47 protein-coding genes and 3 tRNA genes (2 of these 50 running past the window's edge) are annotated in these 57671 nt (G+C 73.9%); 29 read left to right on the plus strand and 21 right to left on the minus strand.

Going from position 1 to position 57671, the window contains the following annotated elements; genetic code table 11:
* Together ACFFHU_RS05200 and ACFFHU_RS05205 are read right to left on the minus strand one after the other, a co-directional pair.
* Positions 1-135, minus strand: the 5' portion of a protein-coding gene (locus ACFFHU_RS05200; RefSeq protein ID WP_377336258.1) for a class II lanthipeptide, LchA2/BrtA2 family. 30 nt of this gene lie to the left of the window's left edge; the window shows 135 of its 165 coding nt (coding positions 1-135); its start codon is at positions 133-135; its stop codon lies off the left edge, out of view.
* A gap of 29 nt (positions 136-164) precedes the next feature.
* Positions 165-329, minus strand: a complete 165-nt coding sequence (locus tag ACFFHU_RS05205) for a plantaricin C family lantibiotic (protein ID WP_377336260.1) — start codon at positions 327-329, stop codon at positions 165-167.
* Between the two features lie 263 nt (positions 330-592).
* On the opposite strand from ACFFHU_RS05205, the gene ACFFHU_RS05210 reads away from it, so the two are divergent.
* Positions 593-2158 carry an ATP-binding protein gene (locus tag ACFFHU_RS05210; RefSeq protein ID WP_377336262.1) on the plus strand — a complete coding sequence of 522 codons (1566 nt, stop codon included), beginning with the start codon at positions 593-595 and terminating at the stop codon, positions 2156-2158.
* A 69-nt stretch (positions 2159-2227) separates the two neighbouring features.
* Here the strand turns inward: ACFFHU_RS05210 and ACFFHU_RS05215 are convergent, their stop codons facing one another.
* Positions 2228-4576 (minus strand): DUF4153 domain-containing protein, encoded by a 2349-nt coding sequence (locus ACFFHU_RS05215; RefSeq protein WP_377336264.1) that lies wholly within the window; start codon positions 4574-4576, stop codon positions 2228-2230.
* Between the two features lie 177 nt (positions 4577-4753).
* Here ACFFHU_RS05215 and ACFFHU_RS05220 point away from each other — a divergent pair, with 177 nt between their 5' ends.
* The 9 genes from ACFFHU_RS05220 (at position 4754) to ACFFHU_RS05260 (ending at position 18314) form a co-directional block, all read left to right on the plus strand.
* A complete protein-coding gene (locus ACFFHU_RS05220) occupies positions 4754-6280 on the plus strand; it encodes a nitroreductase family protein (protein WP_377336266.1) in 1527 nt (508 codons plus the stop codon).
* 342 nt (positions 6281-6622) lie between these two features.
* Complete coding sequence (locus tag ACFFHU_RS05225) at positions 6623-8296, plus strand: AMP-binding protein (RefSeq protein ID WP_377336268.1); 1674 nt, start codon at positions 6623-6625, stop codon at positions 8294-8296.
* On the plus strand, positions 8296-9462 hold the full coding sequence (locus ACFFHU_RS05230) for an NAD(P)/FAD-dependent oxidoreductase (protein ID WP_377336270.1): 1167 nt from the start codon (positions 8296-8298) through the stop codon (positions 9460-9462). Before ACFFHU_RS05225 ends, ACFFHU_RS05230 begins: the two co-directional genes overlap by 1 nt.
* A 14-nt stretch (positions 9463-9476) precedes the next feature.
* Entirely contained in the window at positions 9477-13424 is a 3948-nt protein-coding gene (locus tag ACFFHU_RS05235) for an amino acid adenylation domain-containing protein (protein ID WP_377336272.1), read from the plus strand.
* Between the two features lie 36 nt (positions 13425-13460).
* The gene (locus tag ACFFHU_RS05240; protein WP_377336274.1) at positions 13461-14444 is read left to right on the plus strand and encodes an aldo/keto reductase; all 984 of its coding nucleotides are present in this window, start codon (positions 13461-13463) and stop codon (positions 14442-14444) included.
* A 10-nt stretch (positions 14445-14454) separates the two neighbouring features.
* A complete protein-coding gene (locus ACFFHU_RS05245; protein ID WP_377336276.1) occupies positions 14455-15177 on the plus strand; it encodes a sulfotransferase-like domain-containing protein in 723 nt (240 codons plus the stop codon).
* Between the two features lie 21 nt (positions 15178-15198).
* The gene (locus ACFFHU_RS05250) at positions 15199-16035 is read left to right on the plus strand and encodes a family 3 encapsulin nanocompartment shell protein (RefSeq protein WP_377336278.1); all 837 of its coding nucleotides are present in this window, start codon (positions 15199-15201) and stop codon (positions 16033-16035) included.
* A gap of 18 nt (positions 16036-16053) precedes the next feature.
* Positions 16054-17394, plus strand: coding sequence for an MFS transporter (locus ACFFHU_RS05255; protein ID WP_377336280.1), 1341 nt, complete (start codon positions 16054-16056; stop codon positions 17392-17394).
* Positions 17391-18314: an ATP-grasp domain-containing protein gene (locus tag ACFFHU_RS05260; RefSeq protein WP_377336282.1), complete on the plus strand. Its 924-nt coding sequence runs from the start codon at positions 17391-17393 to the stop codon at positions 18312-18314. The genes ACFFHU_RS05255 and ACFFHU_RS05260 overlap by 4 nt, the downstream gene beginning before the upstream one ends.
* A gap of 179 nt (positions 18315-18493) precedes the next feature.
* Here ACFFHU_RS05260 and ACFFHU_RS05265 read toward each other — a convergent pair whose 3' ends face one another.
* Positions 18494-20026 carry a cellulase family glycosylhydrolase gene (locus ACFFHU_RS05265; RefSeq protein ID WP_377336284.1) on the minus strand — a complete coding sequence of 511 codons (1533 nt, stop codon included), beginning with the start codon at positions 20024-20026 and terminating at the stop codon, positions 18494-18496.
* A 597-nt stretch (positions 20027-20623) separates the two neighbouring features.
* Between ACFFHU_RS05265 and ACFFHU_RS05270 the strand changes: the two genes are divergently transcribed.
* The 7 genes from ACFFHU_RS05270 (at position 20624) to ACFFHU_RS05300 (ending at position 26678) form a co-directional block, all read left to right on the plus strand.
* A complete protein-coding gene (locus ACFFHU_RS05270; protein ID WP_377336286.1) occupies positions 20624-20866 on the plus strand; it encodes a hypothetical protein in 243 nt (80 codons plus the stop codon).
* A gap of 159 nt (positions 20867-21025) precedes the next feature.
* Complete coding sequence (locus ACFFHU_RS05275) at positions 21026-21640, plus strand: ABC transporter ATP-binding protein (protein WP_377336288.1); 615 nt, start codon at positions 21026-21028, stop codon at positions 21638-21640.
* Positions 21637-23244, plus strand: a complete 1608-nt coding sequence (locus ACFFHU_RS05280; protein ID WP_377336290.1) for an FAD-dependent oxidoreductase — start codon at positions 21637-21639, stop codon at positions 23242-23244. Before ACFFHU_RS05275 ends, ACFFHU_RS05280 begins: the two co-directional genes overlap by 4 nt.
* On the plus strand, positions 23241-23678 hold the full coding sequence (locus ACFFHU_RS05285) for a 4Fe-4S binding protein (RefSeq protein WP_377336292.1): 438 nt from the start codon (positions 23241-23243) through the stop codon (positions 23676-23678). The genes ACFFHU_RS05280 and ACFFHU_RS05285 overlap by 4 nt, the downstream gene beginning before the upstream one ends.
* Positions 23675-24667 (plus strand): ABC transporter substrate-binding protein, encoded by a 993-nt coding sequence (locus tag ACFFHU_RS05290; RefSeq protein ID WP_377336294.1) that lies wholly within the window; start codon positions 23675-23677, stop codon positions 24665-24667. The genes ACFFHU_RS05285 and ACFFHU_RS05290 overlap by 4 nt, the downstream gene beginning before the upstream one ends.
* Entirely contained in the window at positions 24664-26331 is a 1668-nt protein-coding gene (locus tag ACFFHU_RS05295; protein ID WP_377336296.1) for an FAD-binding protein, read from the plus strand. The genes ACFFHU_RS05290 and ACFFHU_RS05295 overlap by 4 nt, the downstream gene beginning before the upstream one ends.
* A complete protein-coding gene (locus ACFFHU_RS05300; RefSeq protein WP_377336298.1) occupies positions 26328-26678 on the plus strand; it encodes a 4Fe-4S dicluster domain-containing protein in 351 nt (116 codons plus the stop codon). The genes ACFFHU_RS05295 and ACFFHU_RS05300 overlap by 4 nt, the downstream gene beginning before the upstream one ends.
* A gap of 137 nt (positions 26679-26815) precedes the next feature.
* Here the strand turns inward: ACFFHU_RS05300 and ACFFHU_RS05305 are convergent, their stop codons facing one another.
* Positions 26816-27799 carry a LacI family DNA-binding transcriptional regulator gene (locus tag ACFFHU_RS05305; RefSeq protein ID WP_377336300.1) on the minus strand — a complete coding sequence of 328 codons (984 nt, stop codon included), beginning with the start codon at positions 27797-27799 and terminating at the stop codon, positions 26816-26818.
* A gap of 588 nt (positions 27800-28387) precedes the next feature.
* Here ACFFHU_RS05305 and ACFFHU_RS05310 point away from each other — a divergent pair.
* Both ACFFHU_RS05310 and ACFFHU_RS05315 read left to right on the plus strand, forming a co-directional pair.
* On the plus strand, positions 28388-30046 hold the full coding sequence (locus ACFFHU_RS05310; RefSeq protein ID WP_377336302.1) for an HNH endonuclease signature motif containing protein: 1659 nt from the start codon (positions 28388-28390) through the stop codon (positions 30044-30046).
* 341 nt (positions 30047-30387) lie between these two features.
* The gene (locus ACFFHU_RS05315; protein ID WP_377336304.1) at positions 30388-30885 is read left to right on the plus strand and encodes a GNAT family N-acetyltransferase; all 498 of its coding nucleotides are present in this window, start codon (positions 30388-30390) and stop codon (positions 30883-30885) included.
* A 115-nt stretch (positions 30886-31000) separates the two neighbouring features.
* Here the strand turns inward: ACFFHU_RS05315 and ACFFHU_RS05320 are convergent, their stop codons facing one another.
* On the minus strand, positions 31001-33103 hold the full coding sequence (locus tag ACFFHU_RS05320; RefSeq protein WP_377336306.1) for a cellulose binding domain-containing protein: 2103 nt from the start codon (positions 33101-33103) through the stop codon (positions 31001-31003).
* Between the two features lie 26 nt (positions 33104-33129).
* Positions 33130-35445: a glycoside hydrolase family 3 N-terminal domain-containing protein gene (locus ACFFHU_RS05325; RefSeq protein ID WP_377336309.1), complete on the minus strand. Its 2316-nt coding sequence runs from the start codon at positions 35443-35445 to the stop codon at positions 33130-33132.
* A 251-nt stretch (positions 35446-35696) separates the two neighbouring features.
* Here ACFFHU_RS05325 and ACFFHU_RS05330 point away from each other — a divergent pair, with 251 nt between their 5' ends.
* From ACFFHU_RS05330 to ACFFHU_RS05345, 4 genes are all read left to right on the plus strand, one after another.
* Entirely contained in the window at positions 35697-36053 is a 357-nt protein-coding gene (locus ACFFHU_RS05330; protein ID WP_377336311.1) for a VOC family protein, read from the plus strand.
* Positions 36054-36114: 61 nt separating this feature from the next.
* Positions 36115-38502, plus strand: a complete 2388-nt coding sequence (locus ACFFHU_RS05335) for an ATP-binding cassette domain-containing protein (protein ID WP_377336313.1) — start codon at positions 36115-36117, stop codon at positions 38500-38502.
* 6 nt (positions 38503-38508) lie between these two features.
* Positions 38509-39087 carry a histidine phosphatase family protein gene (locus tag ACFFHU_RS05340; RefSeq protein ID WP_377336315.1) on the plus strand — a complete coding sequence of 193 codons (579 nt, stop codon included), beginning with the start codon at positions 38509-38511 and terminating at the stop codon, positions 39085-39087.
* Between the two features lie 201 nt (positions 39088-39288).
* Positions 39289-39642 (plus strand): hypothetical protein, encoded by a 354-nt coding sequence (locus ACFFHU_RS05345; protein WP_377336317.1) that lies wholly within the window; start codon positions 39289-39291, stop codon positions 39640-39642.
* 131 nt (positions 39643-39773) lie between these two features.
* Here ACFFHU_RS05345 and ACFFHU_RS05350 read toward each other — a convergent pair whose 3' ends face one another.
* Entirely contained in the window at positions 39774-40346 is a 573-nt protein-coding gene (locus ACFFHU_RS05350; protein ID WP_377336319.1) for a DinB family protein, read from the minus strand.
* Positions 40347-40608: 262 nt separating this feature from the next.
* Between ACFFHU_RS05350 and ACFFHU_RS05355 the strand changes: the two genes are divergently transcribed.
* Positions 40609-41172, plus strand: coding sequence for a dihydrofolate reductase family protein (locus ACFFHU_RS05355; RefSeq protein ID WP_377336321.1), 564 nt, complete (start codon positions 40609-40611; stop codon positions 41170-41172).
* Between the two features lie 110 nt (positions 41173-41282).
* Here ACFFHU_RS05355 and ACFFHU_RS05360 read toward each other — a convergent pair whose 3' ends face one another.
* The 9 genes from ACFFHU_RS05360 to ACFFHU_RS05400 form a co-directional block, all read right to left on the minus strand.
* Positions 41283-41663, minus strand: coding sequence for a PPOX class F420-dependent oxidoreductase (locus tag ACFFHU_RS05360; protein ID WP_377336323.1), 381 nt, complete (start codon positions 41661-41663; stop codon positions 41283-41285).
* A gap of 29 nt (positions 41664-41692) precedes the next feature.
* On the minus strand, positions 41693-43033 hold the full coding sequence (locus tag ACFFHU_RS05365; RefSeq protein ID WP_377336325.1) for a cellulose binding domain-containing protein: 1341 nt from the start codon (positions 43031-43033) through the stop codon (positions 41693-41695).
* Between the two features lie 137 nt (positions 43034-43170).
* A complete protein-coding gene (locus ACFFHU_RS05370) occupies positions 43171-44415 on the minus strand; it encodes an RNA polymerase sigma factor (protein WP_377336327.1) in 1245 nt (414 codons plus the stop codon).
* The gene (locus ACFFHU_RS05375) at positions 44412-44795 is read right to left on the minus strand and encodes a YciI family protein (protein WP_377336329.1); all 384 of its coding nucleotides are present in this window, start codon (positions 44793-44795) and stop codon (positions 44412-44414) included. Before ACFFHU_RS05375 ends, ACFFHU_RS05370 begins: the two co-directional genes overlap by 4 nt.
* 144 nt (positions 44796-44939) lie before the next feature.
* Entirely contained in the window at positions 44940-45881 is a 942-nt protein-coding gene (locus tag ACFFHU_RS05380) for a diacylglycerol/lipid kinase family protein (RefSeq protein ID WP_377336331.1), read from the minus strand.
* A gap of 118 nt (positions 45882-45999) precedes the next feature.
* Positions 46000-46770, minus strand: coding sequence for a DUF2785 domain-containing protein (locus tag ACFFHU_RS05385; protein ID WP_377336333.1), 771 nt, complete (start codon positions 46768-46770; stop codon positions 46000-46002).
* A gap of 447 nt (positions 46771-47217) precedes the next feature.
* Positions 47218-47292: transfer RNA gene (locus ACFFHU_RS05390), tRNA-Val, on the minus strand.
* 13 nt (positions 47293-47305) lie between these two features.
* Positions 47306-47376 (minus strand) — tRNA-Cys (locus tag ACFFHU_RS05395).
* 34 nt (positions 47377-47410) lie between these two features.
* Positions 47411-47483, minus strand: a tRNA-Gly gene (locus ACFFHU_RS05400).
* Between the two features lie 290 nt (positions 47484-47773).
* Between ACFFHU_RS05400 and ACFFHU_RS05405 the strand changes: the two genes are divergently transcribed.
* Positions 47774-48376, plus strand: a complete 603-nt coding sequence (locus ACFFHU_RS05405; protein ID WP_377336335.1) for a TetR/AcrR family transcriptional regulator — start codon at positions 47774-47776, stop codon at positions 48374-48376.
* A gap of 73 nt (positions 48377-48449) precedes the next feature.
* Entirely contained in the window at positions 48450-50591 is a 2142-nt protein-coding gene (locus ACFFHU_RS05410; protein WP_377336337.1) for an acyltransferase family protein, read from the plus strand.
* 40 nt (positions 50592-50631) lie between these two features.
* On the opposite strand, the gene ACFFHU_RS05415 is transcribed toward ACFFHU_RS05410, so the two are convergent.
* Both ACFFHU_RS05415 and ACFFHU_RS05420 read right to left on the minus strand, forming a co-directional pair.
* A complete protein-coding gene (locus ACFFHU_RS05415; RefSeq protein ID WP_377336339.1) occupies positions 50632-51813 on the minus strand; it encodes an alkane 1-monooxygenase in 1182 nt (393 codons plus the stop codon).
* Positions 51814-51870: 57 nt separating this feature from the next.
* On the minus strand, positions 51871-52719 hold the full coding sequence (locus ACFFHU_RS05420; protein ID WP_377336341.1) for an AraC family transcriptional regulator: 849 nt from the start codon (positions 52717-52719) through the stop codon (positions 51871-51873).
* A gap of 110 nt (positions 52720-52829) precedes the next feature.
* On the opposite strand from ACFFHU_RS05420, the gene ACFFHU_RS05425 reads away from it, so the two are divergent.
* Positions 52830-53201, plus strand: a complete 372-nt coding sequence (locus ACFFHU_RS05425; protein WP_377336343.1) for a cupin domain-containing protein — start codon at positions 52830-52832, stop codon at positions 53199-53201.
* A 21-nt stretch (positions 53202-53222) separates the two neighbouring features.
* On the opposite strand, the gene ACFFHU_RS05430 is transcribed toward ACFFHU_RS05425, so the two are convergent.
* Positions 53223-54089, minus strand: coding sequence for a hypothetical protein (locus tag ACFFHU_RS05430; protein ID WP_377336345.1), 867 nt, complete (start codon positions 54087-54089; stop codon positions 53223-53225).
* A gap of 166 nt (positions 54090-54255) precedes the next feature.
* On the opposite strand from ACFFHU_RS05430, the gene ACFFHU_RS05435 reads away from it, so the two are divergent.
* Together ACFFHU_RS05435 and ACFFHU_RS05440 are read left to right on the plus strand one after the other, a co-directional pair.
* On the plus strand, positions 54256-54924 hold the full coding sequence (locus tag ACFFHU_RS05435) for a class I SAM-dependent methyltransferase (RefSeq protein ID WP_377336347.1): 669 nt from the start codon (positions 54256-54258) through the stop codon (positions 54922-54924).
* Positions 54925-54933: 9 nt separating this feature from the next.
* The gene (locus tag ACFFHU_RS05440) at positions 54934-56121 is read left to right on the plus strand and encodes a cytochrome P450 (protein WP_377336349.1); all 1188 of its coding nucleotides are present in this window, start codon (positions 54934-54936) and stop codon (positions 56119-56121) included.
* A 181-nt stretch (positions 56122-56302) separates the two neighbouring features.
* Here ACFFHU_RS05440 and ACFFHU_RS05445 read toward each other — a convergent pair whose 3' ends face one another.
* Positions 56303-57671: the 3' portion of an amidase gene (locus tag ACFFHU_RS05445; RefSeq protein WP_377336351.1), read on the minus strand. 77 nt of this gene lie beyond the right edge of the window; only the last 1369 of its 1446 coding nucleotides appear in the window; its start codon lies beyond the right edge, outside the window; its stop codon occupies positions 56303-56305.

Below are 57671 nucleotides of genomic sequence, written 5' to 3' on the forward strand. Positions count from 1 at the left end.
GCAGATCGCCGCGGTGACCAGGGTGACGGTGGCGATGCACCACGGCCCGGTGCCGCCGTAGGTGTCGGCCTCGCTCAGCTCGATCAGCTCGGCCTCGTCGTAGCCACCGAGGACGTCGTCCTTCAGGTCCTGCATGCTGTTCTCCTTCTACTGCGGGCGGGGGTTCAGTTGCAGTTGGGCTGGCATTCCTTGGTGAGGGTGCACCAGCCACCCTTGTTGCCGAGGAAGTCGGAGAGCGAGAAGGTGTTCGTGGAGCACGCGCCGTAGGCGACTCCGTCGAAGTCCTGCTCCTCGATCTCCTCGACGAGAGAGACATCTCCCTGGTACATGACGGCCTCCTGTTGCCGGGTACGGGTTTTGTTCCGGTGGTGTCGGGATCGCGATCTGCGCTTCATCCTGCGACTCGGGAATTCGCGCCGGGCACAAAGCGAAGGCGGCTGGCCGCATACGCCGCGCACATATCCGGCACGTTTCCGGCACCTTTGCGGCACACCGGGCTGGTGGCGTCGCCGGGCGTACGGGTGGCCGGGGTACCGCGGGCCTGTCAGACTTCGAGGGGCAGGCAGCAGACCTCATGGCAGGGACGGGCAGCATGCCAGAACAGCCCCACGGCCTCCGACCGGATGCCGACACCTTCACCCGGTTCGGCGCCACCGGCACGATCCTCGACCCGGCCGGCCTGCTGGCCGCGACCCGCGGCGGACCCGTCGAGCTGTTCGACGGGACGGACTTCCCGGCGCCGGTCCGGCGGGTCCGGCTGTCCATGCGCCGGTACGCCGAGGACGGCAAGCCCGTGCACCGGTTCGCCGCGGAGATCCGTACCGTGGCGACGGCCGACGCCGGCGACAACCCGGCGGCGTGGCTGCTGGCCGGCGTGAGCCCGGTGGGCCTGCTGCTCGCCCGCCGGCTGGTGGCCGCCGAGCCGGCGGCCGGCCGGGTGTTCGAGCAGGCCGGGCGGGTGATGGCCGAGGCGAGCCGCCGGTTGGGGCTGGCCGCGCCGCCGGCGCCCGCGGCGTATCCGGACCCGACCGGCGGACCGCGCGCGGACGACCCGGCCGGGGCGGCCGTGCTGCACGAGGCCGCGGAGCTGGGCCTCACCCCGGTGGTGCGGTCGACCGACGCGACCGACGGCGAGGGACCCATGGTCACCCTCCGGGCCAGCGTGCCGGGCGACGCGGTCACGCCGGCCCACCTGCGGGTGGCCTTCGAGCTGGTGCTCCAGGTGGTCCGGGAGCTGGCCGGCGACGAGCCGGAGCCGGCGGTGCTGCGCGGCCGGCACTACCTGCTGGGCGGCCAGCCGGAGCGGGCGAAGGGTCGCCGACCGGGACCGGCCGCCGGTGCCGCGCCGCCGAGCGCCGACGTGACGCTGGACCAGGTCGGCGGGCTGGCCGAGGTGGTCGCGCAGTTCCGCGAGATCGCCGTGTCGTTCCAGCATCCGGACGTGATGGCCCGCTGGGGCGCCCGCCGGCCGCAGGGCATCCTCATGTACGGCCCGCCGGGCACCGGCAAGACCATGCTGGCCCGGGCGCTGGCCAACGAGATCGGCGCGGACTTCCGGGAGATCCGCACGCCGGAGATCCTGGACAAGTGGCTCGGCGGCTCGGAGCGGAACATCAAGCAGATCTTCCGGGACGCCCGGCGGTGGCGCGAGCCCACGGTCATGCTCTTCGACGAGTTCGACAGCATCATCAGCTACGCCGGCGCGGGCGGCGACGCGGCCAGCCAGGCCGTCAACGCGGTGGCGGGCATCTTCAAGCAGGAGATGAACACGCTGATCGAGGAGAACCCGAACGTCATCGTGGTGGCCACCACCAACTTCCCGAACCGGGTCGACGCCTCGCTCATCCGGTCCGGTCGGTTCGACGTGAAGCTGTCGATCCCCGCGCCGGACGAGACCGGCCGGACGGAGATCATCACCAAGATGATCCGGGAGCTCATCGACCGGCACGAGATCCCGCCGTTCCGGATGTTCGCCGACGACGTGGACCCGGCCGACCTGGCCGCGCGGACGGCCGGGATGACCGGCGCGGACCTGCGCGAGGTGCTGCGTCGGGTGCAGCTGGCCAAGGCCATGCGCGAGGCGGTGGACGGCGCCCCGGCCGGCCCGATCACCCAGCTTGACCTCACCGACACCGCCGCCGCCCTCCGCCGCAGCTGAAGTGCAAGGAAGGGCCCCTTCTTATCGCTTTCTGTATAGGAAGGGCCCCTTCTTAACACCCGGGGCGGCTCAGCGGCCCTTCGGCAGGTCGAACTGGTCGGCGCGCCGGCAGTCCTTCGGGCCGCCGACGGCGTCCGGTCCGATCCGCCGCAGCGCCTCCCGGGCCCGGGCGCGGCCCAGGTTGGCCGCGTACCAGGGATCGGGCTCGGCCAGGTCGTCGGCGATCCAGCTCAGCGTGCACCGGCGCACCGGGTCGGGCAGCCGGGTGAGCGCCGGCGTGGCGTCCGCGGAGAGCGCCCGCAGGTACCACGCGTCGATCTTGCCGGTCTGCTGGTAGCGCGCGATGTTGCGGCGAGCCGCGTAGTCCTCGGGGTTGAGCGCCGCGAGGCCGAGCAGCATCAGCACGGTGAGCGCCACGGTCAGGCGCGGGATCCAGCCGCCCCGCCAGCGGATCCCGGCCAACATGATCATCACCAGCACCGAGCCGAGCAGCAGCTCGAACGCCATCACGAAGATCCGCTCGCCGGTGAAGCTGTAGACCTTCTGGTACGTCCACATCCGGGACAGGGCCGAGGCCACGATCACCACGCTGAGCGCGCCCAGCGCCCCGAGCAGGACGCGCAACAGCAGCCGCTCGGCCGGCCGCTCCCGGCGCGCCCACCGGGTCACCCCGCCGAGCACCACCAGGGTCAGCACGGTAACGGCCACGAGCTGCCAGAACCCGCTGCGGGCGTACTCGGCGTAGTTCAGCCCGGCGGTGCGCAGCACGTGCCGCTGACCGCCGAACAGCACGGTGAACTGCACCGCCACGAAACCGGCGAAGAGCACCACCAGCGATCCGATCGGCAGGGCCCACTCCGGTACGCCGAACCGCGGCGTGCCGGGCCGGTCGACGGTGGACAGGTCCGGTGGCGCGGACAGCGTGTAGACCGCGGCCGTGGCCACCAGCGCCCCGACGATCAGCAGGAAGATGCCGCTCACCGGGTTGCCGGTGTCGACCTGCGGGACGAGGTCACGCAGCAGCACCGCGAACGCGGCGTCGGCGGAGGAGAGCAGGGCGCCGAAGACCAGCAGCACGAGCACGGTCGCCGCCACCGACCAGCCGATCCGCCGGGTGACGCCGGAGCGGCCGGCCGGCTGGACGTGCCGGCGTACCCACCCCAGACCGCGGAACGCCGCGAACGGCGCCGCCACGACGCTGAACAGGATCGACCGGACCAGCCGGCCGCCCACGATGGCCAGCGCCGCGCAGCCCAGCGCGCCGAGCACGCAGAATGTCACCAGCCACCAGGCATTGCGGAAGGCCAGGACCGCCAGCAGGGCGCACGCGGCCGCCGCCCAACCGGCCCGGATCCACCGCTCGGTCCGGGGCAGGGCGGCCACCGGACGCGCGACCGCGACGGCCACGCCGGCGGTGAGCACGAGCCAGCCGAGGACCCAGCCGACGCCGGTGCGGCCGAGCGGCACGAAGAGGGCCAGCCCGAGCGCCCCGGCGAGCACGGCCGCCGGCACGGCCCAGCCGAGCGCCGGCGCCGGGCCGGGCCAGCGGGTGGCCAGGAACGACGGCCGCGGCGCGAAGGGCGGCGGCGGGGCGCCGGGCCGCCCGACCCCGGCCGCCGGGCCGTAGGGCGCCCCGGCCGCCGGGCCGTGGGGCGCCGCCGCCGGCGGGCCGTGGGAGGCCGCCGCCGGCGGGCCGTAGGGGGCCGTGGCCGCCGGGCCGTGGGACGCCGCCGCCGGCGGGCCGTGGGGCGCCGCGGCCGGCGGGCCGTAGGGGGCCGCGGCCGGAGCGTCGTACCAGCGCGCCTGCGCCGGGGACGCCGCCGGGTCACCACCGGACGGCTCGGCCGGCCCCGCGGGTCCGGGCGGCCCGTCCGCCGTCGCGGGCGGGCGCTCCGCCGGCCGCGCCGGCCCGGACGACCCCGGTTCCGGTGGTACGTCGGGCGCGGGCGCGTCCGGCTCAGGCACGTCCGGCGCGGGCGCGTCCGGCCCGGGCACGTCCGGCCCGGGCGCGTCCGGCGCGGGTCCGGCGGTTGCCGGTGCGACCACCGCCGGCACGTCCGGCACGGAACCGGCCGCCGCCGGTATGTCCGCCGCCCGTACGGCGGTCGCCGCCGGTGCGACCGGGAGCGGGCCACCGGCCGGCACGAGGGGCACGAACAGCGCGTACCCCTGGGTGCCGGGCGGGACCTGCACGGGGATCGCCCAGCCCGGCTCGCCGTCCGGCCCGGGCCACGCGATCGGGGTCGGAACGCCGGCAGCGCCGGCCAGCACGAGCAGCTGGGGCGGCGCGCCGGCAGCGGCGCCACCGAGCGGGGTGCCGCCGCCCGGCGGGTTCGTACCACCCGGCGGGTTCGTACCACCCGGCGGGGCCTCGTCGGGCGGGGTCGTCCGGTCGGGGTCCTGCGGCGGCTGAGGCAATGCGCTCTCCCGGATGTCGGCTGGAGTGCCGACACTGTACGGCCCACCACTCGCCCGGCGCGGCCCCGACGGACGCCGGAGCCGGGCGGATCGTCGATAATGCGTTGATCGCCGCGCCGGGCCGGACGAGGATCACCGGGCCGGGACCCCGGCCGGACCCAGCGAAGGGTGGACGTCATGGCGGATCCCGATCAGCGTCGGACGCCGGGGCTGGACCTCGACTCGGGCGCCGGCCTGCTGCACCGGTTGACCTCCTACTCGCCGGAACGGGAATGGGACGTGCCCGACGAGGATCCGCGGCTGCGGCACGACCTCACGCCAAACGACCCGGAGACGCTGCCGCCGCCCATGAAGGCGTACCCGGACGGCCTGCCGGTCCTCGACCTCCCCCGCGACCTGCCCGACCCGGGCGTGCCGGCCACGGCCGTGCTGGCCGGCGCCGTCCCGGCGGCGCAGCCGCTGGACGCCGCCCAGCTGGGCCGGATCCTCTTCCTCGGCGCCGGGGTGGTCCGCACCATCGAGCGGCGGGGTCGGCGGACGCTGTTCCGGGCCGCCGGCTCGGCCGGCGGGCGGTTCCCGCTGGAGGTGTACGCCAGCACCCGGAACGTCGCGGGCGTCCCCGACGGCGTGTACTGGTACGACGGCGCGCGGCACGTCCTGGTCGGGATCGGCCCGGCGGCCACCGGCACCGCCACCACGCTGGTGGTCACCGGGGTGCCCTGGCGGACCGGATGGCGGTACGCCGAGCGCGGCTGGCGGCACCTGTACTGGGACGGCGGCACCCTGCTGTCCCAGCTGTCCACGGCGGCCGCCGCCGCCGGGCTGCGACCGCGGCTGCGCAGCCACTTCCCGGACGCGGCGCTGACCCGGCTGGTCGGCGCCGACGGCACGCACGAGTTCCCGCTCGCCCTGCTGTCGCTCGGCGATGGCGATCCGGCGATCGGCCCCACGGGGCCGGCCGCGGCCGGCGAGCTGCCGGCGGTCGAGCTGCCGCTCTGCACCGTGGCGCAGCGGGCGGGCGACCGGGACGATCTCGGCGCGCCCTGGCCGGAGGGCGAGCCGCTGGCCGACGCGCCGCAGGCCGACGCGCCGCCGGCCGACGCGCCGTCGGCTGATGTGCCATCGACCGGCGCGCCGTCGGCCGAGTCGGTGGACCGGGTGATCCGGCGGCGCGGTTCGCAGCGCCGGATGGACCGGACCCGGACGCTGCCCCGGGCCACCCTGGAGTGGTCGATGTCCGCGGCCCTGCGCGGCATCGGCGTGCCGCACTGGGTGGCCGTGCACGGCGTCGACGGCGTGCCGCCGGGCATCTACCGGTGGCCGGACCTCGAGAGCCCGCTGCAGACCGGTGACCTGCGCCGGGAGCTCGAGCGGATCTGCCTCGACCAGTCGCTGGCCGCCGAGGCCGCGTTCGTGGTCATCGCGGCCGTCCCGCTGGCCGGCCTGGACGACCGCCGCTACCGCGAGGCCCAGCTGGCGGCCGGCGTGGTGGAGGGGCGGCTGCACCTGGCCGCGTACGCGCTCGGTGCGAGCGCCAGCGGCATGACGTTCCTGGATTCCGAGCTGCCCGGGCTGCTGGGCGAGCCCGACCTGGCCGGGTTGCTCGTCACCTGCGTGGGTGTGCCCGAGTACGCCTCCCGGCCGGGCGGCGAGCCGGGCGCCCCGGTGGCGGTCCGGTACGTCCAGGCCCGGCTGGCCAGCTGAGCCGCCGCATCGGCCGGCCCGACGCGGGCTGAGCCGCCCTTCACCACCGGGCGACTGCCCGGCCACCCACCGTGTCGCGCCGGTTCGAGCCGCCCGCATACGCCCGGGAGCCGGTCGGGCGAGCACCGTCTCCACCGGACGGTGGATCGCACACCGGCAACGAACGGACGGATCGGACCGCTCTGCGCCGAGCCATTTTGCTACCCGCCAGTTAGCCGTATGGTGACCCCCGGGAATGGGGGGCAAGATCTTAAATGGTCAAGATCATTGATCAATGCTGCCCAAATTCCGGCAATGACGCCGGATGTGCTGGCGTCACCGTCCGGTTGAGAGGAGACCGGCATGTGGGACACGCTGGTACGGCCGTCCGCCGAAACTGCGGCGTACTTCCGGGAGAACGGCTGGTGGCGGGACGGGTCCTTCCTGGACGATTTGGACCGCGCGGTGCGGGAGAACCCCGACCAGACCGCCATCATCAGCTACGGCACCCACCGTCCGAAGCGGACGATCAGCTACCGGCAGCTCGATGAGACGGTCGACCGGTTCGCCGCCGCGCTCGTCGAGCTCGGCGTCGGGCGCGACGACGTGGTGGCCGTGCACCTGCCCAACTGGTGGATGCTCACGCCGCTCTACCTGGCCTGTGCCCGGGTGGGCGCGGTGAACGCCCCGATCGTGCCGTCCCTTGGCGCCCGCGAGCTGGGCCAGGTGCTCGCCGGCAGCCGGGCCAAGGTGTGCGTGGTGCCGGACACCTACTCGGGCGCCGACTACATCCAGCGGCTCGACGACGTCGCGCCGGAGAGCCTCGCCCGCCGGGTCGTGGTACGCGCCGACCCGGCCAGCGCGGTCCGCGCGCAGAGCCCGGCCGGCCGGGACCTCATCGACTTCGACGAGTTCTTCGTGGACACCGCCTGGGAGCGGACGCACCGGGTACGGGACATCCCGGCGCCGGACGCGGACGACGCGGCGCTGCTGCTGTTCACCTCCGGCACCACCGGCGCGCCGAAGGCGGTGGCGCACAGCTACAACACGCTGTACGCCGGCACCCTCGCGCTGGCCCACCGCTACCACCTCGACGCGCAGTCCGTGGTGGCGGTGCCGCACTACCTGACCCACATGGCCGGGCTCACCTTCGCCGCGTACATGTCGCTGGTCCTCGGCGGCACCTGCGTGATGCAGGACGACAGCGACATGGGGCTGCTGCTGGACTGCGTGGCCGAGCACGGCGTCACGTTCGGGTACGCCGCCCCGATGTTCGTGCTGGGCATGCTGGCCGAGCAGCGGTCCAGGCCGCGCGACCTGTCCTCGCTGCGGCACCTGATCTCCGGCTCGGCGCCCATCCCGCCACAGCTGATCGCCGACACCCGCGAGGTGCTCGGGGTCGAGCTGGGCGCGCTGTGGGGGATGACCGAGAACGGCGGGGTGACGGTGACGTCTCCGGACGATCCGCCGGGCTGGGCCGCCAACAGCGACGGTTCCGTCGTGCCCGGGATGGAGCTGCGGATCGACGCGGAATCCGGCAGCGAGATCGGCAAGCTGCTGGTGCGGGGCGCGGCCCAGTGCCTGGGCTACCTCAACCAGCGGGAGATCTACCAGCGGTCGCTGGACGCCGATGGTTGGTTCGACACCGGCGACATGGCCCGGCCGGACGGCCGCGACGGCATCCGGATCACCGGCCGTCGGGTCGATCTGATCACCCGGCGGTGGGCGAACAAGGTGCCGACCCTCGAGGTCGAGGCGGTGATCCTGCGCCACCCCGGGGTTCGCGAGGTGGTGCTGACCGGTTACCCGGACACCGAGGTGCCGGGCGCCGACTGCCTCTGCGCGGTGATCGTTCCGGAGGGCGCCCCGCCGACCGTGGACGAGCTCAACAAGTACCTGGACGAGGTCGGCATGACCTGGGAGAACTGGCCCGACCGGGTGGAGGTCACCGACGCGCTGCCGCGGAACTCCCTCGGCAAGGTGCTGCGGTCGGTGGTCCGGGAGCGGGTCGAGCATCTGGTCGGCGGCCAGGACTGATGCGCGACGACGTCGACGGCGGGGTCGGCGTCTCGAGCGACGTGCTCGTGATCGGTGCGGGGATGGCCGGCGTGGTCGCCGGCTGTTTCCTCGCCCCGCTGGGACGGGTCCGGGTGCTCGAGATGGAGCCGGCGCCGGCGTACCACTCGACCGGCCGGTCGGCCGCGCACTTCTCGGAGTACTTCGGGAATCCGGCGGTCCGCCGGATGACGGCCGCGAGCTGGCCGTTCCTCCGGACACCGCCGCCGGGATTCGACGGCCCGCTGGTGGCGCCGCGCGGCGTGCTCGCGCTCTGCCCGCCGGGCGCCGAGGACGTGTTCGACCGGGCCTACGAGGCCGGCCGGCGGGTCCGGGGCGGGGTCGAGCGGCTGGACGAGGGGCAGGTCCGCGAGCTGTGCCCGGTGGTCCGCCCGGGCCGGTTCGTGGCGGCGCTGCTGCGCCCCTCCGCCATGGACCTCGACGTGGCGGCCCTGCACGCGGGAATGGTCCGGGGCATCCGGGCCGCCGGCGGCGAGATCCGGTGCGGGGCCAGGGTACGTGCCCTGGCCCGGCGCCGGGGCAGCTGGTACGCGGACACCGACGCGGGCACGTTCGCCGCGCCCATCGTGGTGAACGCCGCCGGCGCCTGGGCCGACGAGCTGGCCCGGCTGGCCGGGGCGGCTCCGCAGGGCCTCGTCTCCCGGCGCCGCACGGTGGCGGTCACGCCCGCGCCCGACGGGTACGACGTGACGCGCTGGCCGATGGTGACCGACGTGACAGACACCTTCTACTTCAAGCCGGAGTCGGGCCGGCTGCTGCTCTCCCCCGCCGACTCGACCCCGGTGCCGGCCGGCGACGTACGGCCGGACGACCTGGACGTGGCGCTGGCCGCGCACCGGTTCGAGGAGGCCACCACCGTGCGGGTGCGGCGGATCACCCACCGGTGGGCCGGGCTGCGCACGTCGACCCCCGACGACATTCCGGTGATCGGCGCCGACCCGGCCGCCAAGGGCTTCCACTGGCTGGCCGGGCTCGGCGGGTACGGCATCCAGCTCGCGCCGGCGTGCGGCCGGCTGCTGGCCGCCGCCGTCACCGGGACCGCGCCCGACGGCCCGCTGGCCGGGCTGGCCGAGGTCGTCGCGCCCCGGCAACCCACCGCCCACCGCTCGCCCGCCCATTCACCGTAGGAAGGGCACCGGAGTTGAACACCACCAAGGATGGATCGAGCCCGGCGGGCCACGGCGAACAGCCGGCCGGCGCCGCCGCCCGATCCGGCGGACCGGACGGCGAACCCGTCCCGCCGCCCCGCGCCACGGCCGCCGTGGCGCTGGCCGCCGTCGCGCTGGCCGCCGTCGAGACGCTGGCCCGGTTCGACCGGGAGGGCGCGGTCCGGATCACCCGGTCCGGCGGCGGGCTCACCCTGCCCGAGCGGCCGGACCGGCTCCGGGACCTGCCGGTGCGGCGGGCCCTGACGCTGATGGCGGAACTGCTCACGCCGGCGACCGCCGAACCCGGCGCGGCGGGCGTCGCGGCATCAGCCAGCCCCGCGGCTTCAGCCAACCCCGCGACATCGGCCAACCCCGCGGCGTCAGCCAACCCCGCGACATCAGCCAACCCCGCGACATCAGCCAACCCCGCGACATCAGCCAACCCCGCGACATCGGCCGAACCGGTGGCTGCCGAACCGGCGGCGGCGGACCGGCCGGCGCTGGAGGTCGCGCTGGCGCCGGCCGCACCGGGCGCCGCGCCGCCCGCCGGCCCGGTGCTGTCGGTACGCCTCGACGGCGAGCCCCGGGCCGAGCTGGTCTGCCCGCCGGACGACCCGTGGGCGCCGCAGCGCGACGCGGTGGTCGAGACGTTCACGGAGCTGCTGCGCGGGCTGCTGGCCGCGGCCGGACCGACCGAGCCGGCAGAGCCGACCGAGCCGACCGAGGCGGCGGAGCCGACCGAGCCGACCGAGGCGGCGGAGCCGACCGAGGCCACCGAGGCCACCCCGGCCACGCTGCCCGGGGTCACGGCGGCCACCCGGGTCCGGCTGCTGTCCGAGCTGGCCGGTCGGGCCGTCGAGCACGGCCCGCCGGTGTCGGTACGGGAGCTGCTCGAACGGCAGGTCGACCGGACGCCGCTGCGCCGGGCCATCACCTTCGACGGCCGCACGCTGCGGTACCGGCAGCTGGACATGCTGGCCAACGGCCTCGCCCGGGCGCTGGCGGCCCGCGGCGTGGTGGCCGGGGACATCCTTCCGGTGGCCATGACCAACTGCCTGGAGATGCCGCTGGCGTACCTGGCGCTGATGAAGCTCGGCGCGGCGTTCGTGCCGCTCGACCCGGTCTGGCCGGCCGAGCGGATCCGGACCGCCATCGACGTGGTGGCGCCCCGGCTGGTGCTGCTGACCCGGGACGTGGCCGTGGAACACCCGGTGGGGACGTACGTGGTGGACATCGCCGACATCGTGCCGTCGGCGGAACGGCCGGCCGGCCGGGTGGATCCGGAGGCGCCGGTCTACGGCATCTACACCTCCGGCAGCACCGGCACCCCGAAGTGCGCCGTCAACCTGCACCGCGGGTTGGTCAACCGGTTCCGGTTCATGACCCGCTACTTCGCCGCGCCCGCCGAGCAGGTGGTGCTGCAGAACAGCCGGCACACCTTCGACTCGTCCGTCTGGCAGCTCTTCTGGCCGTTGACCACCGGCGCCCGCACGGTGATCCCCCGCCAGGGCGACTACCTCAACCTCGAGGACACCGTCGACAACATCGTGCGGCAGGGCGTGACGGTCACCGACTTCGTGCCGGGCGTGTTCAACATGCTGGTCTCGCTGGTCGAATCGGATCCGGCGGCGCTGGACCGGATCCGCAGCCTGCGGCATCTCGTGGTGGGCGGCGAGGAGATCAGCCCGGCCGCCGTGCACCGGTTGCGCCGGCTGCTGCCCGGGCTCGCGGTCACCAACGGGTACGGCCCGTCCGAGGCGTCCATCGGGATGGTGTTCCACCCGATCAGCGAGGAGGACGGCAACCAGGTGCCGCTGGGGCGCCCGATCGACAACTGCTACGCGGTGGTGGTGGACGGCCGGACCAACCTGCTGCCGCCGGGTGGCCGCGGCGAGATCCTCATCGGGGGCGCCTGCCTGGGCGCCGGCTACCTCGGCGACCCGGAGCGCACCGCCCGGGCGTTCGTGGCGAACCCGTTCCCCGAGCTGCCCGGCGACCGGCTGTACCGGACCGGCGACCTGGGCTGGTTCGACCCGGCCGGGCGGCTGTTCTTCGGCGGCCGGCGGGACGCCCAGGTGAAGATCGACGGGATCCGGATCGAGCTGGGCGAGATCGAGGCGGCCGCGCAGGCCATGCCCGGGGTCCGGGACGCGAAGGCCCTGGTGGCCACCCGCAGCACCCACAAGGCGCTGGCGCTCGTGGTGGCCGCGGAGCCGGCCGTGACCGAGGTGGCGCTGCGCCAGCACCTGGCCCGGGCGCTGCCCCGGGCGCACCTGCCCCGCCAGTACGTGATCCTGGCCGAGCTGCCGCTCACCGGTCACGGCAAGGTGGACCGCCGGGCGCTGGCGGCGCTCGTGGCCGGCCGCTCCGCTCCCGGCGCCGCGGTGACCTCGGTGGCCGACGTGGCGCACCGGGTCCTGGCCGTGTTCCGGCAGGTGCTGGACGTGCCGGAGCTGCCGGCCGAGGCCGACTTCCTGCGCTCCGGCGGCGATTCGCTGCGGGCCCTGCAGGCGGTGCTCGCGCTGCGCGGCCAGGGCCACCAGGTGCAGATCAAGGACCTGTACGCCGCGCCCACGGCGGGCGGGCTGGCCGCCCTGCTGGCCGAGCGCGAGCTGGCCCGGCTCGGCGATCCGCTCCGGCGGGCCGGCACGGGGGCGGCGGCCGCGCCGGGGGCGGCGGCCGCGCCGGCGCCGCCGGCACGGTCCCGGCCGGGCTCGCCCGTGCCGGCCAACGGATCGGCGCCATCCGTGCCGGCCAACGGGTCGGCGGGGCCCGGCGGCGTGCCGGACGACGTACCCGACCTGTTCCGCGACGCCACGCTGCCCGCCGAGCTGATCATCCGGCCGGTCCCCGACGAGCGCCCGCCGCGGTCCCTGCTGATCACCGGCGGCACCGGCTTCGTCGGCTCGCGGATCGTGCACGAGGCATTGGCCACCACCGACCTGCGGGTGTACGCGCTGTGCCGCGCCGTCGACGACCGCGCCGCCCGGGACCGGGTGATCGGCGCGCTCACCGAACAGGGCCTGTGGCGCGGGGCGTACGCGGATCGCCTGGTCGGGGTGGCCGGCGACCTCGCGCGGCCGGCGGTCGGCCTGAGCACGACGGCCTGGCGGCGGCTGGCCGACGCGGTCGACGCGGTGGTGCACGCCGGCGCCCTGGTCAACTTCCTCTTCGACTACGACGCCCACCGCAACGCGAACGTGCTCGGGACGCTGGAGATGCTGCGGCTGTGCCAGACCGGCCGGGCGAAGCCGCTGCACCACATCTCGACGCTGGGCGTGCTCGACTCGACGGCCCGCCGGCGGGACCAACCGGTGCGGGAGGACTTCGACCCGGCCGCGGCCGTGGTGCCGACCACCGGCTACAGCCGGTCCAAGTGGACCGCCGAGCGTCTGCTGGCGCAGGCTCGGGACCGGGGCGCGGCCGTGACGGTCTACCGCCCCGGCGAGGTGATGCCGGCCGGCGACACCGGGTTCCCGAACCGCCGCGCGCTCACCCACCTGCTGCTGACGGGCTGCCGTCGGCTGGGCGCCGTGCCGGACGTGCCGCTGCCCACCGACTACACCCCGGCCGACCATGTGGCGGCCACCGTGCTGGGCGGGGTGTTCGATCCGCTGGTCCGCGGCCGGTCCCTGCACCTCTTCCATCCGGTGACGGTGGACTTCGCCGGCGTGATCAACGGCACGGGGACGCTCAAGCCGCTGAGCCCGGTCGACTTCCTCGGCGCCCTCGACGAGGCCGCCGGCGACGACCCGGCGCTGGAGCTGGTGCGGGCGCTGGTCGCCGACGGGTCACGGTGGCGGGTCGAGGACCTGCTCGCCGACAACCCGCGGCTGTTCGACCGCGCCGAGGGCGCGGCCCTGGCGCACCGGGCCGGCGTCGAGCCGGTCTGGTTGCCGGCGGCCATCGGGGCCTACCAGAACCACCTGGCCCGGGTCTGACGCATCCGGGCAGGACACTGCGAAAGGGACGGCACAGTGCACTATCGATCGATGGGTCGGCTCGGCTGGCGGGTCAGCGAGGTCGGCTACGGCATGTGGGGCATCGGCGGCGGTCCGGGCGGCTTCACCGGCTGGGACTACGACACCGCGCCCGGCTGCCTCGAGCGGGCGCTCGAGCTCGGCTGCAACTTCTTCGACACGGCCTGGGTGTACGGGCGCGGGGTGAGCGAACAACTGCTCGGCCGGCTGCTGGCCGACCATCCCGGCGAGCGGATCCACGTGGCCACCAAGATCCCACCGAAGAACCGGGAGTGGCCGCCGCGAGCCGGCGACACCCTCGACGACGTGTTCCCGGCCGACCACATCCGCGAGTACACCTACCGCAGCCTGGAGAACCTGGGCGTGGACCGGATCGACCTCATGCAGTTCCACGTCTGGGAGGACCGCTGGGCCGGCGACGAGCGGTGGCAGACCGCGATCGCCGACCTCAAGGCCGAGAAGGTGATCGACGGGTTCGGCATCAGCGTCAACCGGTGGGAGCCGGCCAACTGCCTGCGGGCCATCGACACCGGGCTGGTCGACGCCATCCAGGTCATCTACAACATCTTCGACCAGGCGCCCGAGGACGAGCTGTTCGACCGGGCGCAGCGGGACGGCATCGCCATCATCGCCCGGGTGCCGTTCGACGAGGGCGGCCTGACCGGGGCGCTCACCGCCGACACGACCTTTCCGGAGGAGGACTGGCGGGCCGTCTACTTCGGACCGGAAAACCTCGGCCCCACGGTGGCCCGCGCCGACGCCCTCAAGGAGCTGCTGCCGGTCGGCATGACGCTGCCGGAGCTGTCGCTGCGGTTCATCCTGCGCCATCCGGCCGTCAGCACGGTGATCCCCGGCATGCGCAAGCGCGCCCACGTGGACGCCAACCTCGGAGTCAGCGACGGCCGGCCGCTGCCGGACGGGCTGCTCGACGCGCTGCGGGCGCACCGGTGGGACCGCCGGCCGACCGCCTGGTCGATGTGAGGGGACGACCGTGACGATCATCGCCATGTGGGCGCACCCGCGGTCGGTCTCGACCGCGTTCACCCGGATGATGATGCAGCGCGGCGACCTCACGGTCGTGCACGAGCCGCTGGTCACGCTCACCGACTTCGGCGAGGTCACGCTGCCCGCGCCGGCGCCGGCCGAAAAGACCGTGGCGCGCCGCCCGGCCGAGGTCTTCGCCGCGCTGCGGGCCGCCGCGGCCGAACGGCCGGTGTTCGTCAAGGACACCCTCGAATACCGGTACGACCACCTCTTCGAGCACCCCGACGACCTGCGCGACCTCACGCACACGTTCATCGTCCGCGAGCCGGAACGCACCATCAACTCGCACCGCGCGCTCAAGCCCGACGTCAGCCTCGGCAACATCGGGTACGAGCACCAGTGGGAGCTGTTCAAGCACGCCTGGCGGGTCACCGGCGCCCGGCCGGTGGTGGTGACCGCCGAGCGGCTGCTCGCCGACCCGGCCGGGACCGTCTCGGCGTACTGCGCCCGGGTCGGGCTGTCGTACCTGCCCGGGGCGCTGTCCTGGCAGCCGGAGGACCGGCCGGAGTTCGCCAAGACCCGGCGCTGGCACCTGGACGCCATCGCCAGCACCGGCTTCGTCCCCGCGCAGAAGCGGTTCGAGGTCACGGTGGCCAACGACCCGCTGCTGCGCTCGTACTACGAGCACCACCTGCCCTTCTACGAACGACTGGTCGAACACGCCCTCTAGCCCCTGCCCGAAGGAGTTCCGATGACCACCCCCGACGACGACCGCTCGCCCGGCGAACTGTTCGCCGACGCGTACGCCAAGGACGGCGAGCACGCCGAGGTCACCTTCGACTTCACCGTCACCGAGGCCTTCAAGCCCACCCAGGAGCGGCCCCGGCTCACCGTACGGAACCTGTTCAGCAAGCGGGACGCGCCGGCCGGCTCGGTGCGGCACTGGGGTGAGTCCCGCCCGAGCAGCGCGGAGGCCGACCGGGTCAGCGAGTCCGGGCTGCGGCGCGAGGCCGCGTTCCGGTTCGGCATGAGCGAGGCCCGGGTGTACCCGATCCAGGGCTGGGTCCAGGTGCCCGAGGAGCTCACCACCGACCGCGACGGGCTGGCCCGGTTCCTCGACTACCGGCTGTTGGTCCGGCTCGCCACAGCGGAGAACCAGGCCCTCACCATCGGCCCGCACGGCCTGCTCAACCACCCGGACATCGCGGCGCTGCCGTACCGCGGGGACTACCGGACCGGCCTGCTGGCCGCGTGCAACGAGATCGAGCAGACCGGGGCCACCGCGCACGCAATGATCGTGAACCCGGCCGACTACTACTTCCAGCTGCTGGGCCACGGCTCGGTGCTGGCGGATCTGGCCCGCAACGGCACCAAGATCGTCCGTACCCGGATGGTGGCCCCCGGCTGCGCCCTGGTCGGCGACTTCGCCGTGGCCGCGCAGCTGCTGGACGGCGGCCGATCGGTGATCAAGGTGGCCACCCCGCCGGACGGGACCTTCGCCGAGCCCGGTCTCGCGGTCTGCGCCGAGGTGTACGAGGGGCTCGCCGTGCACCTGCCGACGCACTTCTTCCACGTCGTACCGGCCTGAGGCGGTCCGATGGCCGGCATGTCGAGCGCGCGGACGGTCCTGAGCCGGTCGGTCCGCCCGTACGCGGAGGTGTTCGGTGCGCGCGGCGCCGGGGGGTTCGTCACGGCCGGGTTCTTCTCCCGGCTGACCACGGCGATGCTCGGGCTGGGCCTGATCCTGGCCATCACCGCGGACGGCGACCGGTACGGGGTGGCCGGCGTGGTGGCCGCGGCGGTCGTGCTGGCCAGCGGCGTCTGCGGCCCCGTCGCCGGCCGGCTGGTCGACCGGTACGGGCAGGCCGTGGTGCTGGTGGTGACGACGGTGGCCTTCGGGCTGGCGCTGTCCGGGATGGTGCTCGCGGTGTCGGCCGGCGCGCCGGACTGGTCGCTGGTCCCGCTGGCGCTGCTCTGCGGCGGCACCATGCCGGTGGCTGGGCCACTGGTCCGGGCCAGGTGGACGCGGATCCTGGCCGGCACCGAGCTGCTGCGCACCGCGTACGCCTTCGAGGCCGCCACCACCGAGCTGGTCTACATCCTCGGTCCGATCCTGGTGGCGCTGGTGGCCACCGGGCTCGGCCCGGTGCCGGGCCTGCTCGTGGTGCTGGCCTGCGCCGTGCTGGGCACCCTGGCGCTGGCCGCCCAGCGCGGCAGCCAGCCCGAACCACACCGGTCCGGCGCGGCGCCCCGGGCCGGGGTGCTGCGCAACGCCGCGCTGCGGCTGCTCTGCGCGGTGGTGTTCGGGCTGGGCGGCATCACCGGGTCGATGGAGATCGTCACCATCGCCCGGGCCAGCGGGCTGGGCCAGCGCGGCCTGGCCGGCCTGCTGATCGGGCTGTTCGGGGTGGGCAGCATGGCCGCCGGCCTGGTGCTGGGCGGGCTGCGGCTGCGGGCCTCGCTGGCCCGGCGGCTGGCCGTGCTCGGTACGACCATGGTGCTGGTGCTGGTGCCGCTGGTGTTCGCCTCCGGCGTGGCCGCGCTGGCCGGACTGCTCGTGCTGGCCGGGGTGGTGCTGGCGCCGTCCCTGGTCACGACCATGGAGCTGATGCAGCGGGTGGTCCCGGCGGCCGCGTTCACCGAGGCCTCGTTCTGGCTCACCAGCGCCATGGCGTTCGGCATGACCGCCGGCAACCTGGCCGGCGGGTTCTTGGTCGACCGGTGGTCCGCGGGCGGCGTGGCGTACCTGGTGACCGTCGCCTTCGGGCTGCTCACCGCCGGGACCGCGCTGGCCGGCGGCCCCCTGCTGCCGGCAGAGCCAGCGTCGCCGGCGGAGCCAGCGTCGCCGGCGAGACCGGCGGGGCTGGCGGAGCCGGCGGGGTCGGCAGGGCCGGCGGGGTCGGCACGGCCAGCGCGGGACCAATCCGATGAGGTGGAGGCGCTGTGAAGATCGGCATTCTGGGTTGGGACCACGGCGAGGTGGACGTGGACATCCCGACCATGGTGGAGCTCGGCCGCGAGCTGGGCCACGAGGTGACGCTGTTCGTGCTCGACGAGATCGAGTGCGTGGCCGCCGAGCGGGGGCTCACGCTCACCCTCGGCGGGGAGCCGGCCGGCTCGTTCGACGTGCTCATCTCCCGCGCCCAGCTGCGCACCGAGAGCTGGCGCGCCGACGTGGAACGGCTCAGCCTGGCCAGCAACATCCCGGGTGTGCCGATTCTCGACCCGGTGGCCGAGTTCATCTCCGCGGAGAGCAAGCTCGGGATGATGCACCAGCTCGGCCACGCCGGGCTGCCGGTGCCGCCCACCTGCGGCTGCCGGACGTACGAGCAGGTGCGCTCGGCGTACGACCGGTGGGGGTCGATCGTGCTCAAGGGCGCCTGGGGCTTCGGCGGGCACGACGTGGAGCGGGTGCTCGAGCTGCCCCGCGAGGACGAGCTGGTGCACGGGATGCTGGCCCGGTACGGCGAGCTGGTGTGCCAGCCGTACGTGCCGAGCCTCGGCGGAGACGTCCGGATCACCATCGTGGGCGACGAGGACGTGTTCAACGTGCACCGGGTGCCGCAGGGCGACGAGTGGCGGGCCAACGTCGGGCTGGGGGCCAAGGCCGAGCCGTACGAGCCGACCCCGGAGCTCGTCGAGCTGGCCCGGCGGGCCGCCCGGGCCATGGGCATCACGATCGCCGGGGTGGACCTGATGCCCACGGCCGACGGCTTCCTCATCATCGAGGTCAACAACGTGCCCGGCGGCCTCTACCTGCTGGGTCCGGAGGCGCAGCGGCGGGCCATGACCGCCATGTACGACCTCGCGGTGCGGACCGCGGACCGGCAGCGCGCGCCCGGTCCGGCGCCGGTCGCGCCCGTCTGATCGCCGGCCAGCCGCGCCGGCCGTGAATCGGCCTGGTCCCGGCCCCGATCACCCGGCGTCACCTCACCGGCCGCGACAGTCTCCGCGAGCGGTATGCCGGAGAGGAATGATTACTCCTCTCCGGCATACCGCTCGTCTGGCTGGTCCCGCCGCGCGGGCGACACGCTCGGGCGGAAGGTTCAGTTCGAGACCGTCGCCAGGTGGTTCTTGAGGCCCTGCCCGAAGGCGGTGGGGGTGCCGTTGTAGTCGGTGATCAGCGACGGGCCGGAGGAACAGTCCCAGTTGTTCCAGGTCCAGCCGAGGTAGCTCACGCCGTGCGCGTCGGCCCAGGCCATCACCTGGTCGATGAAGCCGTGCGCGCAGTCGTTCTCCCCGATCTCGCTGAGCACCAGCGGCACCTGGGCGGCCACCGGCGCCCACTCGCGGTCCCAGCAGGCGGTGTCGACGCAGGCGTTGAAGTTGTAGACGTGCGCGAACGCCATGAGGTTGTTCTTCGGGTCGGTGGGCCGGTACTGCAACCACTGGTCGAGCTTGTTGGACCAGCTCAGGCCGCCCACCATCACCACGTTGGTGGCCCCGGTGGCGCGGACGGCGTTGACCAGGCTCTGGAAGCCGGCCACCTGGTAGCCGATGCCGGTGCAGGCGCCGCCGTCCCGGAAGCACTTCCAGCCGGCCGTGCTGTCCCAGTTCGCCGCGGCGTCCGGGTACGGCTCGTTGAACAGGTCGAACACCACCGCGTCGTTGCCCTTGAACGCGTTGGCCACCCCGGTCCAGAACTGCGGCGCGTACTGCGCGTCCGGCATCGGCTTCTGGCACGTCGCCTTCACGTCCGAGCAGCCGGCGCCCTGGCCGCCGTACTGGCCGTAGTTCCAGTGCATCTCCACGATCGGGGTGATGCCGTTGGCGATCAGCAGGTTGACGTAGTTCTTCACCTCGGTCTGGTACGCCGCGCCGGTGGTGCCGCCGGCCGGCACGTCGGCCGTGCCCAGCCAGCACTCCTCGTTGAGCGGCACCCGTACGGTGCGCACCTTCCAGGACCGCATGGCGGTGATCGACGCCTGGTCCATCGGGCCGTTCCACATGCCGTAGCCCTGGATGCAGCTGAACTCGCCGCCGGACCGGTTCACCCCGAGCAGCCGGTACGTGGCACCGCTCGCGGTCACCAGGCGGTTACCGGAGACGTGCAGCGCCGGCGCGGCGCCGTTGTTCGGCGGCGGGGTGCTCGGCGGCGCGCTCGTGGGCGGCGGGGTGCTGGGCGGCGCGGTCGTCGGCGGCGGGGTGCTGGGCGGCGCGGTGGTGGGCGGCGGGGTGCTGCCGGTGCAGGCCGTCCCGTTCAGCAGGAGGTGGTAGCCCGGCGGGTTGATGCCGGACCAGGAGCCGAGGAAGCCGATCGACACCGACGCGTTGCTGCCCAGGTTGCCGTTCCAGCTGTAGCTGGTGGCCGTGATGTGGCTGCCGGACTGGCTGAAGTTGGCGTTCCAGCCCTGGGTGATCTTCTGCGCCGGATCGACGAAGTCGAACGCCAGCGTCCAGTTGCTGACCGGGTCGCCCAGGTTGGTGAGCTGGATGTTGGCCTGGAAGCCGCCCGCCCACTGGTTGGTGACCGTGTAGTCGGCCCGGCATCCGGCCGCGGCGAACGCGTGGGGCGAGAGGGCCACCCCGACACCGGTCGTCAGGATGCCGGCCGCCGCGATGGCGGTGATGCGTTTCAACGGATCTCCTCGAACGTCGGCGCGCACGCGCGCGCTCGTTGGTGAGGCTGCCCTGGGCCTCGACGTCCGGCTCATGAAACCGCCCAAAGTATCCATGCGCGGTGGTCGATCCGCAACAGACCGCCGGCGCCGCCGGTAACCCACAATTCCCATCGGCTAAGACGGTTATTGACCGGAGCGGTCAGCCGGCCTGTACTGAGGTCATGTTCAGGAACCCGGCGATTCTCCGCCGGCACGTCGACTTCCGGCGCGTCAGCAGCGCGCTGTGTCGGCGCTGACGCCGGCACCGACCATCCCCTGACCGGCCCGGGTCGGCCCGTCTGACCTGTCGCCGGCGGCGCGCCGCCCGCCGATCGTCCGGCGCGCCGCTCCTCGATCGTCCGGCGCGCAGCCCCGCCGATCGTCCGTCGCCGCCGCACCGCCCGCCGATCCTCCGTCGCCCACGCGGCGCCCGCTGGCCGGCCGCACCGGCAACCGCGCGCCGCCGCCGGTCCGCCGCACCACACCTTCGCGCCGGTCCTCCGGCCGCTTCCGCGTCCCCGCCACCGTCCCCTGTGGACCGGGCATCACCGCCGAAACACCGAGGAGTTCCTCACGATGGCTCTGCGTACCCTCGTACCCGCCGAACCGGTCGGCACGGCCGATCCGGCCGGGGTCCGGCCGCCCCCGGCGGAGGCCGCGCCCGCGCCACGCCGGTCCGCGCCGCCGCGCAGCCGGGGCGGACGGTGGCGGCCGCTGCTGCGGTACGCCCTGCTCGGGCTGGCCACCGACCTGCTCGTCCGGGTGTTGGAACACCGCTTCCTGTCCTGGCGGCGCGGCTTCGAGGGGATCGCCGGATGACCGCGACCACCGGAGCCGTCCCCGCCGAAGCCACCGGAACCCGCGCCGAGGCCCTCGCGGCCGGAACCCGCACCGCCGTCCGGGCCCGGGACATCCGGCGGTCCTTCCGGCCGGCCCATCCTGCGCGGCGTCGACCTCGACATCCGGGCGGGCGAATTCGTGGCGCTGCTCGGGGCCAGCGGCAGCGGCAAGACCACCCTGCTGCGGGTCCTCGGCGGCCTCGATCCCGATGCCACCGGCGAGCTGCGGACGCCCGACCGGACCGCCATCGTCTTCCAGGAGCACCGGCTGCTGCCCTGGAGCCGGGTCTGGCGCAACGTCACCCTCGGGGTCGCCGGCGGCCATCCACGGGACCGCGCGCTGCGGGCGCTGGCCGAGGTCGGCCTCGCCGACCGGGCCGACGCGTGGCCGGGCACGCTCTCCGGCGGCGAGTCGCAGCGGGTGGCGCTGGCCCGGGCCCTGGTCCGGACCCCCGAGCTGCTGCTGCTGGACGAGCCGTTCGGCGCGCTCGACGCGCTGACCCGGCTGCGGGCCCAGGCGCTGGTGGCCCAGCTGTGGACCGAACACCGCCAGGCCGTGCTGCTGGTGACCCACGACGTGGAGGAGGCGCTCCTGCTCGCCGATCGGGCCCTGCTGCTGGCCGACGGACACATCGTCGAGTCGGTCGACGTCGACCTGCCTCGACCTCGCGCCATCGGACACCCCCGATTCGTCGCGTTGCGCCGGCGGCTGCTGGCCGCGCTGGGGGTCGCCACACCCGAGGAGGAGCGATGACGGAGATCCTGGACCTGACGGCGGACGTGCTGGTGATCGGCGGCGGCCCGGCCGGCGCATGGGCAGCGCTGAAGGCCGCGCAGGCCGGCAGCGACGTGATCCTGGCGGACAAGGGTTACTGCGGCACCAGCGGCGCGACCGCCTCGGCCGGCACCGGCGTCTGGTACGTCCCGCCCGAGCCCGCCGCCCGGGAGTCGGCCATGGCCAGCCGGGAGAACCTCAACGGCCACCTGTCCGACCGGCGCTGGATGGCCCGGGTGCTGGACCAGACGTACGCGAACATCAACGAGCTGGCCGCCGCGGGCCGGTATCCGTTCCCCACCGCCGCGGACGGCACCGAGGTCCGCCGCGGGCTGCAGGGTCCGGAGTACATGCGCCGGATGCGGGCCTGGCTCAAGCGGTCCGGGGTGCGCATCCTCGACCACAGTCCGGTGCTGGAGCTGCTGACCACGGGCGCCGGCGCGGTTGCCGGGGCCGCCGGGTTGCGTCGCCAGCAGGGTCAGGACTACCGGGTACGGGCCGGAGCGGTGGTCCTGGCCACCGGTGGCTGCGCGTTCCTGTCCCGCGCGCTCGGCTGCGACGTCAACACCGGCGACGGTGCGCTGATGGCCGCCGAGGTGGGCGCGGTGCTGTCCGGGATGGAGTTCTCCAACGCGTACGCCATCGCGCCGGAGTTCTCCTCGGTGACCAAGACGGCGTACTACACGTACGCCACCTTCTACCGCCCGGACGGTTCTGTCCTGGAGGGCGCGGGCAGCCAGCGCGGGCGGTCGGTGATCGCCCGGGCGCTGCTGGCCGAGCGGGTGTTCTGCCGGCTGGACCGGGCCGACGCGCAGGTGCAGGCCGCCATGCGGTTGGGCCAGCCCAACTTCTTCCTGCCCTTCGACCGGATGCGGATCAACCCGTTCACCGACCGGTTCCCGATCACCCTGCTGCTGGAGGGCACCGTGCGGGGCACCGGTGGGATCCGGGTGGCCGGCCCGGACTGCTCCACCGGGGTCCCGGGGCTGTACGTCGCGGGCGACGCGGCGACCCGCGAGCTGATCTGCGGCGGGTTCACCGGCGGCGGCTCGCACAACTCGGCCTGGGCGATGTCGTCGGGAACCTGGGCCGGCAAGGCGGCCGCCATCTTCGCCTGGGCCGTCGGGCCGCGCGCGCACCGGCGCCGGCTGGTGCCGGCCGGCGCGGCGGGGCTGCGCCCGACCGGCGCCCCGGGCGGCGGGGCGGACCACCGCGAGCTGGTCCGCGCGGTCCAGGCGCACACCCACCCGTACGACCGGAACTACCTGCGGCGCGGTCCGGTGCTGGCGGACTCGCTGGCGGTCCTGGACGACGCCTGGCGGCTGGGTCGGGAAGGGCTGCACGGCACCGGCATCGACGCGCTCTGGTCCCGGCAGGCCGCCGCGATGGTGGCGCACGCCCGGTGGATGTACACGGCGGCGCTGGCCCGGCCCGAGACCCGGGGCATGCACAAGCGGCTGGACCACCCGGAACCGGACCCGGAGTCCCGGCACCGCCTGGTGGTGGGCGGCCTCGACGAGCTGTGGTCGGCGCCCGATCCCGTACGCCCGCACACCCCGCTCGACTTGGCGGTGGCGGCGTGATCGAGCTCGTCTCGCCCACCCGGTGCATCAGCTGCGACCGCTGCATCGAGGCCTGCCCCACCAACGTGTTCGACCGGGGCGCCGACGGGGTGCCGGTGGTCGCCCGGCAGGGCGACTGCCAGACCTGCTTCATGTGCGAGGCGTACTGCCCCACCGACGCGCTGTTCGTGGCGCCGCACACCACGCCGCTCGCCGACGACGACCCGCTGCGCGACGAGGCGCACCTGGCGGCCGCCGGCCTGCTCGGCAGCTACCGCGCCGGCATCGGCTGGGGACATGGCCGGATCCCCGGCGCCCGGCTCGCGCTCGGGCCGGGCCTCGGTCCCGCCCCGGCCGGCTCCGCACCGACCACCTCCGCCCCCGCCACGTCCGTACCGACCACCTCCGCACCGGCGACCTCCGCGCCGGCCACCTCCCGGAAGGGCGACACATGAGCCACCTGTCCCGACGATCCGTCCTGGCCCTCGCCCTGCTCGGCGGCGTCGCCGCCGCTGCCGGCGGCTGCGGCGCGGACGCCGCGAGCGGCGCCTCCGACGCGGCCTGGACGCTGCGGATCGGCACGATCGGCAGCCGGAACCGGCTCACCGGGCCGGTGGGCTGGCTGCACGCCCAGAACAAGCTGCTGCCGCTGCTGGCCGCCGCGCACGTCGAGAAGATCGAGGTCTACACCTTTCCGAACGGGCCGGATCTCAACCAGGCGCTGGTCGGCGGCAAGCTGGACCTGGCCAGCTATGGCGACACCCCGGCCCTGGTGGCCCGGGGCGCCGGCCAGCCGACCCGGCTGATCGCCGAGTCGCTCGTCGGCAACGACGCCGGGATCGTCACCGTGCCCGGCGGGGTGTCGTCGCTGCGCGACCTGAACGACAAGGTGATCGCCACCCAGACCGGGTCGTACATCCACCGCTACCTGCTGGGCGCGCTCGCCGATCTGGGTGTCAAACCGCGGCGGATCGTGCACGTCTACAGCACCGACACCGAGGCCGCGCTCGCGAAGCGCAGCGTCGACGCGGCCGCCGTGCCGGCCAACTACGCGTACGCCTTCCAGGCCAAGGGCTACCCGCTGCTGGAGCTGGCCTCCAAGGCCCGGCCGCGGTATCTCGGCACCAGCGCCACGGTGGTCACCGAGACCACCCGGCGCCGGCACGCCCCGCTCATCCGGGCCTGGCAGCAGGCGCAGACCGAGGCCACCCGGCAGGCCAAGGCGGGCTGGCCGGACTATCTGGCGTTCAACGTGGACCTCGGTCCGTTCGGCGCCGACATCGTGCGCCGGAGCGTGCTGCGCGAGCAGCTGCCGGACACCCCGTTCACCGACGCCGGCCTGACCCTGCTCAAGGGCACGAAGGATTTCCTGGTCGGCCAGAAGCTGGTGGCGAAGGACTTCAGCGTCGACGACTGGATCGCCCCGGAGGCACGGCAGCCATGACCGCCGCCACCGATGCGCCGAGCGAACTCCGTACCGACGTGCTGGTGCTGGGGGGCGGCCCGGCCGGCACGTGGGCGGCCGTGACGGCCGCCGCTGCCGGCGCGGCCGTCGTGCTGGCCGACAAGGGCTACTGCGGCACCAGCGGCGCCGCGGCCTCCGGCGGCAACAACCTGTGGCATGTGCCGCCCGGGCCGGAACGCGCCCGGGCCGTCGCCCGGCGGGCGGTCGCGGCCGGTCAGCTCACCGACCCGGGTGTGAGCCTGCGGGTTCTCGACGAGACCTGGCGGCGGGTCGAGCAGTTGGCCGACTGGGGTTATCCGTTCCCGGTCGACGAGCACGGGGTGCAGCGGCGATCGTCGCTACAGGGTCCGGAGTACCTGCGCCGGATGCGCCGCAAGGTGCTCCGGTCGGGGGTGCGGGTGCTCGATCACCATCCCGCGCTGGAGCTGCTGGTCACCCCCGACGGCGCGGTGGCCGGCGCGGCGGGGATCGCGCGGCAGGACGGCGGCGCGCCCTGGCGGGTCCGCGCCGGGGCGGTGGTGCTGGCCACCGGCGGCTGCGCCTTCCTGTCCGGAGCGTTCGGGCTGAACGTCGACACCGGCGACGGGCACCTGATGGCCGCCGAGGTGGGCGCCGTCCTCTCCGGCATGGAGTTCTCCTGCGCGTACGCGCTGTCGCCCGCCTTCGGCAACCACACCAAGGGCCTGATGATGCAGTTCGCCACGTACTACGGCGAGGACGGCCGGGTGATCCCCGCGGACGGGTTGACCGGCCGGGTCGAGCTGGCCCGGCGGGCGGCGGCCGGCGAGACCATCCACGCCATCCTCGACAAGGCGCCCGAACAGCTGCGGCCGCTGGCCAGGCGGGCCCAGCCGAACTACTTCCTTCCGCTGGACAAGGCCGGGATCGACCCGTTCACCCAGCCCTACCCGCTGCGGTTCGTGCTGGAGGGCACCGTACGGGGCACCGGCGGGTTGCGGCTGACCGGCGGTGACTGCGCCACCGGGACCCGCGGTCTGTACGCCGCCGGCGATGTGGCCAGCCGGGAGCCGGTGACCGGGGCCATCAGCGGCGGCGGCAGCTACAACGCCGCCTGGGCGATCTCCTCGGGCGCCTGGGCCGGCGTGGCCGCCGCGTCGTACGGCCGCCGGCATCCGGCGCCGCGGCACGTGCTGCCGGCCGGCACGGCCGGGCTGGCTCCCGCCGGCACGGCCGGCCGCCATGTGGGGGCCCCGACAGGTGCGGTGGGCCGCGCTGGGCTCGGCCCCGCCGGCACGGCGGCTCGTGATGGGCTCGCTGCCGCCGGCACGGCGGTCGGCGAGGTGGTGGCCGCCGTCCGCGCCGAGGTGACGCCGCTGTCCCGCAACTTCTTCCGGACCGGCGCCGGGCTGGTCGACTCGCTGTCCAGATTGGACGACATCTGGTCGACCGCCGTGGCCGGAATCGGCGGTACGGGCCGGGAGGCGCTGCGGGCCCGGCAGGCCGCCGCCATGACGGCGCACGCTCGCTGGATGTACCGGAGCGCGCTGGCGCGGGTGGAGTCGCGCGGCATGCACCGGCGGGACGACGCCCCGGGCAGTGATCCCGCCTTGGCGCACCGGATCCTCTGCGGCGGCCTGGACGAGGTGTGGACGGCCGCCGACCGGACGGCGGTGGCGGCATGATCGAGGTGGTCTCCCGACCCCGCTGCGTGACCTGCGATCTGTGCGTCCGGGTCTGCCCGATGGACGTGTTCGACCGGGGCGCGGACGGGGTGCCGGTGATCGCCCGGCAGGGCGACTGCCAGACCTGCTTCATGTGCGAGGCGTACTGCCCCACCGACGCCCTGTTCGTGGCGCCGCTGTCCGGCCCGGCCCCGGCCGGATCGGCGTACGCCGACGAGGACGCGCTGGTCGCGGCCGGGGCGTTCGGCGCGTACCGAAGGGCGATCGGCTGGGGACGCGGCCGGATCCCCGGCAGCCGCCTGGACACCAACCATCTCTTCACCTCGCGGGTGGCCGGCCAGGTGTAGCCCGGCCGGCGTGGCGCGGCCGGCGCTCCCCCGCCGGCCGCGCCGGGGCGGTCGGGCTCGCGGACCCGGCGGTCGGTCGGGCTCGCGGACCCGGCGGTCGGCCTCGCGGACCCGGCGGTCGGCCTTAGCGGGCCGGCTCAGGCGCTGGCGCGGAGGACCATGGGGGACGGGAAGAGCACCTCGGGCGGCCCCGGCAGGCGACCCAGCACGGCGTGTGCCGCTGCCGTGGCGATTTCGGTGACGGGGTGCCGGGCCGTGGTGAGCGCCGGGGCGGCCAGCGCCGCGAACGGCACGTCGTCGAATCCGGTGACCCCGACGTCGTCGGGCACCCGGACGCCGCAATCGCGCAGCCCGGCGATCACGCCGAGGGCCGTGGCGTCGCTCGCCCCGAGCACGGCGTCGGTGTCCGGCCAGCGGCGTAGCACCTCCCCGGCCGCCACCCGGCCGCGATCGGCGCTGAAGTCCCCCACGACCAGGCGTACCGGCAGTCCGGCGGCGCGCATCAACCGCCCGTACTCCCGGACCGGACGCGCGGCGCACGGCAACCAGCCCGGCCCGGTCACCATGGCCATCCGGCGCCGGCCCGCGGCGTACAGGTGCTGGACCAGCGCCGCCGTTCCGGCCGCGTTGTCCACGTCGAACGACGGCACCGCAGGGTTGCCCACCCCGATCGACGCGACCCGACCGGGCAGCAGCGTCGCGAGCACGTCGACCAGCCAGCCGGTCGGGTTGATCAGGATGACACCGCCCAGGCCGGGGTCCTCGACGAGCCGGGTCAGCTGGCGACCCGGCCGCAGCGGCAGCCACGCGGCGGCCACCCCGACGTCGTGCTCGGCGCAGACCCGGGCGACCGCCGTCACCACCCGGTCCAGGTACGGATCGTCGAGGATCTCCGGGCTCGGCCCGGAGGTGGCCACCACGAGCCGCAGGCCGGTGCGCCGGGCCAGCGCCCGAGCCGCCTGGTTGGGGACGTACCCCAACTGCCGCACCGCCGCGGCCACCCGGTCGTACGCGGCGCGCGAGATGCTGCCCCCGGCGATGGCCCGGGACGCGGTGGACCGGGACACCCCGGCGAGCCGGGCGACGTCCTCCAGGGTGGCCGTAGGCCGTGTCGCCGCCATCGCTGCCTCCCGTCACCGGCGCTGGGCGGCGCGCCGGACATCACCGAATGATGCCCCGGCGAACCGGCGTCCGTCACCCAGCGGCCCGACGTGGCGGCCGGCGCTATGGCTCTCGACCCGACACGGTGGCCGGCGCGGTGGCGCCGGCCTTACATGGCGGCCGGCGCGGTAGCGCTCGCGCTCTCCACCGCGCCCGAATGGGCGATCCGGGAGCGTACCGGCGCCCGGAGCCGATGCGGCCGCTCCGCTGCGCCGGCCGCCACTGCGCGGATCGTCGTCTCGCCCGGCGCACCGTCCCGCCCAGCGCCGTGCTGCCGATCGCCATCTCGCCCGCCGCGCCGTCCCGCCCAGCGCCGTGCTGCCGATCGCCGTCCCGCCCGCCGCGCCGTCCCGCCCAGCGCCGTGCTGCCGATCGCCGTCCCAGCGCCGTCCCGCGGAGCGCGGCCGCGCGGGTGCCGGTGTCGGCCGGCGGGTGCACCGCACCGCTTTCCGGGCCCGGCGCGGTCGAATCCGCACCATCTGGAACCGCCGGTGGAGGGGCGGGCTGGCGGCCCGAGTCTGTCGTACGCCCGTTCTAGCGTGAGGATCGTGATCGATGCGGCGGCAGGGGTGATGCGGGCGGCGCGGGCCTGTGCCGACGCGTCGGTCTGGCCCCTGCCGGACGCTGGTTTGATCGCAACCCTGGACACGATCCATCGGGCCGAGCGGTTGCTGGCGGCGGCGAAGTTGACGGTGGTGCGGGAGGTCGACGGCCGGGGCCTGGCCCGGGTGCAGGGCGCCTCATCGACGGCGGTCTGGATGCGGGATCGGTTACGGATTCCGGCTGCGGAGGCTCGGCGGTTGGTCGCGGACGCGGCGTGGCTCGATGCGGACGACCCGACCGGCGGGCTCGGGCCGGATGGCGCCCGTGACGACCACGCCGGCCCGCAAGACGACGCCGATGGGCGCGCCGGTCCGGCCGCTGGGCTCGCGTCGGGCGGCCCTGGCGGCGAGCACGCCGGCCCGGAGGACGGCCCGGATGGGCGCGCCCGTCCGGCCCTTGGGCTCGCGTCGGGCGGCCCTGGCGGCGAGCACGCCGGCCCGGAGGACGGCCCGGACGGGCGCGCCAGTTCGGCCATCGGCGATGGCCCCGGTCGGTGCGGGGCGGCCGACGGCACCGACGCGGCCAGCGCGGCTTCCGCCGCCGACCCGGCCAGCCGCTGGGTGGACGATCGGCACACGGGCTCGGACGCCGATCCGCCGGTCGATCGGGGCGCGCTCGGATGTGGCCGGGCGGCGGCCGGGTCGGTGCTGCGGGCGGCGGTGATCGCTGGGGCGGTGAGCCTGGAGCAGGCGCGGATAGTGGCGGTCGCGGTGGAGGGAGCGCGGCGGGAGGCCGGGGCGGTGGTGGCCGGCAAGGCGCTGCGGATGCTGCTGGCCCAGGCGGCGGAGTTGGAGCCGCGAGCGCTGCGGATGTGCGCCGACCGGATCCTGTGGCACGTTGCGCCGCAGGCGGCGGAGGAGGCCGACCGGCGGGCCCTGCGCCGGCTCGAGCGGGAGCTGGACCGGCGGCGGGATCTCACGGTGTCGGTCGGCCCGGATGGTGGGGTGCGGCTGCGCGGCACCCTCGATGCCGAGACCGGCGGCATGCTGATCGCCGCCCTCGACCCGCTCACCGGCCCGAACGGACCGGGCGACGACCGCAGTCCCGGTCAACGCCGCCACGACGCCCTCGGTGAGGCGCTGCGACTCTCCCTGCGCTGCGGCAGCCTGCCCGACAACGGGGGTGAGCCACCGCAGGTGGTGATCACCACCCGGATCGACGCGCTGACCGGCCGTCTCGGCGCCGGCATCCTGGACACGGGGGCACGGCTATCGGCCGAGACGGTACGCCGGTGGGCGTGTGACGCGGCGATCCTGCCGGCGGTGCTCGACGGCGCCGGCCAGGTGCTGGACGTGGGCCGGGCCCGGCGGTTGTTCACCGGGTCGCTGCGCCGGGCGCTGGTGCTTCGCGACCGCGGCTGCGCGTTCCCGGGCTGCGACCGCCCCCCACGCTGGTGCGATGGGCATCATCTGCGCAGTTGGGCCGACGGCGGGGCGACTGCGCTGACCAACGCGGTGCTGCTGTGCCGCTACCACCACCGGGTCATCCATCAAGGCCATTGGCAGGCCCGTCTCGCCCCGGACGGACTCCCCGAATTCCTGCCGCCGGCCTGGATCGACCCGCGACAGCTACCTCGCCGCAATCACTCTCACCTGCGCTGCTGACCGGACCGAGCGCCAGACCGCCACGTGACGAACTGGGCAACGCGCGCCACCGTCGGACAGTCACAGTGCGGCGCCGGGTATGCCATCGGGTACGCCAGCGCCAGCAACGTCCCAGGCTGAACGGCGGACCGATGGCCGGGTCACGGTCAGCGCACGCACTGCCCGGCCCAGCGGCGAGCGCATGGCCACGCCGGACAGGCATGCCGAACCCTGCGCGTCCGGCTGCACCCATGGGCGGAAATTCGTTTCTATCGGCCGGGTTGATCCGGACGCCTTGTCGCGTGAATGGAACAACATCCCGCGGCGGTTCCCCGTCCCCCGCGAAGCCGGATGTCCGCATTGTGCACCTGGATGGGCCGGCATTCCTTGCCCTGGCCCGGGGCGACGTCGCGGCGGCGAACGCGGCAAGCCCGGTGCCGGTCTCGACCTATCTGGCGGGTCCGGAGTGTCATGGACTCTGGCGGATGCGCAGCGTGCAATTCGAGCAAGATCCGGCCAGCGCGGCGTGGGTTACCGGCATCGTCTGGGACGAGGGCCGGCGCCTGGCCGTTGGCGCGGCTGGTTACCACGGACCGCCGGATAGCGCAGGCATGGTGGAGATCGGTTACCGCATCGACCCGGCATACCGACGTCGTGGCTATGCGCGTGCCGCGCTGGAGGTGCTCCTGGCCCGGGCGGCGGAGGAACCCAGCATCCGCCGGGTACGGGTCAGCATCCGCCCAGACAACCTGCCCTCCTGTCGACTGGCCCTGCAGTACGGCTTCCGCAAGGTCGGCGAACAGTGGGACGACGAGGACGGCCTGGAGATCGTTTATGAACTCCCGGCCGGGCTCCCGTAGACCGAACCGCGCCATCCGCATCCGGCGGCGACGGACGCGCGTCCGGGGCAGCCCGGCGCCGGGCGGCTCGCCAACCCGGCGCCGGGCGGCTCGCCAATCCGGCGCCGGGCCGGGGTCAGCCGGTGGAGCAGACCGTTCCGTTCAGGGTGAACGCCGTCGGCAGCACGTTCGGCCCGCTGTACGCGCCGACGAACCCGGCGCTCGCGCTGCCGCCGTTCGCCGCCAGCAGCCGGTTGTCGGCCGTGTTGGTGATCTTCACGGTCCGGCCCGTCTGCGCGAAGGTGCCGTTCCAGCCGCTGCTGACCTGCTGCCAGCCGGTCGGCCAGCGGAAGGTGAGGGTCCACCCGTTGATCGGTTCGGCGCCGTTGTTGACGATGTCGATGGCGCCGATGTAGCCGTTGCCCCAGTCGTTGGTGTCGGCGAACCGGACCGTGCAGGTGCTCTGCGCCGGGCTGCCGGTGGTGAAGGTGACCGGGGGCGACGACCAGGAGACCCGGCCGGCGTTGTCCCGGGCCAGCACGTTGACGGTGTACCGGGTGCCCGGGTTGAGGTTGTGGATGGTGAACGAGCCGCCCGACGTCTCGCCGGCCTGCTCGCTGGTGGTGCCGTTCTGCACGTACACCTCGATCTTCGGTGGCACGCCGCCGACGGGCGGCGGCACCGGCCACTCGATGGTGGCGTCCCGGTCGGTGATGTTCACGGCCCGGGGCTGCCCCGGTGCCGCGGGGCCGGCGGTCGAGCCGGCGGCCGGGTGCAGCACCAGCGTGGTCAGCGAGTACGCCGGCAGCGTGCGGCTGGTGGCGCTGCCGTCGGTGGCGCTGGCGATCGCGGTGGCGCCGTTGGTGTACGTGTAGCCGGTCGGCGCGCCGGCGGCCGGGGCGTACCCGGCGTAGTCGATGGCGACCGGGTGCGCGTTGTCCGGGTCCTTGTTGACCAGCAGCACCGCGAGGTCACCGTTGGCGCGCCGGGCGGCGTGCGCGGTCACCAGCGGATCGTCGGTGCCGGCCCGGATGAGCTGGTCGCCCGGCCGGGCGAAGAGGTTCATCATGGACAGCCCGTGGTAGGGCGCGAACGGCGTGTTGAGCGGGGGCTCGCAGACCGAGCCGTCCGACGTGCAGCCGCCGCTGGACAGCATCCCGAAGTCGCCGTAGTCGGTCTGGCCGGCCACCGTCGACACCGTGCCGATGCCGTTGTGCACATTCCACCAGTCGACCGTGAAGGCGCCGTTCTCCAGCAGCCCGCTGTACGCGTCGGCCAGGAACAGCGCGCCCGGTTGGGTGTCCTGGCCGGTGCCGACGTTCAGCTCGGTGAAGCTGATGCCGATCCGCCCCGCGTTGTCGCCCGCGTACCGGGTGAGCTGCTGCCGCAGCAGATACATGGCGTCGGTGATGTGCGCGGTGCGGGCCAGCGACTCGGCGGCGCTGCCGCCCGGGTACCAGTGCACGTCCACGAAGTCGATTTTCGGCCCGGCGATGGAGAGCACGGTGGAGTTCCACGGGCCCGGGTCGGCGCCGGCCTTCAACGCGTCCGGCCAGTTCGCCGGCATGGTGAGCACCGCGCCGACCTTGATGGTGGGGTCGACCGCCTTCATGGCGTCGGCGTACGCGACCACCAGGTTGGCGTACTGGGTGGCGCTCTTGTCGGCGTGGTCGTCGGCCTCCCACGCGGAGCCGTAGAGCCCGTTGCCGTAGTTCTCGTTGCCGATCGCCCAGTACTTCGCGCCGTACCCCTTGGTGACGTTGGCGTACCGGACCCAGTCGGCGGCCTCGGCCGGGGTGCCGGTGCCGTAGTTCGCGATGATCATCGGCTGGGCGCCGACCCGGCGCGCGCCCGCCATGAACGTGTCGAAGTCGGTGTTCGGCGCCACGTAGCCGCCGGGCGCGGTGTGCGTCTTCCAGTGGTAGATGTCGGCGTACGACCCGCCGGGGTAGCGCAGCATCCTGACGCCGGCCGCGCGGAGCAGGTCCGAGGTCTCGGCCGTGCCGAGGTTCGAGTCCCAGATCGCCTGGTTGACGCCGAGCGCGGTCTGCGGCACGGTCGCGAGCCCGGCCCGCGCGTTGACGGTCACCGTGACGGCGTCGCCGGCGGCCACCGCCCGGGTCGGGGCGGTGACGGCGGCCACGGCCAGGGTGGGGGCGGCGGCCACGGCCGGGATGGGGGCGGCCAGGCAGGTGAGGGAGAGGGACAGCACGGCCAGGGCCGTGGTGGTTCGTCTCATGCGGGGTCCTTCATCAGGTGGCACGGTCAGCCGACCGCGCAGGGGGCGCCGTTCAGGGTGAAGCCGGTGGGTTTGCCGGTGTTGCCGGTGTGGTTGGCCTGGAAGCCGATGCCGACCGAGGAGTTCGGCGCGATGGCGGCGTTGTAGGAGAGGTTCTTCGCGGTCACCTGACCCGAACTGGGCGCGTAGCTGGCGTTCCAGCCCGAGACGATGGTCTGGCCCCCGGGCAGGGTGAAGCCCAGCGACCAGCCGTTCACCGCCGAGCCACCGGTGTTGGTGATGGTCAGGTCCCCGGTGAGCCCGGTGCTCCAGGCGTTCACCGTGGCGGCGACCCGGCAGGTCGTGCCGCCCGGCGGCGGCGTGGTCGGCCCGCCGGTGGGGCTGGGACCGCCGGTGGGCGTGGGACCGGCCGTCGGGGTGGGACTCGCGGTCGGCGTCGGCGTCGGGGTCGGGGTGGGGCTCGGCGTCGCGGCGCCGTAGCTCAGCCCGTACCCGTACGGGAACAGCCCGGTCCTGCCGTCACCGTCGTTGATCGGCTCCTGGCCCGCGCTCGCCGGCCAGGTCATCGGCAGCTTGCCGGTGGGGGCGTAGGCGCCGAACAACACGTCGGCCACGCCCGCGCCCTCGCTGCCGGGCAGCCAGGCCGCGACCAGGGCGCGCCAGTCGGGCAGTTGCGCGGCGATGTCCAGCGGCCGCCCGGAGACCAGCACGGTCACCACCGGTACGCCGGCTGCCTTGAGCCGTTGCAGCGTGGCCAGGTCGGTGCTGTCCAGGCCCAGCGAGCCGGTCCGGTCGCCCTCGCCCTCGGCGTACGGCGTCTCCCCCACCACGGCGATGGCGGCCCGGTACGAGCCGTCGATCCCCGAGCCGTCCTTGCTGTACGTGACGGTGGCCCCGCCGCCCACGGCGTTGCGGATGCCCTGCAGGATCGTGGTGCCCGGGATGGTGGCGCCGGACTTGCCCTGCCAGGAGATCGTCCACCCGCCGGCCTGGTTGCCCAGGTCGTCGGCGTTCTTCCCGGCCACGAAGATCTTGCCGCCGGTCCGCACCAGCGGCAGGATGCCGCCGTCGTTCTTCAACAGCACCTGCGACTCCCGCACGGCCTGCCGGGCGACGTCGCGGTGCGCCTGGCTGCCGACGGTCGAGGCGTAGGAGCGGTCCGCGTACGGGTGCTCGAAGAGGCCCAGCTCGAACTTCTTGGTGAGGATGCGGCTGACCGCGTCGGCGATCCGGGACATCGGCACGGCGCCGGACTGCGCGGCGGCCTTCAGGTAGCCGATGAACAGCTGGTAGTCGTTCGGCACCATGATCATGTCGAGGCCGGCGTTGATCGCGGTGGTGACCTCCTGCTGGGTGAACCCGGGCGCGCCGTCGAGCTGATCGATGGCGGCCCAGTCGGAGACGAGGAAGCCCTTGAAGCCCAGCTCACCCTTGAGCACGTCGGTGAGCAGGTACCGGTTCCCGCTCATCTTCGCGCCGTTCCAGCTGCTGAACGACACCATGATCGAGCCGACCCCGCGGTCCACGGCGGCCTTGAACGGTGGCAGGTGGACGGCGCGCAGCTCCTGCTCGTTGAGCTGGGTGTTGCCCTGGTCCGTGCCGCCCGTGGTGCCGCCGTCGCCGAGGTAGTGCTTCGCGGTGGCCAGCACGGACGCGGGGCCGCCGAGTGTGGGGCCCTGCAGCCCGGTCACCACGGTGGTCATCGAGGACACCAGGTCGGGGTTCTCGCCGAACGACTCGTACGTGCGTCCCCACCGGTCGTTGCGGGCCACGCACAGGCACGGGGCGAACGTCCAGTCCAGGCCGGCCCCGGTTACCTCCTCCGCGGTGGCCCGGCCGATCTGCTGGACCAGGGCCGGGTCGCGGGTGGCGCCCAGCCCGATGTTGTGCGGGTAGACGGTCGAGCCGTACACGTTGTTGTTGCCGTGCACGGCGTCCAGGCCGTAGATCATCGGGACGCCCAGCGGCGCCGCCAGGGCGGCGCGCTGGAAGCCGTCGTACATGTCCGCCCACCCGGCCGGGGTGTTCGGCGACGGCGCCGAGCCGCCGCCGGACAGGATCGACCCGATCCGGTACGTGGTGACGTCCGAGGTGCTCACCGCCGCGCGCTCGGCCTGGGTCATCTGCCCGACCTTGTCGTCCAGGCTCATCCGGCCCAGCAGGTCGGCCACCCGTTCCGGGACGCTACGGGCGGGATCCTGGTACGGGTACGTGTAGGCAGCCAGGGCCGGCGCCGAGGTGGCGCCCGCCGGGGCGGAGGCGGTGGTGGCCACGGTCACGGCGACGGCCACCAGGCCGAGCACGGCGGCCCGGCGTGGGCGAGACGGACCCGGTCGGTTCATCAATTCTCCTTCGTCGATGCATTGACGATAGGAGCCAACCGCTCTCACCACCAGTGGGAGCGTGCCCATGAGTTCGTCCGACCCCACCTCGCCGGCGCCCCGGACGCCTCGGTCGTCCGTACGCGGAGCCGTCCGCCCGGCCTCCCGGGAAGCGATCAGGATTGAAGAAGCCCGGGCCCGGCGGCCCTGGTTAGCGTGGTGGGCGTGACCGGGACACCGGCCACGACCAGGACACCAATCGAGGAGTGATCATGACTGACCCGTCCACCGAGGGAGTCAGGACCCTGCTGCACCCGGTCTCCGACCTGGCTGCCGCGAAGGCGGTATACACCGCCCTGCTCGGCGCGGAGCCGACGAGCGATTCGAGCTACTACGTCGGCTACGAGGTCGCGGGCCAGCAGATCGGGCTGGTGCCGGGCGGCGGGCCCGAGCAGCTGACCTCACCGGTGGCGTACTGGCACGTTTCGGACATCGAGGCGAAGCTGGCCGAGGTGACGGCCGCGGGCGCCACCGTGAAGGACCCCGTACGGGAGGTGGGCGCCGGTCGCCGGGTCGCCACGGTCACCGATCCGGACGGCAACGTGTTGGGGCTGCTGCAGGACCGGTGATGTCGGACCCCGGCAGTAGTCTCAACCCGCGAACGGCACCCGGACAACGGATGGAGCGACGATGAGCAGGGCCACGGGGACGGACACCGGATCGGCGCCGCACGCCGCCGACAGTCACGACCTCATCCGGGTGCACGGCGCGCGGGAAAACAACCTCAAGGACGTCAACGTCGAGCTTCCGAAGCGCCGGCTGACCGTGTTCACCGGCGTTTCGGGCTCCGGCAAGAGCTCCCTGGTGTTCGCCACGATCGCCGCCGAGTCGCAGCGGATGATCAACGAGACCTACAGCGCCTTCGTCCAGGGCTTCATGCCGACGCTGGCGCGGCCCGAGGTCGACCTGCTCGAGGGCCTGACCACCGCGATCATCGTCGACCAGGAGCGGATGGGCGCCAACCCCCGCTCCACGGTCGGCACCGCCACCGACGCCAACGCCATGCTGCGGATCCTGTTCAGCCGGCTCGGGCAGCCGCACGTCGGCTCGCCGCAGGCGTTCTCGTTCAACGTGGCCTCGATCTCCGGCGCGGGCGCGGTCACCGTCGAGCGCGGCGAGGCCACCACCAAGGAGCGGCGCAGCTTCAGCATCACCGGCGGGATGTGCCCGCGCTGCGAGGGCATGGGGTCGGTCACCGACTTCGACCTCTCCGCGCTGTACGACGACAGCAAGTCGCTGAACGAGGGCGCGCTGACGATCCCGGGCTACACCATGGACGGCTGGTACGGCCGCATCTTCCGCGGCTGCGGCTTCTTCGACCCGGACAAGCCGATCAGGAAATACACCAAGCGGGAGCTGCACGACCTGCTGCACAAGGAGCCGACCAGGGTCAAGATCGAGGGCATCAACCTCACGTACGAGGGCCTGATTACCAAGATCCAGAAGTCGATGCTCAGCAAGGACGTCGACGCCATGCAGCCGCACATCCGCGCCTTCGTGGAGCGGGCCGTGACGTTCACGGTCTGCCCCGAGTGCGACGGCACCCGGCTGAGCGCGCTGGCCCGATCCTCCAAGATCAATGGGAAGAGCATCGCCGACGCCTGCGCCATGCAGATCAGCGACCTGGCGGACTGGGTCCGCGAGTTGCGCGAGCCCTCGGTGGCCCCGCTGCTCACCGGCCTGCAGCACCTGCTGGACTCGTTCACCGAGATCGGCCTGGGCTACCTCTCCCTCGACCGGCCGGCCGGCACGCTCTCCGGCGGGGAGGCCCAGCGCACCAAGATGATCCGCCACCTCGGCTCCTCGCTCACCGACGTCACGTACGTCTTCGACGAGCCGACGATCGGCCTGCACCCCCACGACATCCAGCGGATGAACCAGCTGCTGCTGCGGTTGCGGGACAAGGGCAACACGGTGCTCGTGGTGGAGCACAAGCCGGAGGCCATCGCGATCGCCGACCACGTGGTCGACCTCGGCCCGGGCGCGGGCACCGGCGGCGGCGAGGTGGTCTTCGCGGGCACGGTGTCCGGGCTGCGCCGCAGCGGCACGCTGACCGGGCGGCACCTGGACGACCGGGCGGCGCTGAAGCCGGCCGTACGCACCCCCACCGGGAAGCTGGCGGTGCGCGGCGCGGCCACGAACAACCTGCGGCACGTGGACGTCGACATCCCGCTGGGGGTGCTCACCGTCGTCACCGGGGTGGCCGGCTCCGGCAAGAGCTCGCTGATCCACGGCTCGGTGTCCGGGCGCGACGGGGTGGTGTCCATCGACCAGGGCGCGATCCGCGGATCGCGGCGGAGCAACCCGGCGACGTACACCGGGCTGCTCGACCCGATCCGCAAGGCGTTCGCGAAGGCCAACGGGGTGAAGCCGGCGCTGTTCAGCGCCAACTCGGAGGGCGCCTGCCCCACCTGCAACGGCGCCGGCGTCATCTACACCGACCTGGCCATGATGGCCGGGGTGGCCACCACCTGCGAGGAGTGCGAGGGCAGGCGGTTCCAGGCCGCCGTCCTGGAATACCGCTTCGGCGGCCGGAACATCAGCGAGGTGCTCGGGATGTCGGTGACCGAGGCCGAGTCGTTCTTCGGCGCCGGCGAGGCGCGCACGCCGGCCGCGCACAAGATCCTCGACCGGCTCGCCGATGTCGGCCTCGGCTACCTCAGCCTGGGCCAGCCGCTCACCACGCTCTCCGGCGGCGAGCGGCAGCGGCTCAAGCTGGCCACCCACATGGGCGCCGACGGCGGCGTCTACGTCCTGGACGAGCCGACCAGCGGCCTGCACCTGGCCGACGTCGAGCAGCTGCTCGGCCTGCTCGACCGGCTGGTCGACGCCGGCAAGTCGGTCATCGTCATCGAGCACCACCAGGCCGTCATGGCGCACGCCGACTGGATCATCGACCTGGGGCCCGGCGCCGGCCACGACGGCGGCCGGATCGTCTTCGAGGGCACCCCGGCCGACCTGGTCGCCGGGCGTGCCACGCTCACCGGCGAACACCTGGCCGCCTACGTCGGGCGCTGAGCGCCGATGTCCCGCACCACCCTCTACCTGGTCCGGCACGGCGAGCAGGACCCGGCCACCGACCACGCCCCGGACGGTGGCCTCTCGCCGCTGGGCCGCGAGCAGGCCGATCGGCTCGGCCGGCGGCTCGCCCCGGTGCCCTTCTCGGCGATCCACCACAGCCCGTTGGCGCGGGCCGCCGAAACCGCCGGCATCGTCGCCGGCCACCTTCCGGGGGTACGCCCGCACCCCTGCGACCTGGTGGCCGACCGGACACCGGTGCCCAGCGCCGGACGGCGTTCCGCATACCCGGACCGGTGGCACGGCTGGCTCGACGGCGTACCCGAGGATGAGCGCGACACCGACGCGCGGGCCCTGCGGGCCGCCGTGGCGCGCCTCGGGGTGACCGGTGACGCCGACCGGCACGAGCTGCTGATCACGCACAACTTCGTGATCGGCTGGTTCGTCCGGCACGTGCTCGACGCCCCGGAGTGGCGCTGGATCGGCCTCAACCAGGCCAACTGCGCCATCACCGTGCTGCGCTGGGATGCCGAGCGACCGCCGGTGCTGGTCAGCTTCAACGACACCGGTCACCTGGCAGCGTAGGTATTCCCGTCCCGCACCCCCGCTGACCGCTCCCGGTCACCGCAGATACAGATGTGGCTTGTCCCATCGCACTTCGACGGCTTGCGCACCCGCGTTGCGCACCGTCAACCGCAGTGCGCTCGCCACCTCCCGGCCCGGAAGGCCCGGTGGTGTCCGGGGAACGCTTTGGCCTTGATGACCGGGGCGGCCTAGCATGCGGGCATGATCCCTGAGCACTGGCTCCCACACCGCCGGCAGCTCGACGACGAGCTGCTCGGCTACCTCGTACCCGTCGATGACGGCGCCTTCGAGCCGGTGACGGTGTTCGGCTACCGGCTCGGCGCGGCCGGCGATCGTGCGGACGCGGAGGCGGTGCTCGACTCGGTGGGCCTGAGCTATCTCGCCGACCGGTGGGTCCTGCGGCTGCCGGATCGTGCCGAACCCATCTCGGTCCAGCTGGTGGAGGCGAGCCCGGAACGCCTCGTGGTGCAGAACGTGGACTACGGCTACGAGGGAAACTACGGCGCCCGGTTCGAACTCGACGTGCCCGAAACGGGCCGGCTCGACCGTGCCTGAGGGGTCACCCCTGCCATCGATGTGCGTCGCAAGGCGTGCGGCGAGCCGGTCGCGACAACGGGTGAGACGGGCCCGTCCCGCGGCATGCCGTCCGCGGTCGACCGCCCGGGCACCGCACCGCTGGACCGGGTTCAGTCGAACCGGTTGGCGATCGCCGTCAGCCGGCGGGTGTAGGCCGGCCAGTCGGCGGCGTCCGGGAGGTTGCCGTTCGTTGGCAGCAGGCCCGCAGCGCCGTCGAGCTGCTCGCGCAGGATGTCGGCATGGCCGGCGTGCCGCTGCAGGTCGACGATCGTGTGGACCATGATCTCGTGCAGCGTCACCTCAGCGTTGCCCCAGTGGGCGACGTGCCCGACGGCGTCCAGCGGCAGGGCGTCGACGGTCTCGTCGGCGAACGCCTGCACCCGCCGGTAGAGGTCGATGACCCCGGCGGCGGTCTCGGTCTCGGTGGCGTACCAGTCGGCCTGCGGATCGGCGCCGTCGGCGGGGACGAGCTCGTCCGGCGTGGGCCACTCCCGGCCGAAGGTCGGGCCGAAGTAGCCGACCTCGGTGTGCAGCGCGTGCTTGACGATGCCCAGCAGGTTGGTGCCGGTCGGCGTGCGGGGCAACCGCAGGTCACGCTCGGACAGGCCGTCCAGCTTCCAGAGCAGCACGCCCCGGGCTCCCCGCAGGTAGTCCTTCAACACGTCCTTGGCGGCGGTGACCATGCCCGGAGTCTGCCACGCCCGGCATCCGCGGAAGCACCCGGCGGCGGCAACCAGGGGGCCCACGGGTGAAGGCCCGGCGGCGGTACACCGCCGGCACCGCGGAGCCTTTTCGCTGCAGGGTGTCCGATCCGGGCCGACTCGTTCGTAGACCAGGATGAGGGGCAGGGACGTCTGCCCGACCCGAGACCGGCGTGCGGCTCGCCCATCTGGCGGGCCACGGGTGACATCCCCGGCGGGTCCTACGCGCAGCGGAGGCAGAGGCATGGCAAGGCTGATCTACCAGACCAACGTGTCGCTTGACGGCTACATCGAGGACGAGCGCGGCGTGTTCGCCTGGCTGCCCATGGACGACGAGCTGTTCGTGCACTACACCGACCTCCTGCGGTCCGTGGGCACGTTCCTCTACGGGCGGCGCCTGTACGAGTCGATGGCCATCTGGGAGACCGACCCCGCCCTGGCCGCGCAGTCCGACCTCATGGCCGACTTCGCGCACACGTGGCAGGCGGCCAGCAAGGTCGTCTATTCCACGACCCTCGCCACGGCGTCAACTGCCGACACCCGACTGGAACGCCGGTTCGACCCGGCGGCGGTACGTGAGCTGAAGGCCACGGCCAGCAGCGATCTCACCGTCGGGGGCGCCAACCTCGCGGCGCAGGCGTTCAAGGCCGGCTTGGTCGACGAGTGCCAGCTGTTCGTCTGGCCCGTTGCCGTCGGCGGGGGCAAGCCCGGACTGCCGACCGGCGTGCGCACCGACCTTGAGCTCCTGGACGAGCGCCGCTTCCAAAACGGGGTTCTCCTCCTCCGTTACCGCCCGCTCGGGCAATGACCGGCAGCCAGGTCCGGGCCGTTGGCGCTCCCTGTGGGGCCGGAGCGCCAACGGCCGAGGAGCCGAGAGGAGCCGGTAGGCTTCCCGGGCCGGCAGGCCTCCCAGGCCGGTCAGAACGACACGACGATGCCGATCATCGGGGGGCGGCGTAGCCGCAGCAGCCGAGCGAACCAGTTCCCCGCCCGCGACATGACATACCGGCGGGCCAGCAGCTGGCGGGCCAGCGCCGTCCCGTCCGCGTCCAGCAATCGGGCCGTTCCCGTCTCGCTCGGCGCACCCGGCGCCACCTTCCCGCGCGGGGAGCACGGCTGCACCCGTACCCGCGGATTGTTCCGGATCCGCTTGACCTTGCCCGAGCCCGCCTCGGTCACGATCCACAGCTCGGCACCGTGCGGCACGTGCCAGACCGGCGTGGCCACCGGGGTGCCGTTCCTGCGGAAGGTGGTCAGGCTGACGTACCGGCTCCGGACGATCTCGTCGGCCACGCTCATCCCGCCAGCGTAGCGGTCGGGCCGGTCCTTTAGAGGGTGAGGTTCTTCTGCTGGACGGTCCATTGCGTGTTGCTGCACAGGCCGCAGTTGACGCCCACGAAGTTCTGCCCGGCGGTGCGGTCGCCCAGCAGGCGCCACTTGAGATAGAGCACCGCCACCCGGCCGAACTCCCCGCCGTTGGTCTGGGTGTACGTGCCGCCGTGCCCGACGGGCAGGTTTCCCATGAAAGCCGGCAGCCCGGCGGGCAGCTTGCCCCAGTCGTCCATGCCATTGGCGTAGGCGATGTCGCTCGGGCCACCCATGATGTACGCGATGGGCTTCGTCAGCCGCTTGAGCTGGTAGTCGTTGTTGTCGTCCAGCAACCCGCTGCTGAAGATCATGGTGGTGGTGATCCGTGGGTCGTTGGAGACCTCGTACGCCTCGAGGCCGCCGCAGGACCAGCCGGCCACCGCGATCTTCGTGGTGTCGATCCGTCCGTAGTACCAGCTGCCCTGCCGGTTGTTCTCCGCGGCGGCCCAGTCCATCGACTGGGTCAACAGCGCCGACGTCTCCGAACCGGACCCGCCGCCCGGGCGACCGTTGGCGATCACCAGGAAGCCCTGCGAGGCGATCTCCCGCAGGAAGGGCAACGAGTCGGTCCCGTTGTTCGAACAGCCGCCGTTGCCCCACAGGAAGATGGGCAGCTGCCGCGCCGGGAAGCTCGCCGGCCGGTAGAGGGTGTGGTTGGCGAGGTTGCTCACGGTCTCGTACCCCGCGGGGTACGGGCCCGAGCCGCCGACCGAGCTGACCGGCGGCGGCGTGGGTCCGGTGGACGGCGGCGGCGGGCTGCTCGGGGTCGGTGTCGGGCTGCCACCCGTCGGCGTCGGGCTGCCGGGTGTCGGGCTGCTGGGCGTTGGGCTGCCGGGCGTCGGGCTGCCGGGCGTCGGGGTGTCCGGCGGGGACTGGCCGACCGAGCCCGTGCACACCACGCCGTTCAGGGTGAAGCTGCCGGGCTTCGGGTTGCTGCCGTTCCACGTACCGTTGAAGCCGAACGACACGGCGCCGCCGGTGGCGATGGCGCCGTTGTACGGGGCGTTCGTGACGGTGACCTGGGCGCCCGACTGGGCGACCGAGCCGTTCCACAGCTGCGTGACGCTCTGCCCGGCGCCGAACGACCAGCTCAGCCTCCAGCCATTGATCTGGTCGCCGAGATTGGTGACGGTGACGGCCGCGGTGAAGCCGCCCGGCCACGAGCTGGACACCGTGTAGTCGACGCCGCAGCCGGCCGCGGCGTGGGCCGCGGCCGTGCTCAGCACGCCGGCCGCGGCGGCGACGGCGAGCCCGCCGGCGGCGGCGAGCAGGACGCGGGACCGGGAGCGAATCGGGGCCATCTGGGTCCTCCGGTGTGCGGGCACGGTAAAACTGGGGACGCGCGAACGCCGGGGACACCGCCAGCTTCGCCGCCACCCGACCCGGCTGTCAAGCGAAGCTCATCGATTGGACGGGAACGCCGGGAGCGGTCCGCGGGTCAGCTGGCGAGCTGGTCGCGACGGCGGGTGAGATAGGCCCGTTCCGCCGGGTTGCCGGCAAGCTCGATGGCCCGGTCGTACGCCGTCCGCGACTCGCGGCCACGCCCGAGCCGCCGCAGCAGGTCGGCGCGGGTGGCGTGGAAGGCGTGGTAGCCGTCGAGGACCCCGGCGAGCCGGTCGACCTCGGCGAGCCCGACCCCGGGGCCGTCGACCTCGGCGAGAGCGACCGCCCGGTTGAGCCGCACGACCGGCGAGGGGTCGAGCATTGCCAGCCGGCCGTAGAGGGCGACGATGGCGGACCAGTCGGTGTCCCGGCTCGACGGCGCGGCCGCGTGGACGGCGTTGATCGCGGCCTGCAACTGGTAGCGCCCGGGCGGGTCGCCGCCGGTCGCCACCGCCCGGATCCGCTCGCGGACCAGGGCGGCGCCCTCGGCGATGAGGGCGCGGTCCCACGCGCCCCGATCCTGCTCGTCGAGGGTCACCAACTCCCCCGTGCGGGACACCCGCGCCGTCCGCCGGGCGTCGATCAGGAGCATGAGCGCGAGCAGACCGGCCACCTCGCCGTCATCCGGGAGCAGGGTACGCAGCAGGCGGCCGAGCCGGATCGCCTCCTCGGTGAGGTCGGCGCGTACCGGGTCGTCGCCCTCGCTGGCCAGGTAGCCCTCGTTGAAGATGAGATAGACGACCGCGAGCACGCCGGCGCGCCGCTCACGGATGTCGTCGACCGAGGGCACCCGGTACGGGATGTTCGCAGCCTTGATCTTTGCCTTGGCGCGAGTGATCCGGCGCGCCATCGCGGACTCCTGCACCAGGAAGGCGCGGGCGATCTCGGCCACGGTGAGGCCGCCGAGCAGGCGCAGGGTGAGCGCCACCCGGGCCTCCAGGGCGAGCGCCGGGTGGCAGCAGGTGAAGACCAGCCGGAGCCGGTCGTCCTCGACCGGGCCGGTCGGTTCGGCGGGGGTGTCGTCGTACACCATTCGGGCCGCCTGGTGCTTGGCGTCGCGCTGCGACTCGCGACGGAGCCAATCGATCGCCTTGCGGGTTGCGGTGGTGACGAGCCAACCACCGGGATTGCCGGGCACGCCCTCCCGCGGCCAGCGCTCCGCGGCCGCCGCGAACGCCTCGGCCGCCGCCTCCTCGGCGACGTCGAGGTCGCCGAACCGGCGAGCGAGGCCGGCGACCACCAGCGCCCACTCCTGGTGGTGGGCGCGGATGATCGCCTGCTCGGCGGTGGGACCGGTCACCGATCCAGCAGCGTACGGCTCCGCTGGACCTCCCCGGGACTGCGGAACCGGTGCACCTCCTGCGGCCAGCCGAGCACGGTCGCGAGCCGGCCGGCCCAGTACCGCGCCGCCTCGTCGTCCGGCACGTCGACCACGGCGAAGCCGCCCAGGTGCTCCTTGGTCTCGGCGTACGGGCCGTCGGTGAAGACCGGCCTGCCGTCCACCGCCTCGACGCTGCACAGCACGGTGGACCGGTCCAGGCCGCCGTTGGTGAAAACCAGGACACCCTGGGCCTGCATCTCCTCGATCACCGGCCGGACGGCCGCGGACTTCTCCCGCAGCTGCTCCACCGTGTGCTCGGGCACCCACTCGTCGTTGAAGGTGATCAGGTATTCGGTCACGATCGTCTCCTCTCGGTTCGCGGAACGAGGGTGCCCGCCGGCGACCCTCCTCGGCCGCGCCGTACGTCAGATCCACGAACGGTCACACGGGGATACGACACCACCGGGAAACCCTGCGAGGCGCAACCGGGTCGGTCCGCGGGGCTACGCGGCCGCCGGAGCCGTGCTCGATGGTTCGGGGACGCAGACGGTCAACGCGCCGGGAGCGACGCGGGCCTTCAGCCGGGTCACCGCCCTGCGGGCGCCGCCGTCCAACTCGTACATCAGGGGCTTGGCGAACTTGACCGTGATCTTCCGGCCGCGGGTGGTCCGGACGTACGGCGACTTGTCGGCGTCGCCCCGGGCCATCCGGCCGAGGGTCCGGGCCCACTCGATGGCGCCGCTGGCGGTGGTGACGCCGACGTCGAGCAGGCCGTCGTCGAGCCGGGCGCCTTCGAAGGCCGGGATGCCGCCGGTGATCGTGCCGACGTTGCCGAACAGCACGCAGCTCGCCTCGCCGTCGTACCACTCGGCGCCGTCGACGGCGATGCGGGTCCGCGCCAGATCGCTGCGGATGTGCCGCAGCCCGGTCCACATGTACGCCGCGCGGCCCAACCGGCCCTTGAGCTGGCGGTCGGCGCCGCGGATCATGTCCCCGTCGAAGCCGGCGCCGGCCATCACCGCGAAGTGTTCGCCGTTGAGCCGGCCCAGGTCGACGGTGCGCCGCCGGCCGTGCAACCCGATCCGCACGGCCTCGGCCAGGTCGTCCGGGATGCCGAGATTCCTGGCGAACAGGTTGGCCGTGCCGGCGGGCAGCAGCGCCACGGCCGCCTTCGTGCCGGCCAGCACGTCGGCGCAGCGCTGCACCATGCCGTCACCGCTCCACAGGAAGATCAGGTCGGCGCCCTTCTTGAGCGCCTTGCGAACCTTCTTTGGCGCTTTGCTGCTCTTGGGCACCTCGTACCAGAGGGGGGCGTCGATGCCCGCGCCAGCCAGCCGGGCCCGCAGCTCGTCGAGGCCACCGCCGAGCGACTTGTTGCGGTGGGCGATGACCGCGACCGTGCCGACCTGCGCCGGGTCGACGTTGGGGTTCAACACCGTGCTCATGCCATGATGACGTACCCAGATCGCCGCTCTCCCAGTCCGCGAGTCGCGCCGTCTCGGGGCCAGCCGCCTGTGGGAGCGACGCCGACCGCATGAAACGGGGGCGGCCACCCAAGTCAAGCTAATCGGGGTAGTTCGACGGGTGGCTGCCGGCATCGCGGGGAGGCCGAACGGCTGGGTATGCCGGGAAGGCGAAGTGCAGGCGTTCGGCGATCTCGTCGGCGAGGGCGGAGCCCCAGGCGGTGCCGCTCCGGTCGGCCGTGATGTAGGTCGCGCGGAGCACCGCGAGCGTGTTCGCGACCGGTATCGGCAGCGATCCGGGGCCGCCGGTGGCGAATAGCCGATCCACGGAGTCCAGCCAGCCGGTGGCGTCGGACCTTGTCAGGTCCTGCCGGGTCAGGATGCGTCCTATCGCGCGGGCCACCCGGTCCTCCTCCATCTGGGCATACCGATAATCGGTTTCCGCGGCGACCCGGTCACCGACGATGGCGAGGAGCGTACCGGTCTCCTTCGGGGAAAATCGTGGCCGGGTGCCGAACGCCCGGACCAGGTCGGCTCCGTGGGCGATCGCGTGAAGCCACCCCAGTCGATCGTCCCAGCCGCGCAGGTCCTTCTCGCCGAGCCACCAGGACGTGAAGGCGTCGCGCCAGCCGCGGGCGACCTCGGGCTCGACGCGGTCACGCTCTACGACCGCGGCCAGCACCAGCGGAGCGGAGGTGCGGGCCTGCACTTCCGGGTACGTGAATCGGTCGACCAAGGCGTCGCCGAGCTCGACCAACCGGTCGTCGAATTTACCGCGTCGCACCGTGTTGATCAGTTCCGTGCAGGCGCCGTCGTCGCGCTGGACCGGATCCGGTGAGCTGAGCATCTCCAGAAGCGGGTCGAAGTCCATCCGTCGAGGGTAGATGACCCGGCGAGAAACTCGCTTCTCACAACTATCCCTCACCAGCCGGGCGCGAGCGGGCAGACCAGCCAGCTCCGCCCGCTCGCGCCCGATGGTCACCGCCGACAACTCATTCACCCACCGGTACGCCACATCCGCCGACCCGTCGACGTTGAGCTGTACCTCCAACGGAAAGTCCCGCACAGCCAGCCACCGCCCCTACCCCGCGACGGCAAGCGGGCTTACCGGCCTTCAGGTTCCTGGCTCCGCCGTTCACCCTCACCAGCAGCTGACGGACCCTAGTAAGAGGTGGGCCCGGCCGACGCCGGGGCCCACCTCCGCGGTAGTCACGAGTTCCAGCGCTTGCCCGAGATACTGCTCCCACCGTCATGGCCGAACGGCAGACGACCCGCTACCGGGTCACCGGTAACGGGTCGCGTGAACTACCTATATAGCTGGTGGGCGATACTGGGTTTGAACCAGTGACCTCTTCCGTGTCAAGGAAGCGCGCTCCCACTGCGCCAATCGCCCTCGTCAGTTGCCGAGGTGGAGACGGGATTTGAACCCGTGTACACGGCTTTGCAGGCCGTTGCCTCGCCTCTCGGCCACTCCACCGAGGTTGCCCCCGACGTGCATGGTGGCATCTCCGAGCGGACGACGGGATTCGAACCCGCGACCCTCACCTTGGCAAGGTGATGCGCTACCAGCTGCGCTACGTCCGCGTGTCGCCGGGTGTTTCCGGCGACGGATGAGAACTTTAGCCGAGTGCCACAGCGGATGCCAACTCGGGGTGCTTCCGGCGCGTCCTGTGGAAGACCGTCCTGCGGAAGATCGTGCGGGAACGGCGTGCCGGGTGGATCAGGGTGCCGAGCTTCCTAGGAGCCTGGCTCAGTCGGGACCGGGCCCGACGGACGTTGTCTCCAGGCAAGTGTCCGATTGTTGACTGTTCGTCACGCCTCAACACCGCCCCTGGTCACTCCCCGTATCCGGATCAATGGATTACCGTAGCCGCGTGACGAGACGTGCGGCAGAGGTCCGCCTTGATTCGCTGCTGCGCACGGCGTGCGACGTGATCATCGAGCGCGGCCTGGCCAACACGCGGACGGCCGACGTCGCGCACGCGGCCGGCGTCAGCCAGGCCCTCGTCTTCTATCACTTTTCCACCAAGGAACGGCTGCTGGCGCAGGCCTTCGCGTACGCCGCCGAGCGGGACCTCGCCCGGCTGGACTCGGTGCTCCGGGCCAGCACGCCGCCGCTGGTGAAGCTCAAGAGGATCATCAAGCTGTACGCCCCGACGGGCCGCTCCACCTCGTGGTCGCTGTGGATCGACGGCTGGTCGGAGGCGCTGCGCACGCCGGAGCTGGAACGGGTCTCCCGGCGGCTCGACCTGCGCTGGCGGGAGGCGCTCACCGAGGTCATCTCGGCGGGCGTCGCGGACGGCTCGTTCAGCTGCCCGGACCCGGCGGGCGCGGCCTGGCGGATCAACGCGGTGATCGACGGGCTGGCCATCCAGGTGTCCGTGCACGATCGCGTGATCAGCCGGCGCCAGCTGGGCGAGTGGATCCGGGTGACCACCGGCCGGGAGCTGGGCATCGGCCCGGGCGACCTGGCCTGAGGCGGTACGTCCCCCCGCCCCGCGGCGATCGTTGACCGTAGCGGGATCACCGCTGCGGGCAGGGAGAGACGCCATGACCCAACTGGACATCCGGGCCGAGGTGGACCGTCGAGTCGACCCCGACCGGCCGGCCGGCCCGCGCGGCGACATTCAGGGCCTGCGTGCGGTCGCTGTCCTGCTGATCCTGGCGGGCGCCGCGGCGCCCCGGCTGCTGCCCGGCGGCTTTGTCGGGCTGGACGTGTTCTTCGTGCTGTCCGGCTTCTTCGTCACCGGCATGCTCTGCGCCGATCTCGAACGCACCGGCCGGATCGAGGCCGCAGCGTTCTATGCCGAACGGGTCCGCCGGCTGCTGCCGGCCGCCCTGCTCGTGCTGATCACCTGCCTGCTGCTGACGGTCCTGTTGCTGCCCCGGTCGGGCTGGTCGGCCACCGGCTGGGACGCGATGACCGGGGCTCTGCAGGTGCTCAACTGGCGGCTGGCCGGTCAGCCCGCCGGCCCGGTCGCCGACCCCGGCATCCTGCGGCACCTCTGGCCGCTGGGGGTGGCGGTTCAGGCGTACCTGATCTGGCCGCTGCTGCTGGCGCTGGCCCTGGTCGGCGTGAACCGCTTCGCCGAGACCCTCCGGGCGCAGCGGATCCGGATGCTCACCGCGCTGACCCTGGTCGGCGCGGTCTCGTTCGGCTGGGCCGGCTGGCTCGCGGCGGCGGGCGGGCAGCGGGCGTACCTGGGCACCGCCCCCCGGCTCTGGGAGCTCGCCGTCGGCGGCGCGGTGGCGCTGCTCGGCGCGCGCCTGGCCCGGCTGCCGCGGGCCGCGGCGGCGGCCCTGGCCTGGGCCGGCCTGGCGGCCATCGTCGGGGCGGCGCTGCTGGTGCGGCACGTCGACGGCTTTCCGGGCTGGCCGGCGCTGGCGCCGGCACTTGGCGCGGCCGCCGTGCTGGCGGCCGGTGTTCCGGTCGGGGGCGCGGGTCCGGGCCTGCTGTTGGACCGGCGTCCGCTGCAGGCCGTCGGCGCCGTCTCCTATCCGCTCTACCTCTGGCACTGGCCGCTGCTGGTCGTCGCGACCGCGCGGTTCGGTGCGCTGAGCGCGCCCGCGGGGTTGCTCGTGGCGTTGGCCGCGGCCGTGCCCGCGGTGCTGACCCACCGGTACGTCGAGCAGCCGCTGCGCCGGTGGCCGGTCCTGGCCGACCAGCCGCGGATCGCGCTGCAGCTCGGGGCGGTCTGCACCAGCGTGGCGGCCGCGGCCGGGCTGCTGTTCCAGATCACGCTGTGGCCGTCGGCGTCGCCGGCCCGGGACGAGGCCGCGCCGCCGCCCGCGCCCGCCGCCGCGGTCAGCCCGGCGCCCGACGACGGGCCGCCCGGAGCGGCGGTGTTGGGCGCCCAGCCGCGGGACGACCGGCACGGCGCTCCGGTGGACCGGGTGGCGCGGATGGTCCCCGATCCCCGCTCCGCCGCCGAGGACCGGTCCGACGCCTACCGGCACGGCTGCGTCGCGCCCGTGCCGGAGACCAGGCCGCTCTCCTGCGGGTACGGGGACCGGGACTCGAAGGTCACCGTGGCGCTGGTCGGGGACGGTCAGGCCGCCGCCTGGTTGCCCGCGCTGCAGGCCGTCGCCGCGGCCCGGCACTGGTGGGTGGTCACGTACCTCAAGGAGGCGTGCCCGTTGACCGCGGGCGCCGTGGCGCTGACCGCGGTGCAGACGTACCGGGAATGCGCGGACTGGAACGCCAACCTCCGGACGGCCCTGGCCGCCGACCACCCGTCGTTGGTGCTGACCAGCAATTCCCGGTTCGCACCGACCCGCGACGGCAAGAGGGTGACCGGCCGGGACTCCGGCAAGCTGACCGCCGACGGCCTGCGGCGGGCGTGGTCGGCCATCGCCACCGGGGCGACCCGGCTGGTGGTGCTCCGCGACACCCCCGTGTTCTGGTTCAACCCCGCCGACTGCGCGGCGGAGAACCGGAACCGGCTGACCCGGTGCGCCGCGCCACGCAAGGCCGCCCTGGCGGCCGGGGCCGGCGAGGCGCAGGAGCGGGCGGTCAAGGGACTCCGCAACGCCGCCCTGGTGGACCTGAACGATGCCGTCTGCCCGACGGACCGGTGTGCCCCGGTGATCGGCGGGGCGCTGGTCTACCAGGCCGCCAACCGGATCACCGCGACCTACGCCCGCACCCTCGGGCCGCGCCTGGCGGCGGCGCTCGGGCGGCAGGTCGGCTAGCGGAACCGGCTCAGCCGGCAGGTCGACCGGCGGAACCGGCTCAGCCGGCGGATCGGCTGGCGGAACCGAGCCGGGTCCGCAGCCGGGCCTCGGCGCGCGGGTGGACGTTGGCCAGCGAGAGGTCGCCGCCGTAGTGCGCCAGCACGCGGTGATCCATGAGCCGGTGCCAGAGCGGCGGGATCAGCGCGGACACCACCATGCTGGCGTACCCGGCGGGCAGTTGCGGCGAGCTGTCGAAGGTGCGCAGGGTCTGGTAGCGACGCAGCGGGTTGGCGTGGTGGTCGCTGTGCCGTTGCAGCTGGAACAGGAAGACGTTGGTGACGATCCGGTCGCTGTTCCAGCTGTGCCGCGGGTCGACCTTCTCGTACCGGCCGGCCGCGTTCCGCTGCCGGGCCAGCCCGTAGTGCTCGAGGTAGTTGACGGCCTCCAGCAGCGAGAACCCGACCACCGCCTGAAGCAGCAGGAACGGCAGCACGCCGGATCCGAAGGCGAGCGCCAGGGCGCCGAACAGCAGCACGGTCATGGCCCAGGCGTTCAGCACGTCGTTGCGCCAGGTCCACGGGTTGCGGTGGCGGAGCCGGAACCGGCCGGTCTCCAGCCGCCAGGCCGAGCGGAGGCTGCCGCGGACGGTCCGCGGCCAGAACGCCCAGAAGCTCTCCCCGAGCCGCGCGCTGGCCGGGTCCTCCCGGGTGGCCACCCGGACGTGGTGCCCGCGATTGTGTTCCACGTAGAAGTGCCCGTAACCGGTGGGCGCGAGCGCCACCTTGGACAGCCAGCGTTCGGCCCGCTCGCGCTTGTGCCCGAGTTCGTGCGCGGTGTTGATGGCGATGCCGTTGACCACGCCGACGGTGGCGATCAGGCCGGCCGCGCCGGCGACGCCGAGGCCGCCGCGCTGCCACACCGCGCAGCACAGCACCAGGGCGGCGTACTGGGCGGGCAGCCAGAGATAGGTGAGCCAGCGGTAGTAACCGGCGGCCTGCAACCGGGTGAACTCGGCATCCGGCGGGTTGCGCCGGTCGTCGCCGATCAGCAGGTCCACCGCCGGGATGGCGCCGAAGACCACGGCCGGGGTGAGCCACCAGGCCAGCGCGCCGCCGGTCCCGCGCCAGAGCGCGAAGCCGAGGAACGGCAGCACCGGTACGACCAGCGCCAGCGGCCACAGTGGCTTGCGGACGTCCCGCCAGGTGGTGCTCGTGGATGCCGTACCGGTCACGATGGCCATCTCCGCCTCCCAGGCTCGGCGAGCGTTGGGATCGACTGTGGCACGGATCGATGCGCTTTACAAGAGTCTAGATTTTGTAAAGGAGGGCGCTGGGACGTCCCGGCCGGCGCGCTGATAGCGCGCGGGAGTGGTGCCCACGTGCCGGGTGAAGTGCCGGTTCAGGTGGGCCTGGTCGTGGAAACCCACGGTCGCCGCGACCTCGGCGGGCCGGTGGCCGTCGAGGAGCAGCCGGCGCGCCCGCTCGATCCGCCGACCGGTGAGATAGGCGTGCGGCGGCAGGCCGTACGTCCGGGTGAAGCAGCGGATCAGGTGGGTGGGGTCGGCGTGCAGGACGCTGGCCGCCTCGCCCAGCGAGACGCCGGCGGCCGTCCGGGCGTCCAGCAGCTCCCGCAGCGCGACCGCGAACCGACTCGCCTCCCGCCCCGGCGCCCGGGGCCGGAGCGCGTCGAGGTGGACGCGCAGCCGTTCCCGGACGAACGAGAGCCGGGATTCGGCCTCGAAGCCGTCCCCGGGATGGCGCAGCGCGACGTGCAGGTGGTGGATCCGATCGCGCAGCGGCCCGTCGATCAGGATCGGCGCGTCCACTGCACGGCCGGTCAGCCGGTGCGGGAGCACGGACTCGTCGAGGTAGAGGTTGCGCTTGCGGAAACCGGCAGCGGTTACCGTCCGGCCGTCGTGAGGGACGCCCGGCGGCAGCAGGAGGACGGTGGCCGTACCGGTCGCGCCGTGCCGGCTGCGGTCGAGCGCGAAGTCGACCGAGCCGTCGTCGAGGATCATGAGGTCCCACGTGTCGTGGGTGTGCGCCGGGTACGCGTAATCGGTGAAGTGCGCGTGGAAGACCTCGGCGATCCCCGGAACCGGCGGCCGCCATGCGTTGACGGACGTGCCCGGTCGGTCTCCCGCCATGCCAGGAACGTACAAGACCGGGGCGCGCCCGGACAGTCACGCTGGTTACGGCGGCCGGGCCCCACGGGGGTGGCCCGGCGGCCCGCCGACACCGTGAGAAGGGATGCCCGATGCCCAGATCCATCGTTCCGGTCAACCTGGCCGACAGGCTGTCGCAGTTCAGCGAGCTGTGGTCGCAGAAGACGGTGGCCACGCTCAACGACTACGAGATCAAGCTCGCCAAGGTGAAGGGCGAGTTCGTCTGGCACACCCACCCGGACACCGACGAGTTGTTCCTGGTCGTCAGCGGGCGGCTCACCATCCAGCTCCGGGAGGCCGACGTCGTGCTGGAACCGGGTGAGTTGTTCGTGGTCCCGCGCGGGGTCGAGCACTGTCCCGTGGCGACGGAGGAGACCGCGATCCTGCTGTGCGAGCCGGCCGGAACGCTCAACACCGGCGACGCGGGAGGCCCGCTGACCAGGGCGACCGAGACCCTCGACTGAGCCGGCGGCTCACCCGGAGCGCTACCGGCGGCCGCGGCGGCGCCGGCCGCCGGCCATCCCCGGGCCCATCCCGGCGAACTCCGGCTCCCGGTCGGAGCCGATCAGGTGCCGCATCCGCAGCAGCAGGCCGACGCCGAGGAAGAGCAGCAGGCCGCCGATCAGGAACGCCAGCTGCACCGCGCTGATCCCGCCGAGCAGCGAGACCGCGTCGCGGCGGCCCGTACCGGTGACGTCCCCGCCCGTGCCGCCGGCCGGCGGCGCCGCCGCGGCGGTTGCGGCCGGGTCGGGGGCCGGTCCGGTGCCGGTCTCCTCGGCCGCCGCGGTGGGCGCGCCGGAGGGCCCGGCGGTGGCCGGCGGCGGGGCGCCGCGGTCGGGCGGGGTGGGCGCCGCCACCCCGGTGGCCGGTACGTCCCGGGTCACGGCGGCCCGCGCGAGCGGCCGCCCGTTCTCGTCCAGCGCGTCGGCCTGCAAGGTGACCTGGGCGTCCACCACGTCGGCGGCGAAGGTCAGCCGGTACCGGGCCGTGTCGGTACGGCCCCGGCACAGGACGCCGGGGTCCAACGCCCGGTCCGTGAACCGGGTGGTGTTGCCGTCGGCGCGCACCTGCACCGCGAAGTCGCCGTTGTCCTCGAACCGCTGCACCCGCACCTGCTCGGGCCGCATCCCGGCCACCCGGAGCAGCATCGACCAGCGCACCTTGCGGCAGTCGCCGTCGGCCGTGGTGGACGCCACGGCCGCCACGATGGCCGTGCGGCCCGCCGCGAAGCCGGGGGCGTCGATGCGTACCGTGTCCGGACCCGCGGCCGCGACCGGGCCGCCGGTCGCGACGAGCCAGGCGCCGACCGGGACCAGGGCCGCCGCCAGCCGGACCGCCCATCGTCGCGTCATCGCCACCGCCTCGATCGGGAGAACAAATCGTCCCCCGCAACGCTAGGACGACCGGTACGTACGCAGAAGGGGGTCTTCTGCGCACCAGGCGACAATGATCGGGTGCACTTTCACCTGCCGTGGTGAACCGGTGACCGCCCGGGGCCGGCTGGCACAATCGGTAACCGTGTCCGACCCCGCCACCGCCTTCGTCCGCCGGCACGCCCGGCTCGCGCCGGTCGCCTTCATCCCGGAGCTCCGGCTGCACCAGGCCGACGAGCCGATCGGGCTGTGGGAGCTGACCGAGGGCGAGTTCCGCAGCGAGCAGCCCCCGCCGTTCTGGGCGTTCGCCTGGGCCGGCGGCCAGGCGCTGGCCCGGTACGTCCTCGACCACCCGGACACGGTGGCCGGCCGGCGGGTCCTCGACCTGGCCTCCGGCTCCGGCCTGGTGGCGATCGCCGCGGCCCGCGCCGGCGCCGCCGGGGTCCGGGCCGTGGAGGTCGACGCCCGGGCCGTGGCGGCCGTCGGGCTCAACGCCGGGGCCAACGGGGTACGGGTGGACGCCGAGCTGGCCGACCTGCTCGCCGGGGACGCCGGGGACGCCGAGGTGGTGCTGGCCGGCGACGTGTTCTACAGCGCGGCCATGGCCGAGCGGGTGCTCCGGTTCCTGCTGCGGGCCGCGTACGACGGCGCGAGCGTGCTGGTCGGCGACCCGGATCGGGCCTTCCTGCCACGGGACCGGTTCGACCGGGTGGCCGCGTACGAGGTGCCGGTGCCGCCGGCGCTGGAGAGCGTACGGGTGAAGCCCACCACGGTCTGGCGGCTGCGCCCGCCCCGTACCCGGCCCGGTGGCTAGGGTCTGCCCGTGCTGTTCCGCAGTTGGGACGCCGCGGTCGACCGGCCGTGGCCCGCCGTCGCCACCGTCACCGACCACGTGGGGGTGCCGCACACCCTGGTGACCCGGCACGCGCAGGTGCGCCGGGTGCTGGCCGAGCCCGAGACGTACCGGCCGGACAACGCGCTCGACGCGATGACGCCGATCCCGGTGGCGGCGCTGCGGATCCTGGCCCGGCACGGGTTCCGGCTGCCGCCCACGCTGGCCAACAACGCGTCGCCGTCCCATCCCGGCATCCGGGCCGCCGTGGCCGACGCGCTGCACCCGGACCGGGTGGCCGAGCAACGGCCGTGGCTGACGGGCGTGGTCGAAGGCCGGGTCCGCGAGCTGGCCGGGCGGCTGACGGCCGGCCGGCCCGTCGACCTGTACGCCGATCTGGCGGCCGACCTGCCGCTGCTGGTGCTGGCCCGCCTGGTGGACCTGCCGGCCGCCGAGGCGCCGGTGGTGAAGGAGTTCTCCCGGGCCGCCCTCGAGCTGTTCTGGGCGCCGGTGGACCCGGACCGACAGCGGAAGCTGGCCGGCACGGTGGGCCGGTTCGCGGCCGCGCTACGCGAGTTCGCCGACGCCGGGACCGGGCTGGCCGCCCGGTTGCGGGCCGCGGGGCACGGCGTGGACACGGTGGTGGGGGCGCTGTTCTTCCTGCTCGTGGCCGGCCAGGAGACCACCTCCCAGTTCCTCACCCTGCTGCTGCACCGGCTGCACGGCGAGCCGGCGGTGCTGGCCGGGCTGGCCGACGGCTCGGTCGGGGTGGACGACGTGGTCGAGGAGGGCCTCCGGCTGGTGCCGCCGATCGTGACCTGGCGCCGGGTGGCCGCCCGGGACACCGAGCTCGGCGGCGTGGCCGTGCCGGCCGGGCGCAGCGTGGTGCTCTGGCTCGCGCGGGCCGGCCGCGACCCGGAGGTGTTCGCCGTCCCGGACGGCTTCCGGCCCGGGCAGCGCGGCTCCCGGCGGCACCTCGCGTTCGGCGCCGGCGCGCACCGCTGCGTCGGCGCGCAGCTGTCCCGGATGGAGGCCGCCGTGGTGGTCGCGGCCGCCGCGCCGCTGCTGACCGGCAGTACCGTGGTGCGCGCCCCCCGCTGCCCCGACAACCTCTCCTTCCGCATGCCCGACGCGTTCCTGCTGGAAAGGAAGGGCCCCCTGTTATCGCCTCTGGTATAGGAAGGGTCCCCTCTTAACGGGCCCGCCGGGGCCCGACGGGGGCCGGCGAGCAGAGGCCGCCGGGCGGAGGCCGGCGGGCGGAGGCCGGCGGGCGGAGGCCGGCGGGCGGAGGCCGGCGGGCGGAGGCCGGCGGGCGGAGGCCGGCGGGCGGAGGCCCGGGACCGCGCCGGCGTCCGTGCGCTCACCGGTCCGGGCGCCGGTCCCGCCACGGCCGGGCCCGTTCGAACTGCGCGGCCACGGCCAGCACCAGCGCGTCGGTGTGCAGGCCGCCGCCGATCTGCAGCCCGACCGGCAGGCCGGACCCGGTGAACCCGGCGGGCACCGTGATGGCCGGGGTGGCGAGCATGTTGTACGGGTACGTCAGCAGCCAGCCGAGCACCCGGCGTTGCAGGGACTCCCCCAGCAGACCGTCCGGGCAGAACTGGTCCACCGGGAACGGCTGGCACGCCAGCGTCGGGCTGACCAGCACGTCGAAGCGGCGCATGAAGGCCGTGAACCGGTCCCACATGAGGCCACGTGCGGCGTCGGCTTGGCCGAACCGCGCCACCGACAGCTCGCGGGCCTGGCGCATCAGCTCGATGAAGCCGTCGTCGACCTGGCCCGGCAGCGAGTCCCAGTCGGCCAGGTCGACCTCGCAGGCGAAGCCGGGCACCCAGACGCTCTCCCACATCGCCTGCTCCGGGTTGTCCCAGTCCGGGCTGGCCTCCTCGACCCGGGCGCCCAGCTCGGTGAACGCCCGGACCGCGCGCTCGCAGACCGCGACCACCTCGGGGTCGACGTCGGCGTAGCCGAGGTCGGGCGACCAGGCGACGCGCAGGCCCTCGATCGGTCGGTCGAGGGCGTCGACGAATCGCCCCGGCGGGTCGGGCAGGGACAGGGGGTCACTGGCGTCCTCGCCGGCCGTGACGTCCAGCATCAGCGCGGCGTCGGCGACGGTCCGCGCGATCGGCCCGTGAAAGCACCAGGTGGCGTACCGGGACGGCAGCAGCGTCTGCGGGATCCGGCCGAGCGACGGTTTGAACCCGACGACGCCGTTGAACGACGACGGGATCCGCACCGAGCCGGCCCCGTCCGCGCCCTCGGCCAGCGGGGTGAGCCCGGCCGCCACCGCCGCCGCCGATCCGCCGCTGGAGCCGCCCGGGGACAGGCCCTGCCGCCAGGCATTGTGGGTGGGGCCGTAGAGGTGGTTGTCGGTCCCGCCGTAGTAGCCGCCCTCGGACGCGTTGGTCTTGCCCAGGAACAGCCCGCCGGCCCGCCGCATCCGGGCCACCACGGCCGCGTCGACCTCGCCCGTCCGGTCCCGGAACGGCGGCATGCCGGCGTTGAACGGCAGCCCCCGCATCTCGGTGAGCAGCTTGATCGCGTACGGGACACCGTGCAGCGGGCCGAGCGGCTCGCCCCGGGCCACCGCCTCGGTGAGCCGCCTCGCGTCCGATCGGACCTGCTCCGGGTCGTGGTGCACGAACGCGTTGAGGTCCGGATTGACCCGCCCGATGCGGTCGAGGAAAGCCTCGGCGATCTCGCTCGGCGAAACCTCGCGCGCCCGCACC

The sequence above is a fragment of the Plantactinospora siamensis genome, from assembly GCF_042434095.1.
Lineage (GTDB): Bacteria > Actinomycetota > Actinomycetes > Mycobacteriales > Micromonosporaceae > KBS50.

Excerpts from the sequence above, each read along its gene's own strand:
- ACFFHU_RS05205 (WP_377336260.1), bottom strand. The coding sequence starts at position 329 with ATGTACCAGGGAGATGTCTCTCTCGTCGAGGAGATCGAGGAGCAGGAC.
- ACFFHU_RS05210 (WP_377336262.1), top strand. The coding sequence starts at position 593 with ATGCCAGAACAGCCCCACGGCCTCCGACCGGATGCCGACACCTTCACC.
- ACFFHU_RS05220 (WP_377336266.1), top strand. The coding sequence starts at position 4,754 with ATGGCGGATCCCGATCAGCGTCGGACGCCGGGGCTGGACCTCGACTCG.
- ACFFHU_RS05225 (WP_377336268.1), top strand. The coding sequence starts at position 6,623 with ATGTGGGACACGCTGGTACGGCCGTCCGCCGAAACTGCGGCGTACTTC.
- ACFFHU_RS05230 (WP_377336270.1), top strand. The coding sequence starts at position 8,296 with ATGCGCGACGACGTCGACGGCGGGGTCGGCGTCTCGAGCGACGTGCTC.
- ACFFHU_RS05250 (WP_377336278.1), top strand. The coding sequence starts at position 15,199 with ATGACCACCCCCGACGACGACCGCTCGCCCGGCGAACTGTTCGCCGAC.
- ACFFHU_RS05255 (WP_377336280.1), top strand. The coding sequence starts at position 16,054 with ATGTCGAGCGCGCGGACGGTCCTGAGCCGGTCGGTCCGCCCGTACGCG.
- ACFFHU_RS05270 (WP_377336286.1), top strand. The coding sequence starts at position 20,624 with ATGGCTCTGCGTACCCTCGTACCCGCCGAACCGGTCGGCACGGCCGAT.
- ACFFHU_RS05280 (WP_377336290.1), top strand. The coding sequence starts at position 21,637 with ATGACGGAGATCCTGGACCTGACGGCGGACGTGCTGGTGATCGGCGGC.
- ACFFHU_RS05290 (WP_377336294.1), top strand. The coding sequence starts at position 23,675 with ATGAGCCACCTGTCCCGACGATCCGTCCTGGCCCTCGCCCTGCTCGGC.
- ACFFHU_RS05295 (WP_377336296.1), top strand. The coding sequence starts at position 24,664 with ATGACCGCCGCCACCGATGCGCCGAGCGAACTCCGTACCGACGTGCTG.
- ACFFHU_RS05300 (WP_377336298.1), top strand. The coding sequence starts at position 26,328 with ATGATCGAGGTGGTCTCCCGACCCCGCTGCGTGACCTGCGATCTGTGC.
- ACFFHU_RS05305 (WP_377336300.1), bottom strand. The coding sequence starts at position 27,799 with ATGGCGGCGACACGGCCTACGGCCACCCTGGAGGACGTCGCCCGGCTC.
- ACFFHU_RS05320 (WP_377336306.1), bottom strand. The coding sequence starts at position 33,103 with ATGAGACGAACCACCACGGCCCTGGCCGTGCTGTCCCTCTCCCTCACC.
- ACFFHU_RS05325 (WP_377336309.1), bottom strand. The coding sequence starts at position 35,445 with ATGAACCGACCGGGTCCGTCTCGCCCACGCCGGGCCGCCGTGCTCGGC.
- ACFFHU_RS05330 (WP_377336311.1), top strand. The coding sequence starts at position 35,697 with ATGACTGACCCGTCCACCGAGGGAGTCAGGACCCTGCTGCACCCGGTC.
- ACFFHU_RS05335 (WP_377336313.1), top strand. The coding sequence starts at position 36,115 with ATGAGCAGGGCCACGGGGACGGACACCGGATCGGCGCCGCACGCCGCC.
- ACFFHU_RS05340 (WP_377336315.1), top strand. The coding sequence starts at position 38,509 with ATGTCCCGCACCACCCTCTACCTGGTCCGGCACGGCGAGCAGGACCCG.
- ACFFHU_RS05345 (WP_377336317.1), top strand. The coding sequence starts at position 39,289 with ATGATCCCTGAGCACTGGCTCCCACACCGCCGGCAGCTCGACGACGAG.
- ACFFHU_RS05350 (WP_377336319.1), bottom strand. The coding sequence starts at position 40,346 with ATGGTCACCGCCGCCAAGGACGTGTTGAAGGACTACCTGCGGGGAGCC.
- ACFFHU_RS05355 (WP_377336321.1), top strand. The coding sequence starts at position 40,609 with ATGGCAAGGCTGATCTACCAGACCAACGTGTCGCTTGACGGCTACATC.
- ACFFHU_RS05360 (WP_377336323.1), bottom strand. The coding sequence starts at position 41,663 with ATGAGCGTGGCCGACGAGATCGTCCGGAGCCGGTACGTCAGCCTGACC.
- ACFFHU_RS05365 (WP_377336325.1), bottom strand. The coding sequence starts at position 43,033 with ATGGCCCCGATTCGCTCCCGGTCCCGCGTCCTGCTCGCCGCCGCCGGC.
- ACFFHU_RS05380 (WP_377336331.1), bottom strand. The coding sequence starts at position 45,881 with ATGAGCACGGTGTTGAACCCCAACGTCGACCCGGCGCAGGTCGGCACG.
- ACFFHU_RS05385 (WP_377336333.1), bottom strand. The coding sequence starts at position 46,770 with ATGGACTTCGACCCGCTTCTGGAGATGCTCAGCTCACCGGATCCGGTC.
- ACFFHU_RS05410 (WP_377336337.1), top strand. The coding sequence starts at position 48,450 with ATGACCCAACTGGACATCCGGGCCGAGGTGGACCGTCGAGTCGACCCC.
- ACFFHU_RS05415 (WP_377336339.1), bottom strand. The coding sequence starts at position 51,813 with ATGGCCATCGTGACCGGTACGGCATCCACGAGCACCACCTGGCGGGAC.
- ACFFHU_RS05420 (WP_377336341.1), bottom strand. The coding sequence starts at position 52,719 with ATGGCGGGAGACCGACCGGGCACGTCCGTCAACGCATGGCGGCCGCCG.
- ACFFHU_RS05425 (WP_377336343.1), top strand. The coding sequence starts at position 52,830 with ATGCCCAGATCCATCGTTCCGGTCAACCTGGCCGACAGGCTGTCGCAG.
- ACFFHU_RS05430 (WP_377336345.1), bottom strand. The coding sequence starts at position 54,089 with ATGACGCGACGATGGGCGGTCCGGCTGGCGGCGGCCCTGGTCCCGGTC.